The organism is Paraburkholderia piptadeniae, from assembly GCF_900007165.1.
GTDB classification, from domain to species: Bacteria; Pseudomonadota; Gammaproteobacteria; order Burkholderiales; family Burkholderiaceae; genus Paraburkholderia; species Paraburkholderia piptadeniae.
The window spans coordinates 1-56615 of the sequence record NZ_CYGY02000065.1 but is presented as its reverse complement, the minus strand read 5'-3'; the positions used below and the strand labels follow the sequence as shown (position 1 = coordinate 56615).

The window sequence follows — 56615 nt, the reverse complement described above, 5'->3', positions numbered from 1 at the left end:
CGAATGGTCGCGTATCTCCCGCGATTGGGCATATTCGGCGCAAACGGCCCGTCGTGCAGCCAACAGTTTGTTCGAAGCCGCGGGCGGAACCAGCATCTATAGTGCGTCGGACCTTCAGCGAATCTGGCGCGACGTCAATTCGGCTGCGCAGCACTTCGCATTCACGTGGGACAGCGCACTAACGAGTTATGGGCGTCAGGCACTCGATTTGCCGCCATCGAACTTCGGTCCCGGTCCTAAGAAATAGGAGTTACCAATGAACGTGGATGATCTTCATTCAATCGAGGACTACTTGCCGGAAACGCTACGTCAGATTATCGAACGCGTGGAGAACTCGCGCACGTTCGAACAGATGATTTATCGCGAGTCCGAACTGGACGAAGTCTGGCGCCTGCTCGACAACGATATCGCTGGGGCTGCACGGAATGCCGCGAACCCGGCCAAAGGGCAGAACCTCGTGGCACTGCGCGAACTGATCATCGAAGCGCACGATTTAATTGGCAACGAAAGTAACACCGTAGACGCTCGCGAACGACTGCTAAAAGCCGTCGCACTCGTTTAAGACCTGCGGGGGATTTCGGTCTCCCACGCAAATTCACATATAAGAGACTAGGAGCAAACATGCTTTCCCGCGAAGACAACGACGTTCTGACTCAAGTAGGAAAAGGCACCCCGAACGGCGACATGATTCGTCAATTCTGGATTCCGGCGCTGCTCGCATCGGAAATCCAGGAGCCGGGTGGTGCGCCGGTGCGCGTACGTCTGCTGGGTGAAGATCTCGTGGCATTCCGCGATAGCGACGGCAAGGTCGGCCTGCTCGAAGAACAGTGCCCGCACCGTCGTGCATCGCTCGCGCTGGGCGACAACTCGGAAGGCGGTCTGCGTTGCCTGTACCACGGCTGGAAGTTCGCCGTCGATGGCCAGTGCATGGACACCCCGACCGAGCCGGAAGATTCGAAGCTGTGCACGCGTATCAAGGCGATCGCCTACCCGGTGCGTGAAGTCGCTGGGGTGATCTGGACGTACATGGGCGACCCGGCGAAGGTTCCGCAGTTCCCCGACTTCGATTTCCTGTCGTACCCGGCAGAAAAGGTTGCAGCGTTCAAGGTTCTCGAAGACTGTAACTACGCTCAAGCAGTCGAAGGCACGATCGACTCGGCACACGCGGGTGTCCTTCACCGCGAGCAGCCGTGGTCGGCGCCGGCGAAGTACGAGCACGAGCGCGATCTGCGTCCGAAGATCGAAGTCGAATACACGCTGTACGGCCTGCGCTATGCCGGCGTCCGTAATTTCCGTGAAGAAGGCAAGTTGCACGCCCGCGTCACGGAAGTGATTCTGCCGTTCTTCACGCTGATCCCGCCCGATGGCTTCGGTGTACGCAAGAACCGCCGCATGGCCAATGCGTTCGTTCCGCGCGATGACGAATCGACGTGGCACATCCAGTGGTTCTTCGACGAAACGCAGCCGGTCGATATCGAATATCGCATTCAGGAAGGCGGCCACTGGGTCGATGAGAACTTCCGCAAGGAACTCAACATCGACAACTGGTACAAGCAGGACCGCGAAGCCATGAAGACGTCGTCGATGTCGGGCATCAAGGGCATCCTGACGCAAGACCACGCAGTCAGCGAAACGCAGGGCCGCATACTCGACCGCACAAAGGAACACCTCGGCACGTCGGACGTCGCGGTCGTGGCATGGCGTCGCCAGATGATTCGATCGGCGCGCACGTACGCAGAAAGCGGCGAACTGCCGAGCGTGCTGACGAACACGATTCCGTGGAATCAGATTCACGCTTCGACGGTGATCTTCCCGAACGACCGCACGTGGAAGGAAGAAGTGCCCCTCAACCCTGACGTCGCTCTGAAGGCCTGAGGTTCGCATGATCGTTGATAGCCACGCTCACGTATCGCTTCATTGGTATGAGCCTGTCGAGATGCTGCTCGATCAGATGAATGAATACGGTGTTGGTCATGCCGTGCTCACGCAGATGATTGGACAGACGGATAACCAGTATCAGCAGGAATGCATTGAACGATTTCCCGGCCGTCTGTCGAGCGTGGCTTGGGTCGACGTTGAGGACCCTGACGTCGCGAAGACGATCGAATCGCTGGCACGCGCTGGTGCCAGCGGTATTCGATTGAGACCATCGGCATGTCTTGACGATGGTCGCCTTCCCGAGACCTGGCGCAGTGTTCAGGCCTCGGGATTGCCAGTGAGCTGCGTTGGATCTGCCGAAACATTCAACGCGCCGGGCTTTATTGAATTGATCACCAGATTGCCGGGTACGACGATTGTCCTCGAGCATCTTGGCGGCACCAGCACGCCGGCTTTAACGGATGAAGCGCTCGCCCTGCGCCGCCAGGTGTTCAAACTCGCGGCCTTTCCCAATGTCATGATGAAAGTGCCGGGTCTTGGCGAACTATTGCTTCGCGATTCGAAAACATGGCAACAGGGCCGACCGTTTGGTGATGCCCATCCTACGCTCCTACACGAAGCAGTTGCCGCGTTTGGCGCTGATCGGTTGATGTGGGGCTCTGACTTTCCCGTCGTGAGTTCACGCGAGGGATATGGTCTGGCGTTGAAGCTCACGCGTAAGGCGCTCGATGGACTGACGAATGACGATCTCAACGCGATCTTTGGCGGCAACGCCCTGCGCGTATTTTCGAAGGCCTGAGATTGAAAAACTAGTAGGAGACAGACATGACGAAAAAGGTATTGGCCGCAGTCAAGACGGATGTCGAGACCACCGAATTGCGTGAATTCGACTATCCGGAAGTGCGCCCCGAGACCGGCATTCTGCGCATCGAAGCCAGCGGCGTCGGTGGCAGTGATCCCGAGTTGTATCGTAAGGCAGGTCACGTTCCTGTGATCATGGGCCACGAGAACGTCGGCACGATTGAAGAAGTTGGCGAGATCGCGGCCAAACGGTGGGGTGTCAAAGCCGGTGACCGCGTAGCCCTCCACGAGTACCTGCCTTGCTGGAATTGCGAATGGTGTATGAAGGGCGATTTCCGCCTGTGCATGGAAGTCGACTTCTTCAACGTGAAGAATCGCCTGAATACCGATCGTTTCGGTATGTCCACCGCCAACAAGCCGCCGCATCTGTGGGGCGGTTACGCGCAGTACATGCACATGCCGCTCAACACGGTGATGCACAAGATTCCCCAAGACATGCCGGCCACCCACGCGACGCTGGCCGTGCCGTTCGGCAACGGCGTGCAGTGGGCGTGTCTCGACGGTGGCGCAGGCCCCGGCAAGGTCGTGCTCGTCTTCGGTCCTGGTCAGCAGGGTTTGGGCTGCGTGCTGGCGGCAAAGGCCGCAGGCTCGTACACGGTGATTCTCGCGGGTATGACACGTGATCAGACGCGTCTCGATCTGTCGCTGCGCCTGGGCGCCGACTACGCGATCAATGTCGAGACGCAAGACCTCGAAGCCGAAGTGATGCGCATTACGAAGGGTCGTGGCGTGGACGTCGTTGTCGATACGACGGGCGATCCCAAAGGCGAAATCGTCAAGCAGGCGATCGCGCTGGCAGCGAAGGGCGCCTACCTGAGCTTGAACGGCCTGGAACAGCACGTCCCCATCGGCGAGATCAAGAAGCGCTATCTGACGGTGCGTGCACCGCGTGGCCGTAGCTACGCTGCTGTCGAACTGGCACTGCGCTATATCGGTTCGGGCCGCTATCCGATCGACGATGTGTGCTCGCACACGTTCGGACTCGCACAGACGCACGAAGCGATCCTCGCGACGGCGGGGCGTGGCGTCGAAGGCGCTATCCACGTCTGTGTTGATCCGTGGAAGTAGTGGCCCACCGTTTGTTGATATTGAATTTTAGAGAGAAGGGAACGTCATGATCGACAGTCACGCCCACCTGATTTCCACGAACGTGGAGAAGTATCCGCCGTCGCCGCTGAGCGGCACGCTCGAAGCGAACGCATTCGACAACCCGGTGACGGCCGAACGCCTGATCGGCCTGCTCGACGCATATGGTGTCGATAAGGCACTCGCGGTCCAGCGCGCTCACCTCTACGGCTTCCACAACGACTACGTCGTGGACTCCGCAGAGCAATATTCCGATCGTCTGCGTTCGCTGTGCATGATCGACGCGCTGGCTGACAACGTGGAAGAAACCGTGCGCTACTGGGTTGGCCAGCGTGGTTCGGTCGGCATTCGTCTGACCGAGCCGCACAAGGGCGCGGACTCGAGCTGGTTCGCGTCGAAGGAAGCGATGCGTGCATGGTCGGCTGTGTCGGATCTCGGAGGGTCGGTGCGTCTGCACTTCTACCGCTGGAATCGCGTCGCCGCCCTCGAAGCGCTTCAAGACGTCGTCAAGCAATTCCCGAACACGCCGGTCATTCTCGACCACTTTTCGAACATCGTCGGCGAATCGGGTGCGCCGGACTACGGCGTGGACGAAGCGCTGCTCAAGTTCGTTGATTGGCCGAACGTCTACCTGCTGTATTCGATGATCAACCTCGGCAAACTGAAGGCACTCGAGCTGCCAGCAGCGCCTGTCGTGGAGCGTGTTGTCCGGTCGTTCGGCGCCGACCGCGTAATGTGGGGTTCGGATATCGCACAGTCGAAGGGCGAGTACAAGGACATGATTCAGTTGGCCAAGGACTCGGTGTCGTCGCTCTCTGAAGCAGATCAGCAGAAGGTCCTGCATACGACTGCTGAACACGTGTACTTCAGCTGATATTCGCACACGTAAATACGGCGTTCCCAATAAGAAAAGGCGGGACGCCGCTTTTCGCATTTAAGGGTATCCCCGAGTCTTGTCGAGCGGTGCTACAAGATAAGATAAAGAATACGCAATTGAATACTTTAGGTGATCGTGCGTGGGAGATCCGACCCGGGACAAGCTAGGTCGGCTGTACCGTATGTGTCAGGCAATACGCTCGATTTATCCGTTCTCGATTCTCTCTGAGGAAACATCAAATGAAATTCCTTCGGAATTCTTGGTATATGGTTGGCTGGTCGAGCGAGTTCTCGGCTACTGACATCGTCCCGTTCACGGTGATGAACGAACCGTTGGCGCTCTATCGCAAGGACGACGGCACACTCGTCGCTCTGGAAGACCTGTGTCCGCATCGTTTGGCACCGCTGACGGTTGGCCGAAAGGAAGGCGACGAACTACGCTGCATGTATCACGGACTCAAGTTCGCTGCCGATGGTCGCTGCACCGAAATCCCGGGCCAGGAGCGTATTTCGTCGAAGGTTTGCGTGCGCAGCTATCCGATCGAAGAAAAGCACGGTGCCGCGTGGGTCTGGATGGGCGACCCGGCAAAGGCCGACGTCACACTGATTCCGCCGATCGAAGGTCCGGACAGCGACACGTACGCGATGGTTTGCTCCACGTTCGTGATGAACGGTAACGCCGAACTCGTGGCCGACAACCTGCTCGACCTGTCGCACGCACCGTTCATTCACGAATCGACATTCGGCGCGAATAACAAGGTCTCGCTCAAGGTTCAGAAGGAAGGCGAGACCAAGCGCGGTACGACGATTCTCGAGCGTGGCGTTGTCGCCGATCGTTGGCACATGGGCCGTCCGACGAACCCGTATTTCGATCTGCCGTCCGACGATAACGTGGTCAGCACCTTCCTGGTGCCGGGCGTCTTCATTCTCAAGATCCGCTCCTACGCGCCGGGCGTTCAAGATCGGTTCGTCGATGGTCAGCCAAACGAAGAACCGATCTTCCGCCGCTGCACGTGCCAGATGATTACGCCGATCAACGATACGCAATCGATGTTCTTCTACAACTTCGGTCCGGATCATGAGCACGCGGATCTGAAGGAACACGCATTCGGGATCGCCGACGCGGCATTCGCCGAAGACAAGGCAATCATCGAAGCGCAGCAGGCAATGATCAAGAGGGTGCCGGGCCGCAAGATGATCATGCTGGCGATGGATCAGCCGGTGCTGCGTTACAACGAGATCTATGACGGCCTTCGCACGAAGGAAGAAGCCGAGCACGCAGCGGCTGTTTCCGCAGCCTAAGTAGGTCAACCCGTGCCGGTATGTTTAGAGATACGATGGATAACGAAGAGATGGAAGTGAACTGGACCGAGCCCCGATGGGATGAACAGGCCGATATGATTGTGGTCGGCTATGGTGGTGCTGGCGCAACGTTCGCGTTCGCTGCCGCCGAACAGGGCGCTGACGTGCTCATCCTCGAAAAGGGTGCGCAGGGTGGCGGTAACTCGGTCTGCGTGGCGGGCGGTTTGATCATGACCTCCGTCGATGAAGAAGAGTCTCTCAAGTATCTGAACTGGTTGTGTGCAGGTCAGACCGAGGAGAGCGTTCTTCGTCATTTCGTTGCAAGTCTCAAAGACATACCTGCGTTCCAGCACAAACTGGAATTGCCGCTCAAAGACAACCCGCAGCCATTCTCGGCCCCGGGTTTCTTCCCCGAGTTCGCTGGCGCTCCGGGTGCCGAGAGCATCAAGGGCATGAGCGTCGTTGCCGCCCCTGGCGGTGCAGGTCTCTATAACGCTATCTCGGCGCAAGCAGAGAAGGCAGGTGCACGTGTCAAGTACAGCACGCGTGTCACGCGTCTGATTCAGCATCCGGTGACTCGTGCGATTCTCGGTGTCGAAGCGGAACGCGAAGATGGTAAGACGATCGCGATTCGCGGTCGCAAGGCGACGGTGCTGGCCAGCGGTGGCTTCGAAGCGAACGAGGCCATGTGCAAGCAGTTCCTCACCGCATGCCCGATCTATTTCCTCGGTAGCCCGAATCTGACCGGCGACGGCATTCGCATGGCGCAGGAAGTCGGTGCCCAGCTGTGGCACATGAACGCCGTGGCAGGTCCGCTTAATATGGGCATCAAGACTAAAGAAGGGTACGTCTACGTCACGTATGACCTTAACAAGGTTGCAGGTTTCGGTTACAAGTCGGGCGCGTTCAAGGACGGCGGCAGTCTGCTGTGGGTGAACCGGCAGGCGAAGCGATTCCACAACGAAACGGTTGACACGTCGGTCGTTCAACACGGGTTGGCGAATCGCGACACGTGGCTAGCGACAACGCCGGGCATCCCGGAATTCACCAACGTGCCGGCATTCCACATCTTCGACGAAAAGGTTCGTGCCGGTGGTGCGGCGATGACCACGCTGAATTCGCGCGTGCCGCCATGGAGTCAGGACAATCTCAAGGAACTCGAAGAAGGTCTGATCATCAAGGCCGATACGCTCGAAGAACTGGCAATGAAGTGTCAATGGCCAGAAATCCCGGGGGTGACCAAGGCAGGTCACCTCGATCCTCAGGCACTTCGTGAGACGGTCGAGCGTTATAACGAGCAGTGCCGTCTGAATGTCGATCCCGAGTTCGGACGCGAGACGTTCCTGGTGCCGCTCAACGACGAAGGTCCGTACTATGCGATCGGCCCCATGCTGCCGACGTACCTGAATACCCACGGTGGGCCGAAACACGATGCGGGGCAACGCGTTCTCGATCATCAGGACAAGCCGATTCCCGGTCTCTATGCAGTTGGGGAGTGTGGATCTTTGTGGGGTCCGTTTTACAACTCGATGGGCGATATTGCCGAGTTCATCGTATCGGGCGTGACAGCGGCGAAAACTGCACTTTCCGATAGCGAGGATCGGAAAATTCGCTGATCGATTATACGGATAACTACATAGGAGACAGAAAACAATGAGTGAGACCGCAGAGGTGCAAACGAAGTTCGCACCCGCCGAAGTCGTTTCGGATTCGAAAGCGTCGAAGGGAGCATGGTGGATGCTCGTCGTTTTGACGGCGACATATGTCATCTCCTTCATCGACCGGGGTGCGATTTCCCTCGTCGTCGGACCGATCAAGGAAGACCTCGGAATTTCCGATCTCGAAGTCAGTTGGCTTCTCGGGCTCTCCTTCATGCTGCTGTACAGCGTGCTTGGTATTCCCATGGGCGCGCTGGTCGATAAGTACCAGCGCCGGCGCCTGCTCGGTGGCGCGATCATGGCATGGTCCGCTGTTCAGGTTTTGTGCGGTCTGAGTCAGACGTACGTCCAGTTGTTCCTGACGCGTGTCGGTCTCGGTGTTGGCGAGTCCGCGCTGTCGCCCGGAGCCGCCTCGATGATTCGCGATGCGTTTCCGCCGCAACGGCGCAGCCTCGCATTCGGGATTTACAACATCGGGCCGCTTCTCGGCACCGGTCTGGCTCTCGGACTCGGCGGTTTCCTTCTGAAAGCAGCATCGGCAGGTGCATTTGCGGGCTTGCCGCTGGTTGGCGGGCTCAAACCCTGGCATTTCGTGCTGCTGGTGCCGGGTCTTATCGGCATTCCGTTCGCCGTGCTTCTGTGGCTCGTACGTGAGCCGGCACGCCGCGACGTCAACGCAGGCAGTGGGGTCACGTATCGTGAAGCGCTTTGTTTTGCGTGGACCAACAAGGCCGTCTACGTGCAACTCTGGATTGCGATCTGCTTGTACGGCATTGCGATTGGTTCGCAGATGGCTTGGCTCCCGGAAATCATCGCGCGCACGCTAAATGTCCCGCGTCCGGAGATCGGTAAGGCGTTGGGCGGTGCGGCACTGTTGGCGTCGCCTGCTGGCCTGTTGATCCTAGGCCGTATCGCTGACTGGCTGCGTGAACGCGGCATGATCGACGCACCGGTACGCGTAGCTGCTGTCACGACGGCTATCGCTGCAATCGTCACCGCTTGCTTCCCGCTGATTCACACGATGAGCGTCGGCCTGATCGCCTATTTCGTGCAGACGTTCATGTTCTCGATGTTTGCGGTAGCTGGTGGCGCAACGATGGCCAACTTCACACCGGGCAACATGATGGGCAAACTGACGGCGGTCTACTACCTGATCACCAACCTGCTCGGCCTGGCACTTGGACCCACGGTCGTCGCGCTCGTTGCCAAACTGTTCTTCTCGGGTTCGAATGCGCTGGGCGCTTCCTTCATCGTTTGTTATGTGATCTCGGTTGCACTGGCAGTCATTCTGTTGATTCGTGTCTGTGGTGCGCTGCGTCGTGCGGCGGCGAATAGCTGATATCTGATTCAGGGGTGTCCGGTGTGGACACTCCTTCCTCGAGTTCCTATAGGTCAATTCCAGTGAAAATTACTCGCGTTGAGTGCGTTCCGATTTCGATGCCGCTGAAGAAGCCCTTGAAGCTTCCGAACGTCACGATTACCTGTCTGAATACGCTCGTAGTGCGTATTTATGCCGATAACGGTTTGGTGGGCGTGGCTGAATCTGGTGACACTTCGTCGTGGTATCGCGGCGAAAGTCAGGCCTCGATGACGGCAATGATCTCCGATATTTTCGCTCCGCGAATCCTGCTCGGCGAAGATCCGTGCAATATCCAGAAAATCGTCGGCATGATGGATCAGCTCGCACGCGACAACAATCAGGCGAAAGCGCTCGTCGATTGCGCGTTGCACGACCTGAAGGGTAAAGCACTCGGTCGACCGGTTTACGATCTTCTGGGTGGTCGCACTCGCGAGTCAGTTCCTCTCGGTTGGGTTCTATCGGCCGGCGACCCGGAAAAGGTGGCAGAGGCAGCAGTCCAGGTTCGTGAGGCTGGTTTCTCGGCCTTCAAACTCAAGGTCGGACGCCACACGTTCGACAACGATGTGGTGACGGCCCGCGAAGTGCGCAAAGCACTCGGCCCGGACGCGATGATCACGCTGGACGCAAATGGTTCGTGGAATTACGAGCAGGCCCTGAAAACGGTGCGTCGTCTCGACGAATACAACCTCGCTTTCATGGAGCAGCCGCTGGCGCATCAATACCGCGACAGCATGGCCAAACTCCGTGAGCGCGTGAACACGCCGATCTACGCAGACGAGGGCGCGCAGGAACTGGGCGACCTGCGTGAGATCGCAGAACGTCGCTCGGCTGACGGCGTGATTCTGAAGATTCAAAAAGTCGGCGGTCTGCTCAAGGCGCAACGATTCCTGGCCGCATGCCGGATCTACGATATCCCCGTTTTCTGCTCCACCTTGATTGGCGGCGGTATCGAGTCGGGCCCGAGCACGCACCTGATGGTCTCGGATCAGTGGGCGTGCCAGTTCATGAGCGAAAGCATGGGGCCTCTGGCTGTGCATTCGGTATTCAACAGCGACGAAATTCCGGCAGGCGAAGATCTGGCAATCGGCGGTCAGCGATTTGCTCAAGGCCGGGCATATCCGAGCGAAGGCCCGGGCTTCGGATTCGAGGTCAATGAAGATCTCCTGAACAAGATTATCACGCCGGGCGGCGCACATCGTAGCGTCCACGCGTAGACGGGCACTCAGCGGCTGACACGATTCCGCCGCGTTGCGAAAATAAAAGCCAACAACGGAGACATCTGATGCAAGGTATTAATTCGCCGCCGTGGAAGTACGCCGTTCTTTGGCTCCGGATTTATTTCGGTGCCGATCTGCTGTGGTCGGGTTTCCGTTATATCTCCACCGGGTGGGTTCCGTTCATTCCGGGCACTGGAGGTGCATACGTGCAAGCGCTGGATGCGATTCACATGTTCCCGGTCGTGAAGTATATGGAATGCGTGCTCGGTATCCTGATGCTGAGCAACCGTTTCGTGCTGCTCGCGGCGATTTTCGAGTTCCCGACTTCGGTCTCGATATTCTGGATCAATACCTTCATCGTTGCGACTCCGCGCCAATTGTTCTCGGGACCGAATCAACTGCTGATGAATGGTCTATTGATTTTGGCCTATAGCGGTTACATGGCTTCGGTATTTAAACCAAAGCTCACGCCTCTGGCATTGTGGGAAGGGTTTAAGGTCGATGTCTGGAAAGAGCATCTCAAGTTGAGGAAAACACCTGAGATACAGAGAGGTATTGCCGAATCGGGAGAACTGCGATGAAGAGCAACCGGAACCTCTATATCGGTCTCGCTCTGTGTCTGGTCATGACGTGTTGGGTCTTCTTCGGATCGACGGGATTGGGTTACACGGAATACCGTCCTCTGCGTGCGCGTGACATGTTCGGCCTCGCAATTCCGTGGATCTGCGTCATTACTGTACTGATTCGCGATCGCCGTAAAGGCATCGTTTAAAACGGCTCTTAGGTGATCGGGAATTTCCCATCGCCTTTGAGATATCCTGTCGTATTGCAATTTGTGCGGCACCATATTTCAACGTTGTACTGCAAGAACCTTTACGGAAATACCCCTCCCATGAAAAGCGCAAATTCCTCCCCGTGGAAGTATGTAATCACGTGGTTGCGTCTGTATTTCGGCGCCCACCTTTTCTTCTCAGGTATCCGATTCGTAATCGACGGCTACGTGCCGATGATTCCGGGTCTCGCCGGCCAGTATGTGGCGGGAGCCGATGCGATCGGTATGTATCACTGGGTTAAGTACATGGAAGCGATTTACGGCGCGTTGCTGCTGACGAACCGGTTCGTGTTCTTGACTCTGATTCTCGAGATGCCGACGACGGTCACGATTTTCTGGTTGAACACGTTCATCTCGGCGACGCCCCGTCAACTGTTCTCGGGTCCGCAAGAACTCCTGATGAACGGCATCCTGCTGCTCGCATACAGCGGCTACATGGCAGTTTGCTTCCGTCCGACGCTCAACCCGATGTGGCTGTGGGACGGCTGGAAGGGTTTCAGCCTGCAGGGCAAAGGCGGGAGCCTGGTGGGTGTACCCGCCCTCGAACAGCAGCAAAATGTACCTCCCCTCGAACCGCGGCAAAAAGAATTGGCTTAAGGAGCACGCGCGATGAAAAAGAATACCTGGATCGCAATCGCCATCTGTATCGTCTTGACGCTGTTGGCCATCGACGGCTCGACGGGCTGGGGCTGGACGGATTACCGTCCACTGCGTAATTTCGACTACTTCGGCCTCGGCATCGCCTGGCTGCTCTTCATCTTCGTGCTTGTGCGCGACAAGATCAAGGGCGAAGCATAAGGCTCCGGCCGCTGCAGTAGTAGGTTCAAGGAAGTCCGGGGAGCATTCTCCCCGGACTTTTTGTTTATAAACAGGCTCAGCATGTTCATCTGAGTCGGGTTCTGCATGATCAACCTGCTGATGGCGCAGGGTGCCATTACGCGTGGTTCAAGTCGTTGGCTCTTCGTCTCTGAACTGTCGAGCGATGAAGCACGACAGCTACACCGATATCGCTTTGTTCCCGGATGCATCTGAAAGTCCTCAGACAGAGGCACTGCGTCTGGTTAGACTGACGGAGAGGTACCTGCCACTGGCGGCTGAAATATGCCCGCCTTCAGAGGGTGGGAAGGCTCAGCTCGCACACAGGCCAATGACGGCGTTGGACCGACGCGACCGAGAACGATGAGCGGGAGCCTATGAACAGGGCGACCATCGACGTTTTGATATGCAGAGGACTATGAAAAAAAAGCCCGCTCGAAGCGGGCTTTTTTTTCACAGTAGGGAGGCTTAGAAGCGCGTTGCCAGACCCAGGCCGAGTGCGGTTACGTTGGCGTGACTGCCGGTCGGGGCAGGGAGGCCACCAGGCGGGTAGATCGTTTGGTGAGCGATTCCGCTGTTCCAGAGCTTCTTGAAGAAGCCGTACAGCATCGTCGCCTTCGAGAGTTGGTACGTATAACCGATAGCAGCCGAGCGAATCGCCCAGTTGCCCGTCTCCGGACCGCTTTTGCCGATATAGGTAATGTTCTGGTCGCTTAGTCCGCCGTAAGAAGCGCGAATGGTGCCGAACGGGCTGGTCGGAATCGTGACACCGGCTTGCCAGCCCTTATCGGTACGGCCCGGATCGTTCAGACGCACCTGGTACGTACCGTAGAGCGCAACGAAGCTGAGGTCGTATCTCACACCCAAGACGTGCTCGTACGTGTTGCGTGCAATGGCCGCTGACGGTTGCAGGCTGTGGCCGAAGCCGTAGCTCGTGAGCAACGGGCCGTTGGCGTAGGTAAGCGTCGCGAGTTGGTAGTGCGTTGCGTTCTGCAGACCTTGATTATTGCCCCACGAATACGCCGCCGTGCCGTTCAGACCATGCCACGTCGGCGACGAGTACTGGATCGTATTGTCTTGGCGAGCCGGATCTTGCAGCATGTTGAAAATCCATGGACGCGGTTCTTCGCCACCAATCGAGCCAAGCGGCGAGGCGGCTGCCAGCAGCATCGGATCGAAGGTACCGCCCCACTCGTAGCCGGCCGTTTGCAGGCGACCTGCGATGATCTGGCCGAGTTCGCGGCTGTCGATGCCGACGTAGGCGCGACGGCCGAACAGACGACCACTCTGGCCGGACGTGCCGTTGTTGATGTTGAAGCCGCTTTCGAGCACGGCGATCGCTGCCAGACCGCCGCCCAGATCTTCCTTCGCGCGAATGCCCCAACGCGAACCACCGGCACCGCCGCTGTTCATGCTGACGACGTGTTGGCCTTCGGAGTTTCCGAAGTAACCGACGAATGCATCGGCAACGCCATACAGCGTCACGCTGGTCTGTGCCTGTACCATCACAGGCGCGATTGCTGCGGCAACGGCGCAGCTAACGAGCAGTTTACGCAATTCCAGTGTCTCCTACATGTGGATGTTAATTTCGTAGAGTGGGCGACGTTGCACACGGGGGAAGCGATGCACAACCGTACGAATGCAAAATAATATACTATGTTGTATAAGGCAAGTGAGTAAATTTATAAAGTGTTGTGTTTGAGGGTATTCCCTAGATGACATCTGAGGTCCGCTGTTTTGATTCGGGGGAATTGCTTGGGAATGCAAAGGAAAAAGCGATGGCAGGATTGCAGATATAGATAGCAACAGTTCTCGTAATGGGTAAGAGTCACGCGCGACTTTTCGGGGGCGCACCAACAAACAAGCCAACGACGTCGCTGGCATCGGCGTAACTCCCGCTTTGTTCGTGTTGTAAAGCCGAGCGCCGCTGTTGCCAAAGTCGCGGATGTCACCGAGAAGATCGACCTTATAACTTCGGCAAACGGCAGTACCTAAGTGCAAACCAATTCCTCAAAAAAGATAAAACACAATTGGTTGATCGATTCACCTGCTGTCGGGCGTGAGCGCTCTGGCCTGCAAATTGGACATGTCGACGTAAACGCTCCGCAACTGGTTCAGGCCCAAAGCGTCCGAAGCCGGCATGTTGAATGGCCCGTGGCCAAGGTCATTGCGGCGGAGCAGATGAAACTTTCGCGTCTGCAAGCGGAGAACAAACGCTTGCAGATGGACCCGGAAATCGCAAGAAGAGCAGCGACGTTCTTCGCGAAGGATTTCCTATGAAGCACGCCTGAATGGACACGCAGTGCCGGCAATATCCACTGTCGGCGCAGTGCGAAATCCTTTGCACGAGCGTCAACGGATATCGCCCGCGGAAGCGCGTGGCGGCACTGCCCGAGCGTCAGCAGCTGACCGACGCGCAGTTGCTGACGTTGATTCAGACGATTCACGCTTCCTGAAGAAGCGACGCTTCCCGGTATCCGGTGCGCCGCATTGAAGACGCGACGCGACGCGGGCGTCGCGCCCTTCACGGTCCTTTGCGACGGACGGCAGCCAGAAGCTTCCGGCGCGCATTCTTTCGACAATTGCGGCGCGCCTCGACGCTTCGCTCTGGCAGTGGCCGTGTTGTCGAAATTCCTGCGTGGACACAGGACAGCCGCGAACGATACGCGATCAGTGATCCGTTAGTCGGTGGCCTTTCGAAGATTGCTTCGGGAGCGCGGGACGTAGAGCGCCTCGTCGGCGCGATGCTTGCCGGAACCATATTTCTCGCCCCTCGCCTGTGCACTACTCGAGAAGTGAATATGTTTCGATCTGCCTTTCGTTTATCAAGACAGCGCCTATACTTTTAATGATAACCCCGATAAGAAAGGCCTTGCCATGAACTCCCTACCGCGTATAGCGCTCGGCGTCCTTGCCGCCGCGTGCTGCTTCGCGTCGGTTGCGGCGCCGGCCCAACCGTACGATTCGACGGTGCCGCTGACGCGGGCCAAGGTGCGCGCCGACCTGATCGAATGGCGGCAGGCGGGCTACGATCAGTCCGACGACTGGTTCGACTACCCCGATAGCGCGATACGCGCAGGCGCAATCGTGGCGCAACGGCGTGCGGCGGCCGGCACTCCTGCTGGTCAGATGCCCCAGTAGTAACGTAACCGCAACACCCCAGTCATCTGGCATCAGGCGCTGCAAGGGCCAATGCCGGTGGTGGATCGTGTTCACTGACCCATTGAAGTACTTCTTCCTGTCGACCCTTCCGGGTGACGTTGCACCGGAAGAACCGGTCACCCGGGCGCGCATGCGCTGTCGTATCAAGCGCGACTCCAGGATTTGAAGCAGGAACTGGGACTCGGGCATCACGGACGGCCGAGGATGGCAAGGCTTCCGTCAACACGCCGCGTTAAGTATCGCGGCGTACGGGTTCCTCGTCTCTGAACGACTTACTGCTGGCGGTTCCGTCAGCGCAAAAAAACCCTTGCCGCCCGCCAGGCGCCTTCACTTTCCGCGGATTACATCCCACGGGAAGGAAATGTTGCATACATCAAATAGCACCTATCCGCCAACAACGGAAATAGGGAAACCCCGACGTTTACATACAATCCTTTGGCCTATACGATTCGGTAGGCTAAATTAAATACAAACGACGCTGATCCGAACCATCGCGAGCCGAAGCGTTTCACTCTTCACAATGCTTTCAAGGAGGCAGGATGTCGAATAACCAAGGGGTTCTCTCCTCGGTGGGTATCGCCACGCGTATGAACGCGTGGATGGACAGCATGACTGGACGCGTGGTCACAGCAATCGTCGGCTTCCTGTTCATCGCACAGATCGCTTATGGTCTGCATTCGGATCCGCGTTGGCACTGGCATGCAGGCACCGGCAAACTGCCGCATGACATCGTTCAGGAGTTCATGGACCTGGCCTATACAGACGGTAAGGGCGTCGAGGCGTACAAGACTTATTTTTCGGAAAAGGCTGTTGATAACGCGCCAAACACGATCGATCATCAGGATGGCGAACCCATTCCCCACGAGGTGAAGAAGATCATCGTCCAAGGCATGGACGTCGCGGTCTACCAGATGATCGGCGCCACGCGTGGCCAGTCGGCGCAAGACGTCGTCGATGTCTACGAAATCAGCGGGTCTGGCTGGATCATCCGTCATGATCGCATTACGCAACAGAAGGCTGCGCCTGTGCAGGCTGCGAACTAAACAGAAAAGGATCAAAGCACACTATGCACAACGATGATCGCAAAACGATGCCGCAACTCATCGGCAAAGTCATTCTGACGTTCTGCCGACTATATCTCGGCGGCTGGATGGTCGTCAGCGGGACCAGTTACTGGCGTACGGCTCTCGGTATGTCGCCGATCTTCCCGCAACCGTTCGGCACGCTGCCCGCGTCGAATGAACTGCTGGTCACGATGGTTCACACGCATTTTTTCCATATCGTGAAGACGTGCGAAATTCTGGGTGGCCTTTCGCTCATTCTCGGTGTCTTCGTCCCGGTCGGCCTGCTTATGCTTCTGCCGGTGTCGTTCGTCGTTTGGTACAACGCGATCGTGTTGAACCATCGCTTTGACAAGATGTTCACGCCGTACATGGGCGTCGGTTGCCTGTATATGAACCTGATTCTGATGGTTTGGTACATCAAGTATTACCTGCCGATGATGACGTTCAAAACGACGATCGGCCGCATCAGCGACTGGAATAAGTTTCCCAAAGTTTTCAAGTCGGACGCTGTTGATTCGATCTGATTTCGGATTTGAAGTGAGGGATTTAGCTACGTTGCTTCGGTAACGTAGCTTTTTTTCTTTTAAGAATTTGGCGCTATTTCAGAAAAGATGACGAAAAGATTTTTACGTCTTGAATCAGGTTGGTCATTGAGCGGAGTTTGTAGCGATATTATAAGTGCGGTATTTGGCATGCTGTTGATCGTGCAGCCGATGGTCGTGCATGGGCGGCCTGTTCAAACTCTCACGATCGCAGAGTATCGACCGCATATGTCGTCGGACCAGCCGACAATGCGCGGCATGGCCAAGTTCGCAGATATCGTGAACCGGGAGTCGCACCGTCGTCTGGTGGTGAGCGTAAGCGCGGATACAGTTCCGGGTTCGCCAAATGATCAGATCAAGACATTGCAGGCAGGTGGCCCGGGCGCCCCGGATTTGATGTTGCTGGTGACGCCGGCACTGCGTCATCTCGTGCCCGAATTCGAAATCATGGATCTGCCGTTCGTTGTCCACAGCGAACGTCAGGCGCAGGCGCTGCTCGATGGCCCGTTTGGGCAAATTCTGTTGTCGCGTCTCCAGGGTCACGGCCTGACGGGTCTCGCGTGGTGGGAGAACGGCTTCAGGCAGATCACGACGTCGGGCGAGCCGTTCCGGCATGCGCTCGATCTGGCGAACCGGCCGGTTCGTGTGATCCCGGAACCCGCGTTCGTTGAGACGTTTAAGGTCTTGGGCGCTGACGTCGTGGGACTTCCGTATCCGGAACTGTACGGAGCACTCAAGAGTGGACGTATCGTTGCAGAAGATAACTTCTATTCACAGATCTTGGCCGGCCACTTTTATGATGTTCAATCGGCCGTCTCGGTCACGAATCACTCATACAGCGCAATTGCAATCGTTGCCAATTCGGCAGTCTTGCGGAAGTTGACGGTTCGGGATCGAAATGTTTTGCAACACGCTGCGGTAGAAGCAGGGCGCTTTCAGCGCAACCTGATTCGAGAACAGGCGAAAACCGATCGTGCTGAACTTGAACGTCACGGAATGACGGTTTATAACGTCACGACCGATGAGATTGCAAAACTGAACACCCTAACAGATCCCGTCAGACAGCAATTCTTCCGCAACTACGATCCCAAGATTGTCGATATCTATCGACGTCAAATCGCGAAACGCTAGACAATCCGGTGATTGAGAAAAATATAACTGTTGGGGAAGTGCGAGACTCCACCCCGGAGTCTCGATCTGTATCCAGGCGTACACGACTGATTCCGATGATCGTTGCGGTGCCGATGTTTTTGCAGAGTCTCGATACCTCGATATTGGGCACGGCTCTCCAGTCGATTGCCACTTCCCTGAATGTTGAGATACTTCATCTCAACTTCGCTATTACCGCGTATCTGTTGAGCCTCGCACTATTTCTCCCGGCAAGCGGGTGGCTCACCGATAGGTTCGGAACGCGGCGCGTCTTCTGTTCAGCAGTCGCAATCTTCTCGCTGGCATCCGCACTATGCGGCGCAGCCACCTCGATCACTCAGATCGTTCTATTCCGGGTCTTGCAAGGTCTCGGCGGCGCCATGATGGTGCCGGTAGGGCGCCTGATTCTGCTGCGAAGCATTCCGGCAGCGCAGCTGGTGGCCGCGATGGTATGGTTTACTGTCCCGGGCACCGTTGGGCGTGTCATCGGGCCGCTTCTCGGAGGAATGATCGTCACGGTGGGCTCCTGGCGATGGATCTTCCTGCTCAACATTCCATTCGGTGTGCTGGGCATCCTCCTGTCGTTGAAGTTTGTGCCGGATTCGCGCTCGGAGAAATCTGAGCGGTTCGACATGACGGGATTTATTCTCATGGCGATAGGGCTCTCCGGCATCGTGTGCGGTCTGGAAACCGTCGGCCGCAATTTCGTCCCTGTAAGCATAACGATCGGAATCACGGCTATTGGGGTTCTGGCAACAATCGCATACGCGCTTTATAGTCGTGGACGTCTCGACGTTATTATCCCTCTCAAGATTCTTGGATATAAAGCATTTAGCATCACGACGATTGGCGGCATGCCGCTGAGATTAGCGGTCGGCTCGGCTCCAATCTTTGTTCCGCTGCTCTTGCAAGTCGGTTTGGGATTGACGCCCGTTCAATCTGGCTTGATGAGCGCTTGGCTCTCTGTCGGCGCATTCGGTGTCCGCCCGATCATGGATCGCGCAATAAAGAAGTTCGGATTTAAGCCGATCATGATCTTCGGTGCCGCGATGACGGGTGCGACATTCGCTTGCTATGGATTGTTCAGACCGACGACGTCGATTGGTTGTATGTGCTTCGTGCTTTTCGTCTCGGGTATCGTTAATTCTCTGGGGATGATAACTATGAATACGGTTGGCTATTCTGGCATTCCTAAGACTATGATGAGTAAGGCCACGGTACTTTCGACAATGATGCAACAGACGTCGATGAGTTTCGGTGTCGCAGTCTGCGCATCATGCCTGACGGTCACCGCGCACGTTCATGGGCACGGCGCAGATCATCTGGTAATCGATGACTTCCCGATAACATTTTTCGCCGTCGGGGCCCTGACGCTGCTTTCGGTCGTGGCATTCGCCGGTCTTCCCAAGGAGGAAGGCCGCGAACTGCGATAGATAAAAGGAGGTGTAACGTGATAGCGAGTGAAGTCGAACAGCCGAGGGCAACGATTACAGGCAATATCTCGCTAATTATTTCGAGGGCTGCAATTGGGCGTGAGTGAGTACCGGTGAGAATATCTGGCTGTGTACGGCACGCGAATAAATTGATGCCTGTCAGTAGGGTATCAGCGGATCATTGCGCTGCGCGCAAATCTCCTGATAGTTGGACGCTACACGAGAACGAAAAACGCTTCGTCAGAACAATCTCAGGTGCGCTGACTTGTCTGTCGATTGTGGCATTCGCTCGACCGTCTAACGAAAAGGGCGCTAGATTGCGATAAAACGATATGAGTTATTCCTTTAGATCACAGGAAAATACACATCTTGGCTCAAGTGACTACGGTCAAGACCTAGCAGATCACTTCAGTGGTTTTGACGCGGAATTTTACGACCGGCGGGTGGCCGATCAAGCAATCGAAGTGCAGGAGACGCCGCGAGCTGAAGCGCAGGAAAATCCACGCGGAAGTGAAGTTCACGCCCTCGCGTGGTCAACGCGATCGAACGGATCGGAAGTCTAAGAGGTACATTCAACGTCCTTTTGTTGTTCATCTTTAGCTCAAGATGGAACACCTCTCGCATGATCGCGGTCACGACATCGGTCGCGAGGACGGTTTCAACCGTCGCGGCGGTGCCACGCATGCCTGGTGAAACGCGCGTTATCCAATAATTGTCGCGGCGGTAGATTTGACGGTGGAAGTATCCAGTCGAAATCGCGCAAGTCCTCCACGTCGATTAAAGGCTTCTGGCCAAGAGCGCGGTGCCCTCGAGCTAGAACGCGCTGAGCGTATTGAATAGAGCGGCTCGCACTTCTAGCTATCGCTAGACGCTCTGTAGGCTGGGTTACCACGATGGCGTCGATAACCCCTTAGCGCAGCAGCGTGAGAAAGAGACCGGGCGGGGAATTCCGACAGCATTCGAAAAGACGAGATGCAGAGGCAACTGTTTGTGTTTCGGCGATCGTGAAAGCGACCTCCAGTTGACAAGAGATGGATGGGCGACAGGAGAAAAAACTCGATGCCTTTTCAGAACATCGAGCCCCTGTCGTTACCGACGCAACGAACAACGTTACTTCGCGGGCTGACTCAGCTTGTCGTGATCAGTGGCGATAACCTTCGCATAGTCAGCGGATGCGAGATAAGCAGCCTGGTGACCGTTGACGTTCAGCGCCTTCTGGACGTTCGGGTCCTGCACTGCGGTCTTCACAGCATTCGCGATCTTATCGCGGATCGGCGCAGGGAGATCCTTCGGTGCCAACACACCCGTATGCGACGCGAAATCAAAGCCTGGGAACATTTCGCCGAGTGCCGGAACATTCTGAATCTCGGGAATACGGCGCGAACCCAAGACCGCGAGCACACGCATCTTGCCGGCCTTGATCTGCGGCACCGCCATTTCGTACGGAATCTCTATTATTTGCACCTTGCCGGTCAAGAGCGCCGGAATCTGTTCAGCGTCGCTCTTGTAGGCGGTATGAATCATTTTGACACCCGCACGCTTCTGGAACGCCACCATCGCCAGATATTCACGCGACGTAGTGCCTGTAGATCCGAACATGTAGCAGTTCGGATTGTCCTTCAGACGGCTGATCATATCGGCGTAGTCCTTGATGTCGGTACCGCCCAAACCTGCGCCGTTGCCCACAACCAAAACTAGGCCCGCGTGACCGGTGACCTGTGCCACGGGCGTCAAATCCTGACGTGCGGCGTCCACTTGTTCGGTATCGCCGACGAGAAGGGTCAGCCCGTCTGCGGGTGCTGCTTTTGCTGCCGACACCGCAGCTGCATCCGCCAGATTTTCGACAACAACATCGGTGCCCAGCGCCTTGCTCAATGCCGGCGCCAGTGCACGGGCAACCATGTCCGAATTCTCGTTCGGTCCGGCAGCGATCAGCTTGACCGGCGCCGACTTCGCCGGTGCTTTGGCGACCGAGGCTTTGGCGGGTACCGTCGGTGCCGCGAAGCCACGACTCGACATCGTGATACCGGCGACTGCGGCGAAAGCGAGTGCCGCTCCGACGAAGATTTTTCGATTCGTGTTCAAGTAACGTCTCCTTTATGTTGGGGTTACAGATGCGATTATCACAATGTTGTATGCAAAAAAGACTACCATTATACTAGGGCAAACGCGTACGATGCTGCGTGAGGGCGAGTACAGACGGAAAAAAGCCCCTGAGCCATGACGGCTAAGAGGCTTTTCTTTAGGGGCGGTCGTCACTAGCGTTTCACGCCAAACAGAACGAGGGCGGCCACGCGGTTCACGGTAATTGTATTGCCGTGGGCAGCGCTCGATCTGGCCAATCGATTCGCCGGTCCATTCGCGCTGGAGGAGAAGTTCGCGAAGGGCGACTGGCAAGGTGGGCGAGACCGGCCTGCCGGTCCTCGCCAACGCCCTCACAACGTTTGAATGCCAGATTGGGCAAGTCATGGAAACCGGCTCGCATAACATCTTCATCGCTAACGTGGTGAGCCCGGTCGTTCGTCAGGCCGAGATCGGCCCCCTTCTCTATTCCACCGGTGCCTCCGGACAGCTGGCACTGGACCAGCCGCGCGCGATTCACGAGTTGCTTTGGGTGTCCAACTGGAATCTCGACGCCGCATTGGATGCTTAGCTTCTTCAGGAGGAAAACGGACCAGCGTAACAAATACACGTACTCGTGTTTTCAAACTCACCAGCAGTCGGTTTCAGAGATCACATATAACAATCAGGAAAATGTATGAATCACAAGTGGCCGGGAGAAAACACCGATGGGCCAGGGTGCCGTTGGCATGCGCATCAGTTTGCATGAGCATTACGGTCGCGCATGCGCAAAGTAGCTCATGTTTGGAGGATTCCTTGACGAAGGTGTCGCTACCTATCGTGATTCAGGTGGGGCACGTTTGTTTCAAATGCAGGATTCCGCCATCTTTCCGACCAAGTTCTTCTTCCGCGGGAGCGAGGACATGGCGGGGCCTGCGCACCAACTTCAGCCTCGACTCGATGATCAGCCTGAGCACAGGGGCTTGATCCGCAGTCGCGCGGCGCGATGTTCGAGAAGTCGTCGTGGGTCGGGCTCAGTCAAGCAAGGATTGGCAGCTTCCGCCTAGGACCGCAGAATGACTCTTCGCCTTCGACTATTACCTGCTCGGCGGTATCGATCCCGCGACGGGCATCACTGGCGGTATGCTCAACTTCCGGACCGGTAGCTTCAGTGCCGACCTGCTCGGCGTTTCAGGTTTAGCTCAGATTGCTGGTGCCGTCGCAGGCGGGCCGTTCGCACCTGTCACAACGAACGGCCAGATTACAGGATTAGCGGCCACCAACTGGGATCGTGTCGGCGGCAAACGGATGTCGAATGTCATCAAGGTCGTCTCGGACGAGCTTGCAGGGCTGTCGGTTGGCGTGATGTATAGCCTCGGCGGCACAGCGGGAGACTTCGACAACGGGGCCGGAAAAAGCGCTGCGATCAACTTCCGGAATGGGGAAACGCGTGCTGCTGTTGTTTACACTGAGCAGAACTATGCGCCGGTCAACAACGGACATAGTGGCATCACCAACCTGCTCGCGGGCGCAAGGACGAAGTACGCCCATTTCACCGTCTCGGGCATATACAGCGAGGCGCGCAACACCCATACGGGTGCCAAGATTTCCGCGCTAGCAAGTGGCGTCGGGTACGACTTCTCACCGGCCTGGAACCTCGGCGGCGCCTATACCTACGAAAATGGTAACGAGTTGCTGAAGAACGTAGTGATCAACCGGGCCGCATTGCAGTTGACGTACAAGTTGTCGAGACGCACCTCGGTCTATGCCGCTGGCGTATATCGACGCACCAATGGCGCATACGCCGCAGAAACCGGGAACATCGTAGCAAGCGGCAATATCCAGTCAGTCTTCCAGCTTGGCATGATGCATCGATTCTAATGCTTCATTGAGAAACGGCAGCGATGAGCATGTTTTCGTCATCGCTGCCGTGGTCTTCACGGGTATACAGTAGCAAAGTCACCCCCATCAAGCTCAGAAAGTGCCACGAGGTCCTCTTTGCCAATCCCAATTATAGTATACAATTTGGAATTATATAATGAAGTCAAGTGACGTCGGCAACGTTCAACCCGCAAGCCGAGAGCAATTCAGCGCAGTGCGCCGGGCATGTGGTAGCGGCGCAGGACCGAATGATCAACCATACATAGTAGGAGGTGGTGTCCGGACGTATAGGCGCAAACCCAACTACTGGTTCCGATCACATTTGAAGGAGCAGCGGATATGAAGAGCGAGGAGGACCTACCCCTAAGCCATGTAGATGAAGCTCCAGCTTTAAATTGGCTAACCCGTTTGATTGAAATCGACAAGGCGATCTCCGAGTCTGCTGATCGACATTTGAAGTCATCGCTTGGGATTTCCTTTGCACAAGCTAAGGTCGTCGCATGCCTCGCTGGGCGGCAATTCATGACGCAGGTTCAGCTCGCCCGCCGGCTGAATTGCGATATGGGGTCGCTATCCAGACTCACTCGGCGTCTCATGGACGCTGGAATTGTGACGAGATCTCGGCATCCAAACGACTGTCGCTGCTTGTGTGTTCAGCTTACGGGAAGCGGAGTGGCCATGGTGGCGAAAATTACAGCCTTTTCGGGGCGACTGACAAAAAATTGATTAGCCTCTTAACTGAGGACGAAGCGGATATTTTCATTGTGCTGCTCAAGCGCTTACTTGTTAATTCCGCGACTCATGGGCCAGCCGATGTCTCGGCAGTTGCTCTGAGGGGCAGCCCGAGTTCCTCCAGCGCCATTGGCGCACCGGCGTGAACGACACCGCTCGTCCTTCGCACTAAAACGTTGCCGGCGCATTATCTAATCCTGCGCGGCCCTTCCCTTCGCCCTTATCGACGATCGCCTTCGCGCGCGTGAGTCCGATGATCGTCGCGGCCGCGCGCAACGGTTGGAACAGGCGCACGCACTGCTCGCCATGCACGACTTTCGCTCAGTCGACGCCGCTATTCGGACGCTGCAGCCACGGGCCGGGAAAGCCGGGCACGGCGGCCATCCTCGGCTCCCCGTGCTGCGTCGCGCTCGGGCGACGCGGCCCATGCTGGTGACTCATATGATCGCCACGGGGCAGATGAAAGACAACGGCGCCCGACAAACTCCCGTGGAGTAGTTCTATACGTTGAGAGCATAAGTAGTCCTGGTCATATCTGGCATTGCTTAACCTGAAATCGCTATCGCGACAGAACCAGTCGTTCTGTGATGGACCTGATCAGCATTGCCTTAGGCATCGATAGATCTCGCGAGGTCTGGCACTAACACATAAGATCAGATTCCACAATCATGCTTGCCCCCTATCCACACTTAAAGGGTTCATGCCGAAATCCAAGGTTATACAATCAATCTAGACAAAAAAACATGCTACGGCTTCTTCGCAATCTCAAAGTACGCAACCGGCTGTTTGTTAGCTTCGCAATCGTTATCCTGCTGCTGTGTAGTGCCGCGGGAGTTGCTCTGTTCCAAGCGCATCGGATTGAATCACATCTACTGGACATCAAACAGAATTGGATGGAGTCAATCAAAACGATTGCTGATCTTCGTCTGGCCCTCAGTACGGATCGTCGCGCCACGCTGGGTCTGGTCTTGTCTGATTCCAAACAAGCCAAAGATACCAATGCTGCGATCCGGGTCCAAGCCTTGGATCAGCTGAGAAAGGGTGTCAATCGCTATGAGAAGAACGCGCTGCCGGGCGAGGATCGTCAGTATTTCGAGAACGATAAGAAAGCAATTGCCGAGTACGCGGTGATCAACAAAGAACTCTACACTCTTGCAATGTCTGATAATCCAGATTTTGCTACCGAGCAGGCGCTCGCCAACACCAGGATCTTTGCTGTTTTCAAGTCCACGGAGAACACGCTCACCGCCCACATGGACTTCATTCAGAAACAGGCAGATCAGTCTGCGGAAAAGGCCATTCATGACTATGATATGGCCCTCATGCTGACATTCACCGTAATATGTATCGCTATCATTGCGACGGTATATGTCTGCAACACGGTTGCCACGTCAATCGTCTTCCCGTTAAATGACGCCGTAAAAATCGCCGAGGCAGTTGCGTCGGGGGATTTGACGTCACAAGTCAGGGTACATTCCGATACTGAACTCGGCCAATTGATGCGTGCGCTTCGCCGCATGAATGAGAGTCTCGTGGATATCGTAAAGCAGGTCCGGTCCGGTAGTGAGGCCGTATTGACCGGCGCATCCGAAATCGCGGCAGGTAACGAGAATCTGAGCCAGCGCACCGAGGAACAGGCGGCGTCTCTCGAACAGACGGTAGCTTCGATTCAGCAGTTGACGGCGACCGTGCAGAACAACGCGACGAATGCCAGACAGGGCCTCAAACTCGCGCAGACTACGTCCGATTTGGCAAACGGCGGTGGAGAGGTCATGAAAGAGGTCGTGACCACCATGACAGGCATTGCCGATCAATCCAGGAAAGTCGCCGACATCATTGCGACTATCGAGGGTATCGCCTTTCAGACCAATATCTTGGCGCTTAACGCGGCGGTTGAAGCTGCACGTGCTGGCAACGAAGGTCGTGGCTTCGCCGTCGTCGCCCAAGAGGTCCGCACGCTGGCTCAACGCTCGGCATCGGCCGCCAAAGAAATCAAGGAATTGGTCAGCAATTCGGTCACCCGCGTTGACCAAGGATCTCAGCTGGTGAACGATGCTGGGTCCAAAATCAACGAGGTGGTGAGTGAGTTCGCACACGTATCGACCCTGATGGAGGAGATCACTCATGCATCCGATGACGGCCACCGGGGCATCATGGAGATAAACAAGGCGATCGGCGAAATCGATACGGTGACCCAGCACAACGCAGCCTTGGTCGAAGAGGCCGCTGCTGCAGCCCGTGGCGTTCATGCAGAAGCAGAACGCTTACAGGCATTGGTTACCAACTTCAAGATCGCCCGCACCATTTAAATCACAGTCTTCAAGCACAAAAAAGCCATCGATGAGGGATGGCTTTTTTTATCGATGAAGACTCTGTTACTGCGACGTTACTACTTCACGGAGTCAGGCTGACGGCTAGGCCACATACCAGCGAACGCAAGTCAGGATCACATCAAGGGCCACGCTCGGATTCGGCATCGAAAAAACCCCGCGAGATGCGGGCTTTTCTGCTGCAGCAGCGACGCTTGGAAACGCGTGGTGATGCCGACACCGAGTGCGGAGACGTTTATCCGGACCAGTCGGCGAGGGCAGGCCACCGCGCGGAGGTGATCGATCTTCCTATTGGGGGTTTCCCCGGCATTTACAAAACGATGTTACAAACCATACTATTAAGTAGTCTAAATTGAATACAAAAACAATGGCATCACAAGGCTACGCGTTTCACTCTTCGCAATGCCGTTTAAGGAGGCAGGATGTCGAATGATCAAGGGGAGTCTCTCTCCTGAGAACATCGCGTGCGCCGATGCGTGGCTCCACGGTACGCGTGGACGTATATGGAACGGACCGTCGTTAGCGTGAGTAAAAGGCCGATAGCAGAATTTATAATCCGCAAAGAAAGGATAAAATGCGATGAAAATAGCAAATGAATCACCTTGGAAGTTCGTCGTCATGTGGATGAGGCTATATTTCGCTTTCCACTATCTCTCTTCCGGGCTAAATTTCGTGATTTTCAGATACGTACCGGATTTCAGCCACGCAGGAAAAGTGGGCGCCTACATAGGGGCTATGGCGGACATCGGCTTCTACCAAATGATCAAATATTTGGAAGTTGTACTTGGGTCTATGCTGCTGCTAAACATCGGGGTGCCGCTGGCATTGATCATAATGGCTGGCATCAGCGTCACCATTGTCTTCCTCAACCTTTTCGTTTCGCCAGATCCGCGCGAACTGTTCACCGGCTTTCAAGAGTTGCTATTGAATGGAGGACTGTTGCTAGCGTACGGAGGGTACTATGCAAATTTTTGTCGCGCCAAAGCAGAACCTTTTTGGTTTTGGGATGGAATGCGGAAGCGGGGAAATTTCGACGCAAGGAGTAATTCGTGAATAAGGATTTTCTGTTGGTTTTTTCCATCATTGCAGCTGTAGTATTGATAGTAATTTCAACTTCCACAATTTTCTTCGCGCGGCATTTGCGTTTTTATGACTATGGGCCCCCATTGGGTGCAGGGCTAATTACGTTATCAGCAATGCTTCGGGCCGCTGCGATGAGGCGATAGCTGCTGGATGCGCTTTTATATGAAACGATTCAGGTTTTGAATCGATGTTTCAAAAATGGAATGGCCTCTATGTAGAGGCCATTTTTTATGTTGTTTCCACGTTACAGCCCTATAACGTGCTGGATGCCGATCATTCCGGTTCTGTCGCAATAACAATTGGTAGTTGAAAAAAGCCTGATATGACTAGAACTACTGAGATGTCTAACGCGTAGAACTGCTGGGCGGGTGTCTTAGTTCTGTTGCAATAAGGTGTCCGGCCATGTGCATCGTTGGATCATCAAGCTGCTGCCGGTGCTGGAAAAAGCGTTTCGCCGCCACAGGCGGACCCGTTGGCAAGAGCTGGCGCGTCGACGAGATCTACATCAAGGTTAATGGCCAATGGAAATACCTGTATCGCGCAATCGACACACCAATCGAGAACCGCCAGTCCAAGTATCTCAGTAGTCTGGTGGTTGAGCAGGAACATCGGGCGATCAAGCTACGAGATCCCCTAAGGGCATTCAGAACGAAATCCGTGGTCGTCAACGAATTGACGCGCCAGCCAACGATGTGACGAGCGAACAAGTCGATCACGAACGCCACGTACAGCCAGCCCTACGTAGGACGTCGATTTACCACCGTAAGCGTTTTTCAATGTGTCAAGGTTGTGGCTCGATCAGAAGAGGAAATTCGCCTGTTTCATTTCGTGCGAGATCACGTTGACACAAAGATGCGTTAGGGCATTTTCTGAAAAATTAAAGCAATTTTTGAAGAAATTTGCACTAAAGCGGAAGTCAAAATCTGACATCAACTTCCGCTTTATTAGTCAGTTCCGCACGCACCTGAACCCGGCGTACACATGCTGATACCGCGGCTGAAACCAGTTGCGGAAAGTAGGCCGCACCATGCATTGCGCAGTGCGGGCCGAGCCGCCTTTGAGCACGTAGTGCTGTCCGTCGAAGAAATTGGCGGAATAGCCGGGATAGAACGGAAACGCATCGAAACCCGGCAGCGGCTCGAATAGTGACGACGTCCACTCCCATCCGTTGCCATACTGGCCTTCGACACCGAACGCGCTGACGTTGTCCGGCGACGCATCGACGGCTTGCGGGTCCCAGTTGCGGAAATCGAAGTTGCCCGAAGCCGAGGGCGGCGTGCCGTGCGCCGCCCGCTGCCATTGTGCTTCCGTCGGGAGCGTCTTGCCCGTCCAGCGCGCGTACGCGCTCGCCTCAGCGTGGCTCACGTAGACGGGCCAATCGTGCGGCAACGCAACGTCCTCGAACATCGTGCGCAGCGTCCATTCGTCATCGCCGTTTTGCGACCACGTCGCGGGATGCGAGATGTCCTCGGCCTCCTTCCACGCCCAATCTTTTTCGCTCCACAAAGCGCGATCGCGATAGCCGCCCGCATCGATGAATTCGCGGTACTGGGCGTTCGTCACCATGTAGCGGTCGATCTCGAACGTATCGACATGCACGCGCTGCTCGCCGAATTCGTTGTCCCAACCGAACCGGCCTTCCTTTTTCAGCATGCCGAGCACGGCCTCGCCAGCGGGCACGCGTAGCATCGGCGATGATTCGACATTGCGCAGCTGTTGCGAGCCCTGCATGCTGCGCGCGGGCGCGGCCTTCATCTCGAGCGGCAACTGATGCAGCATGTACGCGAGCGTTTCCGCATGCATCAACCGATGTTCGATCGCGACATGCAGCAGTTGTGCGGGCGAACCCGTTGCCATATCGCCATGGCCAAACTCGAACGTCTTGAGCTTGCCGTCGATCTGCTCGCGCGCTTTGTTCCCGTAGCCGCTGACGAGGTCGATCGAAGGCCAGTCGGAAGGTTGATCGGTGGGAAAGCCGCCATCGACGGGATCGATGCCGAACGCGAACAGCTTGTCGAGTTCCGGCGCGAAGGCGGGCAGTGCGGTTATCCGTTCGTCGAACAGATTGCGGTCGAAGGCTTCGAGATGGCCGATGTAGAACACGATCCGATGACGTTCGCGGATCGGGCGCTCGTAAAGGTATTCGGGTTTGACGACCGAGAAGAGGGCGTCCGTGACGCTGCGGGCATCGATGAGACGTTGGACCAGTGGGTGCTGCAGGACAGGCTCGCGATTCATTTCGCCGGGTCTCCTTGTTGGGGAGATTTGCATGGGACCCGAGCAAGGCGCTAAAACGGCATCCCGGGTCGCAAGGGACAGTCTTGAACTGTACCGCACGCGCAGGAGACGTGCCAGGCGAGTGCACATGACGACGCTCGATGCGTCGTCATGTGCCTGAACCGCTGTGTTATCAGGTGCTCGGCGCGCCGACGTGGCGCAGGCCTTCGGGATCGACGATGTGAATGAAGCGGCCTTGTGCGTCGATCAGTCCGCGCTTTTGAAATCTTGACAAGGTGCGGCTCACGGTTTCGAGCGTCATGCCGAGATAGCTGCCCATGTCTTCGCGCGTCATCCGCAGATTGAATTCGGCCGGTGAGTAGCCGCGCTGAGCGTTGCGTTCGGAGATGTCGAGCAGGAACGCCGCGACGCGCTCGTCGGCGCTCAGCGAACCGAGCACCATCATCTGCGCGGCTTCGCGGACGATCTGTTCGCCCATCAGCTTGTGCAGCCGCTCCTGCATCGAACCGATTTCTCGGCACAGATGCTTGAGCTCCACGTACGGGATGATGCACACGGAGCTGTCTTCGAGCGCGACGGCGCTGCACGCATGCTGATCGCTGCTGATGCCATCGAGCCCCAGCGCCTCGCCCGCGAGCCGCAGACCCGTGACCTGCTCGCGGCCGTCGCGATGCGCCATCACCGTTTTGATCGAACCCGAGCGAACGGCGTACAGGTTGTCGAAAGAATCGCCCGCGCGGTAGAGCGATTCGCCGCGCCGGACGGAACGCGCCGAGCAGATCACCGCTTCGAGTTGCGGCAGTTCGTTGGCGGCGACGCCTTGCGGCATGCAGAGCTGCCGCATCGCGCACGACGAGCAGCGCGCGCTGGTGCGGGTCGGCGAAGTGGTGTGACGGACGCGGACTGCGCGAGTGGAAGCGGGAGCGGTAGGGGTGAGCATGGGGACCAACCGGCTAAAAAAGGTGATAGCTGATTGTCCCACTCGATGCGCGCGCAACGAGGCGGCAAAATGACGCGTCACTGCGCGCTTCGCTGTTGAGCGAGGTCACACTCGTGAAGGCGCGCTCCGAAGCGCTGCCGGCTGTTCAGGCTGGCGTCGGCTTGTCCGCTTCGCCGCCGCCCGCCGCGGACGGAATCAGCAGCACGGGAAACGTCGATTGGCGCACGCAGCGCTCGGCCACGCTGCCCAGAATCAGCCGCTGCATGCCGCGCCGGCCGTGCGTGCCCATCACGATCAGATCAGCGTTGAACTCGGCGGCGGCGCGCAACACGAGCGTCGGCACGTCGTCCAGCGACGAGGCTTCGCCGACCACAATATCGCCCGACACGCCGCGCTCGCGCATCGCCGCCGACAGTTCCGCCGTCAGCTCCTTGCCCTGCTCGACGAGCCGGTTGCGCAGGATGGACGGATCGTAGCCGGGTGCGTCGAAGTACATCGGCGTGCTTTCGACCGCGTAGAACGCGCGCAGCGTCGCGCCCAGTTTGCTCGCCAGATTCAGCGCGTTGTCGAACGCGCGGCGCGAAGTATGGCTGCCGTCGACTGCAACGAGGATGCGTGTGTACATGAAGCCTCCGTGCCGTGGAGCGCGGCGCGCCGCCGTGTTCCGCAAGTGGAAATTGTGTCCCGATTGCGGCTGCAGCTTAAACGATCGCCGAAAAATGCGCGCTTTCGGCACCGGAAAACACAGATGTCAATCAGACATTTGTCAAATTTTGCCGTTGGGCCCAGGGTCGTTCATACTGGCGGCATGCTCGCCAAGACACGCTTTCCAGCGCAGTCGCGCCTGGATTTCATCAGGCGGCGCGCATTATTTGCCTTACAATTCAAATCTACTCTGACAAGCCGCACCCTTCGACGATGAACGAGCGTAAATCGACAGGTCTGCCGGACAAGATCTACAGCGACATTCTCAACCGGATTCTCGAAGGGGAATACAAGGAAGGCGAGCGTCTGCCGACCGAGCATGCGCTCGCAGAGCGTTTCGAGACCTCGCGGCCGACCGTGCGCGAAGCGCTGGCCCGTCTGCGCGCGGACGGCATCATCGTGACGCGCCACGGCTCCGGCACGACGGTCGCGCGCCGGCCCGATCCCGATGTGCGCCGCTTCGCGCCGCTGGAAACGCTGTCCGATATCCGGCGCTGCTACGAATTTCGCATCGTGACGGAATCGGGCGCGGCCGAACTCGCCGCACAGATGGCCGACGCCGACGACATCGCCGCGATCCAGCACGCGTGGGACGAACTGGAGCGCGTGATCGAGACGCAGGGCATCGGCGCAAAGGACGACTTCGCGTTTCATCTGGCCGTCGCGCGCGCGTCGAAGAATCAGTTCTTCATCACGATGATGGGGTTCATCGAAGAGCAGATCGTGTTCAGCATGAATCTGTCGCGCAATCTGTCGCTGGTGAAGACGCTGGAGCGGCAGCGGCTCGTGCAGACCGAACACCTCGCCGTGCTCGACGCGATTCGCGGCAAGGACGCAGCGGGCGCCGGCCAGGCGATGCGCCTGCATCTGGAGCATGCGCGCGACCGGATGTTCGGCTCCTGACTTTTCCGCCTCGACGGGCCGTGTGAAGTGCGCAAGCGCGGCCCTGTTTCTTCTCACCTGAAAAATGCGGCGTGCCTCGCGCCGTATCGCTAAGAAGTGAATCCTTCCCGTCCCTTGTCGAACAGAGTCGGCGCTTCAGCGCCTAACTCCGGCCCCATGCAAATGCTGCCTTTTCGTGACGCGCTGCTGGCGATGCTCGGCATCGGTCTCGTCAACATGCTCGTCGCGCTCGATCAGACGGTGGTCAGCACGGCATTGCCGTCGATCGTCGTCGAACTGCACGGCTTCGAGTATTACGCGTGGATCGCGAGCGCCTATCTGCTCGCTTCCGTCGTGACGGTGCCCGTGTTCGGACGCCTCGGCGACTACTTTGGCCGCAAGCGTTTCGTGATCGCGGCCGTGATCGTGTTCACGGTGGCGTCGGTGCTGTGCGGCGTCGCGGGCAGCATGCCGTTTCTGGTGTTCGCGCGCGGCTTGCAGGGCGTCGGCGGCGGGATGATGGTCGGCACAGCGTTTGCGTCGATCCCCGATCTCTTTCCCGATCCGCGCGCCCGCGTGCGCTGGCAGGTGGTGATGGCGGCCGCCTACGGGATCGGCACGGCGGCGGGCCCATCGCTCGGCGGCTGGCTCAGCCAGCATTTCGGCTGGCGCTCGACGTTCCTCGTGAATCTGCCCGTCGGCGCGCTCGCGCTGTACTTCATCTGGGCGCATTTGCCGCACTACCGGCGCGAGCGCGCGGGCGACGTGCGCATCGACTGGATGGGCGCCGTGCTCGTCGCGCTGGTGCTGGGCGGCTTTCAGACGTTCATCGAGGCCGTGCCGAAGGACGGCCTGACGACGGGCAACGTGATCCTCTCCGCGCTGGTGGCGGCGTGCGCGGCGGCGCTGCTCGCCTGCGAGCGGCGCGCCACGCATCCCATCGTGCCGCTCGACCTCTTCAGGGACCCGCAGCTCGTGACGCTCTTCACGCTGTCGGTGCTGTCGGGCTTCGTGATGTTCTCGCTGATCTTTTTCGCGCCGCTCCTGCTGCAGGGCGGCTTCGGATTGTCGCCGCAGCAGGCAGGCCTGCTCGCGACGCCGATCGCCGCGTGCATTGCGCTCGGCAGCCTGATCAACACGCGCGTCGTGATCCACATGTCGCGGCCCACGGCGATTCTGTCGATCGGCTTTGGCCTACTCGTGGCCGCGTCGGTCGGCATCGCGCTCGCCACGCCCGCGACGCCCCATCGGTATCTCGAGTTGTCGATGGCCGCTGTCGGCATCGGCCTCGGCTTCATTCTCAACAACCTGAACGTGTTCGGTCAGGAGATCGCGGGACGCGAGCGCTTCGGCATCACGACCGCGCTGCTTCAGTCGACGCGCATGGTGGGCGGCATGCTCGGCACCAGCATCGTCGCGACGATCGTGAACCGGCGCTACGCGTCGGGCGTGGAGGATTCGCTGCGCGTGCTCGGCGAGCCGGTCGCGTCGGCCTGGCGGCCGAGGCTGGCCGATCCGCGCATTCTCGTCGACGAGAGCCTGCGCAACTCGCTGCTGATGGAACTGAAACGCGCGGGGCTCGAAGGCCCCGCGCTGCTCGACGCGGCGCGTCACGTGCTCGTGCAGTCGATTCACATCGGCGTGGTGCTGACCGGCTGCGCCGCGCTGGCCGCCGTGTTCGTCGTGCGCCGGATCTCGCACATCACCTTTCGTCGCGGTTAGCCAGGCCGCCCGGCACACCGCGTGCCTTGCGACGGGCTCAAGCGAAGCGGCCGAACGCGTCGCGTTGCGCGAGGCGTACCGTGGGCCTGCGCGCATCGCGACTGTCCCGCCGTCGCCTCGAGTTCGATACGGAAACGGCTCGGCGGCGTATGTCCGTCAGGCCGCGACGGGCATCGGCTTGCAGACGGCGACGCGAATCGCGTCGACGGTGATGTCGAGCGCAATCGTCCGCTCCACGCCGATCTTCACCGGCGGCCCGAGCCGCGTGACTTCGATGCCCGCGCGCCGCAGCAACCGTTCGATCGCCGTGGTCGTCACAGTCACGTAACGGGTGATGCCCATCCGGTCGGCGAAAGTCACCAGTTCGTGGATCGCGTGCATCGTCAAATCTGCGAAGCCAAACGTTTGCGCGCCGTCCGTTTCAATAGCAAATCGGCTCAATTCCCATATATGCCGTCCAAGTGGAGCCGCTTGACCATCCAGTAATTGCGGGAACGTGTCCTTCAGCATGTTCGGCCCTTCCGTCGGCATCAGCCGCCAGCAGCCGCAGACGCGCCGGTCGCCGTCCTGGATGAGCATGTAGTACGGGCCGAGCGCGTCATAGCCGTCGATTTCCATCCCCGCGATGGTCGGAACATCCCAGCCCATCCTGTCCCGGAAGACGCGGGCGCGAAGCCGGTACATTTCGTTGATGTTGTCGTTGTCGAACTCTTGCCGTGTGCCAATCCGAATCGCGGTATGCATGGTGTGCTCCTTACGTGATAGCGGTACGCAGGGAAACGTATGCATTTCGGATAAAAAAAACACCTACTCACCTGGATAGGTGTTAAGTGGGCACGGGGATCACAAAATTGAGACGAGGCAGCCAATCATCAGGGGAAACATCATGGAACTTCAAAATCATTGGCAATCGGGTGTTCACGCAAACGTTCAACCGACCGTCCAGAGCCGTAGTTCGGAGCCGTCGTCCAATGTGGATCGCGTGCTGATCATCGCGTACCGCAAGAAAAAGAAAGAGAGCCAGCGTCAGTTCTGGGCGCGCTTCGGCGTGACGCAGTCGCGCGGCAGCCGCTTCGAATCGGGCGCGGAGATTCCGGCTCCCGTATCGATCCTGCTGGGCCTGTACTTCACGAAAACGGTCACGGACGGCGATCTGGGCAGGGCAGAGAAGGTGCTCCACAACCCGGAAGCCCGTGAGCTGATCAACCTGGATCAATAAGGCCGAGTTGCGTCGCAATCACGGCGGCAGCGCGCCGTGAGTTCACGCCGAATTTCGCGCGAATGTTCTTGAGATGGAAGTTCACCACTGCTTCCGAACAATTGAGAATGTGCGAAATTTCCCAAGTGGACTTACCGCGCGCGGTCCATTTCAGACATTCCTGCTCGCGCGGCGTGAGCTTCGGCACCAGCGCCTGCGTGTGAGCATCCAGATGGGGCTGGCTCGTGTCGATGACCAGGTCGCGCAAAAGCACCAGGTTTGGCAGCACGACATCGAGATGGCTCCAGAATTCGTCGGTCGGATTCCGATCGTTCACGAAGCAGATCAAGCCCGATTCCTGTCTAGGCCCATGAATGGGCAGACTCACACCCGCGCGCAGACCATATGCGCGGGCTTCCTCGTACATCGTTTGCTGCGGGTACGTCGCGAACAGGTCAGGCGACCAGATCAGCGGTGACGAGCGTGTCATGCAGTGCGCAACGGTCGGATCGATGTGTGCGAAACCATGCGCGTTGTAGAACTGCCGCCAGGCCGGCGAGTACGTGCTGCGAATGAACGCGTCCTCCAGCCGGATACCCGGGCGCGGAAGAATCCCGACCAGCACGCGATCGAAGCCCCACCCGTCGGCGAGACGAGCGACTTCGCGGAACCAGGTGACGTCGTTCTCCGCTTGCAGCAAAGGCGACATCTGCTCAATGAAATGTTGCGGCAAGGTGCTATCTCTCGAGGTTCGCAGCGGAGCGGGCTTTGGCCATGGCGATGCTGCGGATACTCCTGATGTTGGTGTACATCAATTTATCACCATTATTGGCTTTTTAATGCGAAATGGCGATACCCGATTTCGAGTTTCTTCATTTTTGCCCCAAAAGGAAGCTTGCCGGGATAGTCGATTAAACCGGCTTGGCGAAATAGTGCATTAAGTGGCGCAATCCGCTCCTGGCGTGGCAAACAGCCGTTCTTTAAAGTGCGTCATTTGAAAGGCGTTTGCACATTATTGAATCGGTACTAAATACGCAGGACCTCTAAATCGGAATAGATTGCAAAACGTTTGAATCAAACAGGCCGTGATTTTCAAGACGTTGTCATACCAGAATTTTTCGAAATCGACGCCCGGATAACAGCGCGAAAGCCTTCATTCGTGTGATGAAAGTCGTTTCCAGGCACAACGCGCAGAAGCGCCGCGCGGCCCGAGGTTGTTTGACAACATTGGCGGCGCAATGCTAACTTGCCCGCGTGATCGTCTGCGAGCCGCCCCATGAACGTGTCCCCTATTCTCGAAAGCGAGTATTCCGCCAGTGTCATGGCGGTTCCGCCGCTTGCGCGCCGCGCCGATCTGACGCTCGATCCGGCCGAAAACCACAAGTTGATCCGTCACATCGAGACGGGCGGGGTGCGTACGCTTCTCTATGGCGGCAATGCGAACCTGTATCACGTTGCAGTCAGCGAGTATCGCGAGCTGCTGGATATGCTCGCGGCGCTCGCCGGTCCCGCGACGCGTGTAATTCCCGCCATCGGCCCCGACTACGGGAAGATGCTCGACCAGGCGCGCATTCTCGCGCAGACACTGTACCGAACCGCGATGGTCCTGCCCTTGACGGGCTTCACGACATCCGAGGGCGTCGAGGCGGGGCTCACGCGCATCGCCGACACCGCAGGCATCCCGCTCACGCTGTACATCAAGAGCGAGAGCTACGTGAGCGTCGATACGCTCGCGCGGCTTGTGGACCGCGGCACGCTCATTGCTGTGAAGTACGCGATCGTGCGCGACGATCCATCACGTGACGACTACCTTCGCCGGCTGCTGCAAAACGTGAGTGCGGCGAGGGTGATTTCAGGAATGGGCGAGCGGCCGGCGCTCGCGCATGTGCGGCAATTCGGTCTCGCCGCATGGACGACGGGCTCGGGCTGCATCGCGCCGCGTGCGGTGATGACTTTGCTCCGCGCGGCGAAGGCGAAAAACGCCAATACATCGACAGATGACGACGAAGCACAGCGTCTTTACGACGCCTTCATGCCGCTCGAAACCTTGCGCGACGAGATCTCGCTGATCCGCGTGCTGCACGACGCGGTGACGTTGTCGAAGCTCGCGGACATGGGGCCGGTTCTGCCGTTGCTGAGTTCGACGCCGCCCGAACATCATGCGAAGATCGAAGCTGCGACGCTGGCCTTGCTCGACTTCGAGCGGCGACTCGCGGAATCGTCCGCCCATTCATGACGTCGCACACACTATTTGGATTCCAGGCCGCGCGATGCGACATGATCCGCGTCGCGCGGCCATCGACAGGAGCTGGACATGCAGATTACCGGTGACATGCTGATCGGCGGGTCGGCGGTGCGCGGCACCAAAGGCACGCTGCGCGCGTTCGACCCGGCGCGCAACATGGAAATCGAACCCGAATTCGGCGCGGGCGGCACGGTCGAGGTGGACCGCGCGTGCGCGCTGGCCGCGCTCGCGTTCGACCCGTATCGTCAAACGTCGCTCGAAGTGCGCGCGCATTTCATCGAGACGATTGCTGAGAACATTCTCGGGCTCGGCGATGCGCTGATCGAGCGCGCGCAGGCCGAATCCGCGCTGCCGAAGGCACGGCTCGAAGGCGAGCGCGCGCGCACCGTGGGGCAACTGAAGCTGTTCGCATCGCTGGTGCGCGAAGGCCGCTGGCTGACCGCGACGCTCGATTCCGCGCAGCCGGACCGCAAGCCGTTGCCGCGGCCCGACTTGCGCATGCAGAAGATTCCTGTGGGCCCCGTCGCCGTATTCGGCGCGAGCAATTTTCCGCTCGCATTTTCCGTGGCGGGCGGTGATACGGCATCGGCGTTCGCGGCGGGTTGCCCTGTCGTCGTGAAGGCGCATCCGGCGCATCTCGGGACGTCCGAGCTGGTCGGCCGCGCGATCCAGAAAGCCGCCGCCGACTGCGGCCTGCACGAAGGCGTGTTTTCGCTCGTGATCGGCGCGGGCAACGAGGTCGGCGAGGCGCTCGTCCAGCATCCCGCGATCAGGTCGGTCGGCTTCACGGGCTCGCGCAGCGGCGGCCTGGCGCTCGTGAATCTCGCGCAGAAGCGCCGCGAACCGATTCCCGTGTTCGCCGAAATGAGCAGCATCAATCCGATGTTCGTGCTGCCCGGCGCGCTCGCGAAGCGCGCGGAGCAGATCGCGACGGGCTTCGTCGAATCGGTGACGCTCGGCGTCGGCCAGTTCTGCACGAACCCCGGTCTCGTGCTGCTTCTCGAAGGTCCGCACAAGAAGGCATTCATCGACGCCGCCGCGAAGGCGCTCGCGCAGAAGAGCGCGCAGACCATGCTGACGCCGGGCATCGCTAACGCGTACCAGGACGGCGTCACGCATCGCACCGAGCAGCGCGGCGTGCAGAGCATTGCGCGCGGCACCTCGTCGGATGCGACATGCGCGGCGTTGCCCGCGCTGTTCCAGACGGAAGCGATGCACTTCCTCGCGTCCACGGAACTGGAGGACGAGATCTTCGGGCCGACGTCGCTGATCGTGACCTGCACGGACATCGAAGAAATGGTGAAGGTCGCCGAGTACCTCGAAGGCCAGTTGACGGCCACGCTGCACCTCGAAGCCGACGACTACGACATCGCGCGGCGTCTGCTGCCGACGCTCGAGCGCAAGGCCGGCCGCATTCTGGCGAACGGCTTCCCGACGGGGGTCGAGGTGTCGTACGCGATGGTGCATGGCGGCCCGTACCCGGCGACCTCCGATTCGCGCGCGACATCGGTCGGCGCAACGGCCATCGAGCGTTTCCTGCGTCCCGTCTGCTACCAGGATTTGCCCGCCGATCTGCTGCCGCAGTCGCTGCGCGACGAGAATCCGCTGAAGCTCTGGCGTCTGCGCGACGGCAAGCCTGCGCAAGCGTAAGCGCAAGAGCAAGCGCGGCCGCATCCAACAGCAATCAATTCGAAAAAAAAGACCGCCGAATACCGGGCGTCGATTCCATTCGACGCCCGGCGTTCGCACCGACAGCGCCATGACCGAACCCAGCAATCACCGACGCTATCCCGATCCTTCCATCCGCAGTTTCGATCCCCGCTTCGACGCGTTGCGCCTGGCATCGGCTTCCGTCGAGTGCCTGTACCAGGGCGCGCGCTGGTCGGAAGGGCCCGTCTGGTTCGGCGACGGCCGCTACGTCCTGTGGAGTGACATTCCGAACAACCGCATCCTCCGCTGGGACGAAGAGACGGGGGCCGTCACGCCGTTTCGCCGGCCGTCGAACAACGCGAACGGCAACACGCGCGACCGCGAGGGGCGGCTCGTCACCTGCGAGCATCTGACGCGGCGCGTCACGCGCACCGAATACGACGGCTCGATCACGGTGATCGCCGAGCGCTACCAGGGCAAGCGCTTCAACTCGCCGAACGACGTGGTTGTGAAGTCGGACGGCTCGATCTGGTTTACCGATCCGTCGTTCGGCATCGACAGCTTCTACGAAGGCGAAAAGCAGCAATCCGAGTTGCCGCAGAACGTGTATCGCGTCGACGGCCAGACGGGCGAAGTGGCGATGGTCTGCGATGAAGTGATCGGGCCGAACGGGCTCGCGTTCTCGCCGGACGAGTCGGTGCTGTACATCGTCGAGTCGCGCTCGAAGCCGCGCACGATCCGCGCGTTCGACGTCGTCGGCGACGGCCGGTCGCTCGCGAACAACCGCGTGCTGATCGACGCGCAGCAAGGCACGCCGGACGGCTTTCGCGTCGACATCCACGGCAACCTGTGGTGCGGCTGGGGCATGGGCACCGAAGAGCTCGACGGCGTGCGGGTGTTCTCGCCGCAAGGCGAAGCGCTCGGGCACATCGCGCTGCCGGAACGTTGCGCGAACGTGTGCTTCGGCGGCCGGCATCGCAACCGGCTCTTCATGGCCGCGAGCCACGGTCTCTATTCGCTGTACGTGAACACGCAAGGCGTGCGCGGCGGCTGACGCAACACGCGCGTCCAGCACGACGACTGGCCGATTGTTCAAAGTTGCCTAACAAGTTACGCGTCAGTGTTCTCCCTATGATGCATGGCCAGGCTTGCTAATCCGGCTGAAATCGTTGTCACAAAAGGATTTGAAGATTCTGTAAGCCTGCCTTGCCGCGAACGGCCCCGGGCAGAATTTGCTTGACATCATGCCCGCGCCTTCGTTATGTTTCACTGACTAGCAGCCCGTAGTACGTCACCGCCGCATTCCGGTCGGCGGACGTTCCATACCAAGAGGCGAGGAGACGAAATGGCTTTTTCTGGCAGGTTGTCAGTGAAGTTGGCAGGTCTGTGCGTGGCTGTCGGTGCCGCAGTCGCTGGGTTCACACAAACGGCGCGAGCGGCCGATGCCGTCACGCTCAACATCGTCGACGTCGCCGGCGATCTTCAATTGACGCAAAAGGGTTTCGAAGCCTTCAAGGCCAAATACCCGAATCTCGTCTCCAACATCACGTACACGAACGCGCCCGCGCCGCAATTGCCCGGCAAGATCAAGGCGATGCAGGCGGCCGGCCGCTCGGACATCGATCTCGTGCTGACGGGCACCGATGCGCTCGCGGCCGGCATCGAACAGAACCTGTGGATCAAGCTGCTGCCCGACCAGAACGCGCTGCCCGGCGTGCTCGACAAGTACGCGCCGGGTCCGCGCAAGATGCAGGACATCGCGCAAGGTTACGGTGTCGAAGTCGCGTACATGCCGGCCGGTCCGCTGATCGAATACAACCCCGCCAAGGTCAGCGATCCGCCGAAGACGCCCGAGCAACTGCTCCAGTGGTGCAAGGCGCATCCGAACAAGCTGATCTACGCGCGTCCGGCAAATTCCGGCCCGGGCCGCACGTTCCTGATGGGTCTGCCGTATGTGCTCGGCGATAAAGACCCGAAAGATCCTGTCAACGGCTGGGACAAGACGTGGGCGTTCCTCAAGCAACTGAACGACTGCATTCCTTACTATCCGGGCGGCACGTCGGCCGTGATGAAGGAACTGGGCGAAGGCACGCGCGACATGACCGTCACGGTGACGGGCTGGGACATCAACCCGCGCGCGCTCGGCATCGTGCCGGCCGAATTCAAGGTGCAGGCGTTCGACAACATGACGTGGGTGAACGACGCGCACTACATGGTGATTCCGAAGGGCGTGCCGAAGGAAAAGCTCGACGTGCTCTACAAGCTGATGAACTTCATGCTGGAGCCCGCGCAGCAGGCGATGACCTATGACGACGGCTACTTCTATCCGGGCCCGGCCATCAAGGGCGTGACGGAAGCGCAGGCGCCGGAGCACAGCCAGGAAGTGCTGAAGAAATTCGGCCGTCCGGAATACGCGAAGCTGCTCGCCGATCGTCCGCACGTTCTGCCGTTGAGCGCGGCCACGATGGTGGCGGCGTTCCAGAAGTGGGACCGCGAAGTCGGCGCGCAGAAGACGAAATAAGACCCGATAGCGTACCCATCACCGCATCAGGTGGGGCAGCCGGTGCGCGCGTATCGTGCATCTTGTGCGCGTGTTGCGCGCATCGGCGATTGTGACGGCAGGCCGCGAGCACTCCGTGCTTTGCGGCGCTGTCATGCAACATCGTAGGGAAGCGACCATGAAGCATCAATTTGAGCAGTTGCGCCTCGAGTCCGTCTGCCGCAATTTCGTCAATGCCGAAGGGCAGCCGGTGGCCGCGTTGCAGGGTCTCGATCTGAACATCCGCCGCGGCGAATTCATCGCATTGCTGGGACCGTCGGGCTGCGGCAAGTCGACGGCGCTCAACTGCATCGCGGGCTTGCAGCCGCTGTCGGGCGGCGGCATCTGGCTCGACGAAAAACGTATCGACGTGCTGCCGCCCGAAAAGCGCGGCTTCGGCATGGTGTTCCAGAACTACGCGCTGTTTCCGCATATGTCGGTGCTCGACAACGTCGGCTTCGGTCTGAAGATGCGCGGCGTAGCGAAGGCGGAAACGGCGAAGCGCGCGCGAGAAGCGCTGCAACTCGTGCAACTGGTCGGCCACGAGAAGAAGCTGCCGGGCCAGCTGTCGGGCGGCCAGCAGCAGCGCGTCGCGATTGCGCGCGCGATCGTGATCGAGCCGCCGCTCATTCTGATGGACGAGCCGCTGTCGAATCTCGACACGAAGCTGCGCATCGAAATGCGCGCCGAGATTCGCCGCATTCACACGCAACTGGATCGCGCGACCATCTACGTGACGCACGATCAGGACGAAGCGCTGTCGATGGCCGACCGCATCGTCGTGATGAGAGAGGGCGTTGTGCAGCAGGTCGCGACGCCGAAGGAAGTCTACGGACGTCCGAAGAATCTGCACGTCGCGCGTTTCATGGGCTATCGCAACGTGCTGCCGTTCACGCTCGAAGGCACGCAGGGCGAAGGCGTGGCCGTGGAGGCGAACGGCGTGCGCCTCGTCGGCATGGCGATGGACGGCTTCAGCAGCAAGCGCGTCGCCGTTGCGCTGCGTCCCGAGGACATGGAGCGCGCCGCGCCCGGTTCGGAGAACGCGTTTGACGCGCAGGTGACGACCGTCGAGTACGGCGGCCGCGATTCGCTGATTCGCGTGAAGAGCGCATTCGGCGAACTGTGGGCGCGCGTCGCGGGCGAATTCACCGAGGGCGAGCGCATCACGCTGCGCGTGCCGCCGACGCGCACGCTCGTCTACGACGGAGAACCGACATGAGCACGGTGACGTCCGCCGCTTCGCGAGCGCTCGTCGCGCCGCGCGATCGCAAGGCGTGGCTCGTGTCGCCAGCCTTGCTGTTCATCCTTGCGCTCTTCGTCTATCCGTTCGCCTACGGGCTCGCGCTGTCGTTCAGTCCGATGGAAGGCGGCGGAATGTGGGCGAACTACGCGAAGTTCTTCAGTGACACGTCGATGTGGCCGACCATCCTCGTCACGCTGAAGCTCGCCGTGCCCGCGACGCTGATCAATGTCGGCGTGTCGGTGCCCGTCGCGTTTGCGCTGCGCCGTCCGTCGCCTTATCAGAAGTTCGTGACGACGCTGCTCGTGATTCCCATCACACTCGGCACCGTGCTGATCGCCGACGGCATGCTCACATACTTCGGTCCGAACGGCTGGTTTCCGCAGGCGCTGCAAGGGCTGCATCTCTACAGCGACGAAGTGCGCCTCACGCACAACTTCTGGGGCGTACTGATCTCGCTGATCGTATCCGGCTTTCCGTTCGCGTTTCTGCTGACGCTGTCGTACGTGACGGGCATCGATCCGACGCTCGCGAGCGCCGCCGCGACGCTCGGCGCGAATCCGTGGCAACAGTTCCGGCAGATCTATCTGCCGCTGCTGGTGCCGGGGCTGACGATGGCGGCGTGCCTGTCGTTCGTGCAGGCGTTCTCGGTGTTTCCGTCGGCGGTGCTGCTCGGTGCGCCGGCCGGGCCGACCCGCGTAATGTCGATCGCCGCCGCCGAGGCCGCGTTCGAAAACTACGACTACTCGCTAGCTTCGGCGATCGCGATCGTGATGGGATTCGTGCAACTGGTGATCGTCGCCGCGATGCTGGGCGCGCGCCGCTTCTTCTACAGCGGACCGGCGACGGGAGGTAAGGGCTGATGGCAACCGATCGTCAAGTCGCGCATCCGTGGCCCGCCACGCCGCAAGGGCAAACGGTGAAGTCGATGAAACCGTACGTCAGTCTGCGCGACCGCGTGTACAAGGCGCTCGTCTGGGGCGCGATGATTTTCTTTCTGCTGAACATCGTATTGCTGATCGCGACGGTCGCCGTCAACTCGATCGCGACGCGCTGGTTCGGCACGCTGCTGCCGCAGGGCTTCACGCTGCACTGGTACGCGCAGGCGTGGAGTGACTTCCAGCTGGCGGCCGTGCTGTGGGTGACGGTCGAAGTGGTCGGCGCGGTGGTGCTGCTGTCGATCCTGCTCGGCGTGCCCGCCGCGTATGCGCTCGCACGCGTGCAGTTTCGCGGCAAGCGTTTCGCGATGCTCGTGTTCCTGCTGCCGCTGATGGTGCCGCCCGTCACGTACGGCATTCCGATGGCGACGGTGATGTACAAGGTCGGGCTCGCGGGCACGCTCGCCGGTGTGATCCTCGCGAACCTCGTGCCCGCGCTGCCGTTCGTCATTCTCGTGATGACACCGTTCATCGAGCAGATCGATCCGAATCTGGAATCGGCGGCGCGCATTTTCGGCGCGAACACGTTCCGCTATTTCCGCTATGTGCTGCTGCCGTTGCTGGTGCCCGGCATGCTCGCGGCGGGTCTGCTGGTGCTGGTGCGCACGATCGGCATGTTCGAGCTGACGTTCTTCACAGCTGGGCCGTCGACGCAAACGCTCGTCGTCGCGTTGTATTACGCGGTGTTTTCGACGGGCGTGCGCGCACCGCAATCGATCGACGCGATGGCGATGATCTATATGGCGATTACGCTGATCTGGGTGTTGATCGCGCTGCAGTTCGTGAGCCCGACGCAGATCGTGTCGCGCGTCAAGGAGCAGCGGGCGTAGGCGCGCCCGCTTGCCCGCACGCGTCAGCGCGGCGCGCGTTGGCCCACGTGCAATAGGCCCAACTCGATGGCCAGCGCTCAATGGCTCATTAGCCGCCTACGCGATAAACCCGTCCCGTCTGCGCGCCCTCGACGCTGCGCAGATAGCCCTGCGCGGCCTTGCTTGCGTCGACGGGTTCGAAGCCGCGGAAGAACGGCGCATAGCTTTCCATCGATTCCGTCAGCACAGTCGGACTGACGACGTTGATGCGGATGCCGCGCGGCAGCTCGATCGCCGCGCCTCGCACGAAGCCTTCGAGCGCGAGGTTTACGGTGGTCGCGCTGACGCCCTGGCTGATCGGCTCGTCGGCGAGAATGCCGCTCGTCAGCGTGAACGATCCGCCGTCGTTCACGTACTTTTGCGCGGCGAGCACGAAATTGATCTGTCCCATCAGCTTGTCGCGCAGGCCGATCCAGAACTGCTCGATCGTCATCTCGGTCAAGGGCCCGAAATGGACTTTGCCGGTCGCCGTGACCACGGCATCGACGTTGCCGATTTCCTGAAACAGCCGTTCGATACTCGCCGGGTCCGTGCTGTCGACGCGATGCGCGCCACGCGTCGCGCCCACTTCGATCACTTCGTGACGCGCTTTCAATGCGGCGGCGACGGCCTGGCCCAGCGTACCCGTTGCGCCGATCACAACGACTTTGCTCATGTGCTGCTCCGTGAGGTCAAGAAGATGCACCGATTATGCGGACTGCAACGCCGCCGAAAAAGGCGTGTAAGCGACGAGGTCATGAAACCAGCGGTTTCGAATCGCACGTGTGCGTATGCGTAGCGAAACGAAACGCGATGGAGTTGTGCGAGAGCACGCAAACGTTCGCCATCGCACAGACGAACGCCACATGGCGGCTAACGCGCGATTGAAACGCAAACGCGAAAAATGCGCGAAAGCTCGTGAACGTGCGTGACGCGTCAACGGATTGACGCGTCACGCGAAACGACGCTCACTCGTCGCGTTCGAGTTCGATGACGCGCGTCGGCCGTTGATGGTTGAGCGCGAAGTGCACGCGTCCGCGCAACTGATCGCCAGTAAGCGAATACGACTGGTGGAAGCGGTCGTCGAAACGCTCGACCGTCGCGGGCGCGATCATGCCCTTGTCGATCACGTGATAACCCGGCTCCAGTGCGAGCAGCAGATGGTTGCCGCCGATACGGCTATCGAATCCCGCCAGCTCCGCTAACGGATCGTCGGGCACGCTGTTGACGAGCGTTGCGTTGCTCGTCGTGATCTCGTCGGGGCCGATGGGCCCATGGCCCGCGATGCGCGCAGCTTCGTGATTCTTGCTGTCGGTATCGACAGTGCTGTCGTGCGTGCGATCGTTATGCATTTCGGCGCTGCGCGCCAGCGCGGTTCCGGACTGCGTCGCGGGCACCGGGCGTGTATTGAGGCTCATTTTGTGTCCTCCTTTGCTTGTGGTCCCAAACATAGGATAGGAGCAAATCCCGTTCCGCGTGAGCGTACGATTACCTGTCGAACTACGCGTGACGGCCGTTCGGGCGACCGGCAATTTTTTGCTAATTTTTTCGTGGACGTCCAATTTCTACAGAGTATGATTCTTGTTCGACGAGCGCAGCAACACCCTGCATGACCGCGGCGACCTCGCGGACTGTTTCAGCCCACGGCACCTGCACTCGTGAGAGAACCATAAGGACCATCTATGGGGCAGTCAGGGGCGGGTGACTCATGCACGTTGATGCTGCATTCACACATCGTGGCTACTTGCTTAATTGCGCGCCGGCGCGCGCGGGCGATGGAACATGGCAACCGTATGTCGTCGTGTCGCGTTCGAGCGATGGTGAACTGGTCGCCAACCGTTTCTTCCCAACTGACCTCCGTTTCGCCGACGAAGCCGCTGCTATTGCGCACGCGCGCGACTGGGCCGTGCGCTGGATCGACGCGAGCAGCATGACCGTATAAGCACGCTGTATTGCACGCCCTTTAGCACATCACTTGCTGCGCAATGCCACGCATGACGCGACGCGCACAGCATCACGCGTGCCGTATGCAAAGCGCACGAGGGCCGCACGGCATGCGGCGAAACGCGGTAATCTCTGGGGACAGTTCACTCTAATCGCGCCTCGTGCGCGAACGATGTTGTCGCCATGTCAAATGTTTCTTCTCACAACTGGGGCCTCGAACAGATCGTCGCCGATTTGCGCGCGTCGCGTGAAGAGCTGCATCGCACGCGTCATCCGCGCGGCATTCGCGAACTGCCTTCGCGCGATGCCGTGATCAACATCGTCGGCGGATTGCGCGCCGCGCTTTTTCCGACGCACTACGGCGCGCCCGATCTGACCGACGAAAGCGTCGATTACTACGTCGGTCATACGCTCGAAAGCACGTTGCGGCTGCTGTCCGAACAGATCCGCCGCGCGCTGCGCTTTCTGCCCGAGCACGCCGAGACCACGGACGCCGAACTGAGCGCGCGCGCCTTCAATGTCGCGCGCGATTTCGGCAAGCAGTTGCCCGCCATCCGCGCGCTGCTCGTCAGCGATATTCAGGCTGCCTACATTGGCGACCCCGCCGCGCAGCACATCACCGAGATCCTGCTGTGCTATCCGGGCGTCTGGGCGATGACGCATCATCGGCTCGCGCACGCGCTGCATCGGCTCGGCGTGCCGCTGCTCGCTCGCTTCATCAACGAGATCGCGCATTCGGCGACGGGCATCGATATTCACCCCGGCGCGCAGATTGGCCCGAGCTTTTTCATCGATCACGGCACGGGCGTCGTGATCGGCGAAACGGCGATCATCGGCGAGCGCGTGCGCCTCTATCAGGCGGTCACGCTCGGCGCGAAAAGCTTTGCCGCAGATGAAGACGGCACGCTCGTGAAGGGCAACGCGCGCCATCCGATCGTCGAAGACGACGTCGTGATCTATGCCGGCGCGACGATTCTCGGCCGCGTGACGATCGGACGGGGCTCGGTGATCGGCGGCAACGTGTGGCTTACGCATAGCGTGCCGCCTGGCAGCAGCGTGTCGCAAGGCAAGATCCGCGAAGGCGAGCGCACGCGCAACGACGAAGGGCGGCGGTGATGCACGAATGTTCGATCGCACGATTGATGGCGCCACTCGAAACGCGTCCGTTCGATATGAGCGAATGACAAGCGAATGAAACGATGAAGCCGCGTGGACGCGTTCAGATGCTGCGTTGTGCGCTCGACGGCGTCGAAGCGACGGCCGCGCACACGACGCATGCGTTCGCGCGTCATTCGCATGATCGCTTCGGCATCGGCGTCGTCGTCGCGGGCGGTCAGCGTTCGGCAAGCGGGCGCGGGCCTGTCGAAGCGCGCGCGAAAGACGTCATCACGGTCAATCCCGGCGAAGTGCACGACGGCAGTCCGCTCGACGAACACGGACGCGCGTGGCGCATGCTGTACTTCGAGCCGTCGCTCGTGTACGCGACGCTCGCCGAATGCGCGCATGCGCCCGTGCGCGAAGTGGAACTGACGCGGCCCGTGCTGAACGATCCGCAATTGTCCGCGTGCTTCACGCGTCTGTACTCGGTCGCGGTGAGCGCGGCGAATGAACGAGCGGGCTTCGATGACCTTGCGTGCGAAGAAGCGCTGCTCGCGCTTTTTGCGCACGTGGGTCGGCATCACGCGACGCCGCTCACGCCTGAACGCGAACACATCGGCCCGATCGTGCGAGCAAGAAGCCGCATCGACGACGATCCCGCGTCGTCTGCGACGCTCGCTGACCTCGCCGCCGAAGCGGGCATGAGCCGCTTCCAGTTGTTGCGCAGCTTCGCGCATGAAGTCGGCTTGCCGCCGCACGCGTACCGGATGCAGCGTCGCGTGGCGCTCGCGCGGCGGCTCATCGCCAGCGGGACGGCGCTCGCGGATGCCGCGGCCTGCGCCGGTTTCTCGGACCAGAGCCACATGACGCGCGCATTCGTCCGGCTCCTCGGCATCACGCCCGCGAGCTACGCGGGTGCTGTCCGCTGACTCGCGCGGCCGTTTTGCATAGGGCTCTGCAATAACGTTCAAGACTGCGCATTCGTGTGCGCAATACGCTCCTCGCATCGTTTGATATGAGGAGGCGCGCCATGCATGCGCGTTATGTCGGTTACTTCTTTTGCGCGCTCGCGATGATCGGCGTGGGCAGCACGGTCGTCGTCAGCAAGGCGATTGCGGGCGGCTTGCCGCCGTTCTCGGCGACCGCGCTGCGCTTCGCGATCGCGTTGCCGGTTTTCGTCGCGATGATGCGCGTGCGGAAGCTTCCGTGGCCCAAGCTCGATGCGCACGACAGGTGGCTCGCGATCGCCCAGGCGGGAGCCGGGAGCGTCGGCTATACGGTGTGCCTGATCGGCGGGATGCGGCTCGCTTCGGCCGCCGATGCGGGCGTGATCGCGGGCACGTTGCCGGCCGTGTCGGCGGTCGTGGCCGCCCTGGCGCTCGGCGAGCGGCCGTCGCCCGCGCTGCTTGGCGCGATTGCGCTCGCTACAGGCGGCGTGCTCGCCTGCACCGTGCGGCCCGACGATCTGACGGCGTCGCACGGCGCGCATTCTCTGGCGGGCAACGCGCTGGTGTTCGCGGCCGTCGTCTGCGAGGCGCTTTTCATTCTGCTCAACCGCAAGCTGCGCACACCTGTCGCCGCGCTGCCGCTGTCGGCGCTGATGAGCGGGATCGGCTTTCTCGTCGCCATCGTGCCCGCATGCTTCGAAGCGCCGTGGCGCCTGCCGCTCGACGCGAACCTGATGGCGGCGCTCGCGGGCGTCGTCTATTACGCGCTCGTGCCGACGGTGCTGGGCTTCGTGCTGTGGTACGCGGGCGCGGCGCGCGTGAGCGGCGCAGAGGCGGGGCTCGTGACGGCGCTCGTGCCTGTATCGACGCTTGCCCTTGCGGCCGGCGTGCTGCACGAGCCGATCAGCCGAGCGCAATTGATGGGCGTCGCGTGCGTGCTCGCGGCCATGTTGCTCGCGACGTTTGGGCAAGGCCGGCAGATGGGCGCGCGACGCGCGGCGGGTTAGGGTTGGCGGCTCGATGCTGCGTTCCGACCCGGCGGCGCGTCTGAATGCGGGTCAGAAAGAACGGGTTTTGCGAGCCGCTCAGGTATTCGCCACGCTCATTGAAGTCGGGCTATTGACGATCGACAGAAACTCGCGGCGCGTCGATGGGTCCGAGCGGAATGTGCCGAGCATGCGCGACGTGACCATCTCCACGCCCGCCTTGTGCACGCCGCGCGTCGACATGCATTGATGCGACGCTTCGAGAATCACGCCGACACCCTTCGGCTGCAATACTTCGTTGAGCGTATCGGCGATCTGCACGGTCATCTTTTCCTGAATCTGCAGACGCTTGGCGAACGCATCGACGAGCCGCGCGAGCTTCGAAATGCCAACCACGCGATGCTCAGGCAAATAGGCGACATGCGCGCGCCCGATGATGGGCACCATGTGATGCTCGCAATAGCTCTCGAAGCGGATGTCCTTCAGCACGATCATTTCGTCGTAGCCGTCCACTTCGGAAAACGTGCGGGCCAGAATGTCGCGCGGCTCGACGTCGTAGCCCGCGAAAAATTCCTCATACGCACGCACGACGCGCGACGGCGTATCGATCAGCCCTTCGCGCCGCGGATCGTCGCCGGCCCAGCGCAGCAGCACGCGCACGGCTTCTTCGGCTTCGTCGCGGGACGGACGGTTGGGTGTGTCGGCGGGTGTATTTGTCTTCGTAGTCATCCCTCGCTCCAGTTCCAGTAAAACGCGAATCGCACGTTGGGGCATTGTTCCATGTTTCGCGACCCCACGCCCTACATGGATATGCGCGTGATCGGGGCGCGCTACTCCGACGCGCTACTTCGGCCACTCGTCCTTCGCATCGTTGAACAGCTCCGCGACGACGCCGCGCAGCCAGCTCGCGCGCGGATCGTTGTGGAACTTGCGATGCCAGTGCTGGCGCAAGTCGAAGCGGGGCAACGGCAAAGGCGGTTCGACCAGCGTGATCGACGCATGTTCCGACACGTAGGCGAAGCCGATCGCGTGCGGCACCGTCGCGACGAGATCGCTGCGCGCGAGGATGAACGGCAGGCTCATGAAGTGCGGCGTCTCCAGCACCGCGCGGCGGCGAATGCGCTTTTTCTCCAGATACCGTTCGAGCACTTCCTGGCTGCGTCCTTCGGCGCGCACGACGGCGTGCCCGAGGCCGACGAACTGCTCGAGCGTGAGCGGCGCGCCCGCCAGCGGATGATCGCTGCGCAGCAGGCAGATGAAGCGGTGCGTGAAGAGCCGCTGCTGGAAGAAGTTGTTGCCGGACAGATCCGGAAAATAGCCGACGGCCAGATCGATGTCGCCCGATTCCAGACCGCGCTCCACCAGCGCGGGCGGCAGCGATACCGAGCGCAGATTCGCATGCGGCGCGCGCTCGGCGAAAAGCTGCAACAGACGCGGCAGAAACACGATTTCGCCGACATCGGACAGCGCGAGCGAGAAGGTATGCGTCGATGTCGCAGGATCGAAGTCCTGCGTTTCGAGCATGCCTTTTTCGATGCGCGCGAGCGCCTCGCGAGCGGCGGGAATCAATGCGAGCGCGCGCGGCGTCGGCTCCATGCCGCGCGACGTGCGCACGAACAAAGGATCGTTGAAGTACTCGCGCAGCCGGCCGAGCGCGGTGCTCACGCGCGGCTGGCTTACGCCGAGACGTTCGGCGGCGCGGCTCACGTTGCGCATGTCTTCGAGCGCGACGAGGTAGGGAATCAGGTTGAGATCGAGTTCTGCCATGCTGGGGGCGCGGGCTTTGCAATGGCACGCATATTATCGATAAAACGTATACAACGTAGCCTGGCAATCGCGCTGCCGCATATCAGGGAAAGCGCCGACGGCGACCCGGCGCGTTCCGATGCGGCCTCGCGGATGCTGGCGGAGAATGATGCGGGATTCGCGTTTCGAGATGGCCGGGTGCATCAGGACCCAAGCCCACGCAACGCCCGCGTAGGGCAAACCACGAATCCGTTGCCTTGACAAGAGACGCGGGCGCAAACCATAATGCGCCGGTACGTTCGCTAAACGAAACTGTGTTCGTATAAAGAACTTTTTGGGTTCAATGCGAAATACAAGCGGAAGGCGGACCAAACTCATGCGGCCTGCAGCAGGTCTGCATGCCGTCAGCAGGGCCATGAAGGACGAAAGCGGGCGTGGAGACCGTCCGGCGCATAATTCCGTCGAGCGGTCGGCGGATCACACGGCGCGCGGAACGACGCGTTCCAGAGGAAATTCGACATGATCAACAAGATTTTCGAGTCACTCCAGTCGGCGGTCGCCGACGTGCATGACGGCGCGACCGTCATGATCGGCGGCTTCGGGACGGCCGGCATGCCTTCCGAGCTGATCGACGCGCTCATCGAACAGGGCGCGAAAGAACTTACGATCGTCAACAACAACGCCGGCAACGGCGACACGGGCCTCGCGGCGCTGCTCAACGCGAAGCGCGTGCGCAAGATCATCTGCTCGTTCCCGCGTCAGACCGACTCGTATGTGTTCGACGCGCTCTATCGCGCCGGTGAAATCGAACTGGAACTCGTGCCGCAAGGCAATCTGGCCGAGCGCATCCGCGCGGCGGGCGCGGGCATCGGCGGCTTCTTCACGCCGACGGGCTACGGCACGAAGCTCGCCGAAGGCAAGGAAACGCGCGTGATCGACGGCAAGCACTACGTGCTGGAGTCGCCGCTGCACGCCGACTTCGCGTTGATCAAGGCTTACAAGGGCGACCGCTGGGGCAACCTCGTCTATCGCAAGACCGCGCGCAACTTCGGGCCGATCATGGCGAGCGCCGCGAAGACGGCGATCGTGCAGGTGTCGGAAGTGGTGCCGCTCGGCGCGCTCGACCCCGAAGTGATCGTGACGCCGGGCATCTTCGTGCAGCGCGTCGTCGAAGTGCCGCAAGCGGTACACGCCTCGCAACGAACCGGGCAAGCCGCCTGAAGCAAGGAGACCCGACATGAAACGACTGACCCGCGATGAAATGGCGAAGCGCGTCGCTCAGGACATTCCTGAAGGCGCTTATGTGAACCTCGGCATCGGCGTGCCGACGCTGGTGGCGAACCACCTCGACGCGAACAAGGAAATTTTCCTGCACAGCGAAAACGGCCTGCTCGGCATGGGCCCGGCGCCCGCGAAAGGCGAGGAAGACGATGAGCTGATCAACGCCGGCAAGCAGCACGTCACATTGCTGACGGGCGGCGCGTTCTTCCACCACTCCGATTCGTTCGCGATGATGCGCGGCGGCCATCTCGACTACTGCGTGCTCGGTGCGTTCCAGGTGTCGTCGAAGGGCGACCTCGCGAACTGGCACACGGGCGCGCCCGACGCGATTCCCGCCGTGGGCGGCGCGATGGATCTGGCCATCGGCGCGAAGCAGGTGTTCGTGATGATGGAGCATCTGACGAAGCAGGGCGAAAGCAAGATCGTCGCGGAGTGCTCGTATCCCGTGACGGGCGTGGGCTGCGTCGACCGCATCTATACGGACCTCGCGATGATCGACGTGACGAAGGACGGCCTCGTCGTGCGCGAGATCTTCTCCGATATCGACTTCGCGGAACTGGAGAAGCTGACGGGCGTCGCGCTGATCGACGGCACGCAGCAGGCGCGCGCGGCTTGAGGCTCGCACAAAGCCAGGCCACCGCGTAAGGAAAAACGCGCGCGACAGCGCGCGTGACCTCCGCGCGGCGTTCGGCGACAATGAAGCCGAATGCCGCGCGCTTTCAGGCGCTGCATTCAGGCGCAATATCGACGCGCATTCCTCCCGAAGCACTGATCATCATGCTAGAAGCCAGCGCCCGCCTGACCATCCTGATCTGCGGCACGCAGCCGATGAACGACATCTGGTCGCCGCGCGCGACGCTGCAGCGGATGCTCGACGTCGAAGCCGCGCTCGCGCGCGCATCGGCTGCGCATGGCGTGATTCCGAAGTCGGCCGTCGCCGCGATCGAAGCGACGTGTCACGCGGACAAGCTCGACGCCGATGCGCTCGCACGCGATGCCGCGCTCGGCGGCAATCTCGCGATTCCCCTCGTCAAGCAGCTGACCGCGCGCGTGAAAGACGCGGACGCGGAAGCGTCGAAGTTCGTCCATTGGGGCGCAACGAGCCAGGACATCATCGATACGGCGACCGTGCTGCAACTGCGCGATACGTTCGATCTGCTCGACGGCGCTTTGTCGTCCACATGCGACGCGATCGCCGCCCTCGCACGGCAGCATCGCGCGACGCCGATGATCGGCCGCACGTGGCTGCAACAGGCGTTGCCCATCACGCTTGGCCTGAAGTTCGCGCAATGGCTCGATGCGCTGCTGCGTCATCGCGAGCGTCTCGACGCGCTGCGCGAACGCGTGCTCGTGCTGCAATTCGGCGGCGCGGCGGGCACGCTCGCGAGCTTGCGCGACAAGGGCGGCGCAGTTGCCGAAGCGTTGGCGAAAGAGTTGAAACTCGATATGCCCGCCGTGCCGTGGCACACGCAGCGCGATCGGATCGCCGAAACGGCCGCGTTCTTCGGCATGCTGATCGGCACACTCGGAAAGATCGCGCGCGACATTTCATTGCAAATGCAGACGGAACTCGGCGAACTCGGCGAGCCGGTTGCGGCCGGCAAGGGCGGTTCGTCGACGATGCCGCACAAGCGCAACCCCGTCGGCTGCGCGGCCGTGCTGACGGCGGCGACGCGTGCGCCCGGTCTGGTCGCAACGGTGTTTGCGGGCATGGTCCAGGAGCACGAGCGCGCGCTCGGCGGCTGGCAGGCCGAGTGGGATGCGCTGCCCGATCTCGCGCGCCTCGCGGGCGGTGCGCTCGCGAACATCGAGCAGATCGCGAAGGGGCTCGAAGTGAACGTCGAGCGGCTCGCGGAGAACCTGGACGTGACGCATGGCCTGATTCTCGGCGAAGCGGTGATGCTCGCGCTCGGCGACAAGATCGGCCGGCTCGATGCGCATCATCTCGTCGAGCAGGCATCGAAGGAATCGGTGAAGTCCGGCAAGACGCTCTTCGACGTGCTGGCCGCCGATGCGTCCGTCACTCGACACTTGCCCGTCGGGCAACTGCAACGTCTGCTCGATCCCGCTCATTACGTCGGCAGCGCGCACGCTTTCGTGGACGCCGTGCTGGCTCTTCATACCGCGCGCAAAGAACGCGTGACACAACATCAGGAGTAAAGGAATGCCCTACGCCGCAGTGAATGGCATCGAGCTTCATTACCGGATCGACGGCGACCGTCACGGCAGCGCGCCGTGGCTCGTGCTGTCGAACTCGCTCGGCAGCGACCTGTCGATGTGGACCCCGCAAATCGCCGAGTTCGCAAAGCACTTTCGCGTGCTGCGCTACGACACGCGCGGCCACGGCCACTCGGAAGCGCCGAAGGGGCCGTACACGATCGAGCATCTGACGGGCGACGTGATCGGCCTGCTCGACACGTTGAAGATCGCGCGTGCGAATTTCTGCGGCGTGTCGATGGGCGGGCTTACGGGCATCGGCCTCGCGGCGTGCCACGCGGACCGCATCGATCACATCGTGCTGAGCAACACGGCTGCGCGCATCGGCTCGCCGGAAGTGTGGGTGCCGCGCGCGGCGCGCGCTCGCAGCGAAGGCATGCTCGAGTTGTCGGATGCCGTGCTGCCGCGCTGGTTCACGGCCGAATTCATCGCACGCGAGCCGATCGTCTTCGGCTTTATCCGCGATGTGTTCGTGCATACCGATAAGGAAGGCTACGCGTTGAACTGCGAAGCCATCAACGCAACCGACCTGCGCCCCGAAGTGCACGGCATCAAGGCGCCTGCGCTCGTGATCTCCGGCACGCACGATCTGGCCGCGACGCCCGCGCAAGGCCGCGAGCTGGCTGCGGCGATCTCGGGTGCGCGTTACGTCGAGCTGGACGCATCGCACATTTCGAACATCGAAGTGGCGGACACGTTCACGAAGACCGTACTCGATTTCCTGAAGGGGCAGCGATGAACGATGAACAACGTTACGAAGCGGGCATGGGCGTGCGCCGCGCGGTGCTGGGCGATGCACACGTCGACCGGTCGATTGCGAACCGCACGGAAGTGACGGAAGAGTTTCAGAACTTCATCACGCGCTATGCGTGGGGCGAGATCTGGACGCGCGACGGCTTGCCGCGCCATACGCGCAGCCTGCTGACGATTGCGATGATGGTTGCGTTGAATCGGAGCGAGGAACTCGCGTTGCATCTGCGTGCCGCGCGAAATAATGGCGTGACGCGGGATCAGGTGAAGGAAGTGTTGTTGCAGACGGCTATCTACTGCGGGGTGCCGGCGGCGAATTCGGCGTTCCATCTTGCTGACAAGGTTTTTCGTGAGCAGGATGAGGAGGGCGGCGTGAAGGCGTAGGGTCTACTTCAAAGCGTTTGTCGAAGCCGCGTGAACCTTGTGTCACGCGGCTTTTTTGTTTCTCCACGATTCGATTCGCGCAAACAAAAAGCACCGTTTCCGGTGCGTTCGGAGGGTAATCAGTAAGCCTCAGTAATGAAACCGGCACTGCATCACGTAGATGATTCCGTCCTGCACGATATACACAAGACGGTCAGCCTTCGTGATGCGGCGCGACCAGAATCCCGTCAGATCGCCTTTCAGGGGTTCGGGCTTACCGGTTCCTTTGAAGGGATCGCGCGCTATCTCCTCAATAAGACCATTGATCTCCTTCACGATTGCGCGATCGTGTGCCTGCCAATACAGATAGTCGTCCCACCCGTCTGAACTCCACGCGACCTTGCATCTATTTACTGCTGCGGCTTTGTTTTTTGTTTTCTTTTGTTGCGTCATCGTTCAGCAAGTCCTTTTCGAAGGTCTTGCCGGCCTTAAACTCGGCAATCGAACGGCGCAGGCGTTCAGCATTCGTCGGTGTCCCCAGCAGATGCAGGGTTTCCTGAATGCTATTGTAGTCGTCCAGCGAAATCATCACCACGTGCTCACCCCGCTGCCGCGTGATGATGGTCGGTTCATGATCTCTGCACACCGTATCAAGAGCCTGCTTAAAGCTGGCTCGAGCCTCGCTAAAAGTCAGGATGTTCATTTCAACCCCTATCTCATGCCTGTGAACAGGCTTTTATACTTCACCCAGATTTCATTGTACGTAGTTCTGTACCATTTGACAAGAAAACTGATCGCTAGTGTTCTGTCTCAGA

General features: G+C 59.8%; 56 protein-coding genes and 2 pseudogenes (1 of these 58 running past the window's edge). 45 read left to right on the top strand and 13 right to left on the bottom strand.

Annotation, left to right across the window (positions count from 1 at the left end; translation table 11 throughout):
* The 14 genes from BN2476_RS31680 to BN2476_RS31615 all read left to right on the top strand — a co-directional run.
* Positions 1–247, top strand: partial view of an acyl-CoA dehydrogenase family protein gene (locus tag BN2476_RS31680; RefSeq protein WP_087738143.1) — the final stretch only. It extends 938 nt beyond the left edge of the window; the window shows 247 of its 1185 coding nt (coding positions 939–1185); the start codon falls outside the window, past its left edge; it ends in the stop codon at positions 245–247.
* A gap of 9 nt (positions 248–256) precedes the next feature.
* Complete coding sequence (locus tag BN2476_RS31675; protein ID WP_087738142.1) at positions 257–562, top strand: hypothetical protein; 306 nt, start codon at positions 257–259, stop codon at positions 560–562.
* A gap of 59 nt (positions 563–621) precedes the next feature.
* A complete protein-coding gene (locus BN2476_RS31670; protein ID WP_087738141.1) occupies positions 622–1875 on the top strand; it encodes a Rieske 2Fe-2S domain-containing protein in 1254 nt (417 codons plus the stop codon).
* A 61-nt stretch (positions 1876–1936) separates the two neighbouring features.
* Positions 1937–2677, top strand: coding sequence for an amidohydrolase family protein (locus tag BN2476_RS31665; RefSeq protein WP_235851043.1), 741 nt, complete (start codon positions 1937–1939; stop codon positions 2675–2677).
* A gap of 26 nt (positions 2678–2703) precedes the next feature.
* Positions 2704–3807, top strand: coding sequence for a zinc-dependent alcohol dehydrogenase (locus BN2476_RS31660; protein WP_087738139.1), 1104 nt, complete (start codon positions 2704–2706; stop codon positions 3805–3807).
* 46 nt (positions 3808–3853) lie between these two features.
* On the top strand, positions 3854–4699 hold the full coding sequence (locus BN2476_RS31655; protein WP_087738138.1) for an amidohydrolase family protein: 846 nt from the start codon (positions 3854–3856) through the stop codon (positions 4697–4699).
* A gap of 242 nt (positions 4700–4941) precedes the next feature.
* Entirely contained in the window at positions 4942–6003 is a 1062-nt protein-coding gene (locus BN2476_RS31650; protein ID WP_235851042.1) for a Rieske 2Fe-2S domain-containing protein, read from the top strand.
* A gap of 35 nt (positions 6004–6038) precedes the next feature.
* Entirely contained in the window at positions 6039–7619 is a 1581-nt protein-coding gene (locus BN2476_RS31645) for an FAD-dependent oxidoreductase (protein ID WP_235851041.1), read from the top strand.
* A gap of 37 nt (positions 7620–7656) precedes the next feature.
* Positions 7657–9000, top strand: coding sequence for an MFS transporter (locus BN2476_RS31640; protein ID WP_087738136.1), 1344 nt, complete (start codon positions 7657–7659; stop codon positions 8998–9000).
* Positions 9001–9062: 62 nt separating this feature from the next.
* Positions 9063–10235, top strand: coding sequence for a mandelate racemase/muconate lactonizing enzyme family protein (locus BN2476_RS31635; RefSeq protein ID WP_162849275.1), 1173 nt, complete (start codon positions 9063–9065; stop codon positions 10233–10235).
* 68 nt (positions 10236–10303) lie between these two features.
* Positions 10304–10819 carry a hypothetical protein gene (locus BN2476_RS31630; protein ID WP_087738134.1) on the top strand — a complete coding sequence of 172 codons (516 nt, stop codon included), beginning with the start codon at positions 10304–10306 and terminating at the stop codon, positions 10817–10819.
* The gene (locus tag BN2476_RS31625; protein ID WP_087738133.1) at positions 10816–11010 is read left to right on the top strand and encodes a hypothetical protein; all 195 of its coding nucleotides are present in this window, start codon (positions 10816–10818) and stop codon (positions 11008–11010) included. The genes BN2476_RS31630 and BN2476_RS31625 overlap by 4 nt, the downstream gene beginning before the upstream one ends.
* A 120-nt stretch (positions 11011–11130) precedes the next feature.
* Positions 11131–11667, top strand: a complete 537-nt coding sequence (locus BN2476_RS31620) for a hypothetical protein (RefSeq protein ID WP_235851040.1) — start codon at positions 11131–11133, stop codon at positions 11665–11667.
* 12 nt (positions 11668–11679) lie between these two features.
* Positions 11680–11868 carry a hypothetical protein gene (locus tag BN2476_RS31615; protein ID WP_087738132.1) on the top strand — a complete coding sequence of 63 codons (189 nt, stop codon included), beginning with the start codon at positions 11680–11682 and terminating at the stop codon, positions 11866–11868.
* 486 nt (positions 11869–12354) lie between these two features.
* On the opposite strand, the gene BN2476_RS31610 is transcribed toward BN2476_RS31615, so the two are convergent.
* A complete protein-coding gene (locus BN2476_RS31610; protein WP_087738131.1) occupies positions 12355–13443 on the bottom strand; it encodes a porin in 1089 nt (362 codons plus the stop codon).
* A gap of 502 nt (positions 13444–13945) precedes the next feature.
* On the opposite strand from BN2476_RS31610, the pseudogene BN2476_RS31605 reads away from it, so the two are divergent.
* The 6 genes and pseudogenes from BN2476_RS31605 to BN2476_RS31580 form a co-directional block, all read left to right on the top strand.
* Positions 13946–14336 (top strand): annotated as a pseudogene (locus BN2476_RS31605) (IS3 family transposase); the annotation flags it as partial.
* Positions 14337–14763: 427 nt separating this feature from the next.
* Positions 14764–15027, top strand: a complete 264-nt coding sequence (locus tag BN2476_RS31600) for a DUF4148 domain-containing protein (RefSeq protein ID WP_087738130.1) — start codon at positions 14764–14766, stop codon at positions 15025–15027.
* A gap of 560 nt (positions 15028–15587) precedes the next feature.
* On the top strand, positions 15588–16091 hold the full coding sequence (locus tag BN2476_RS31595) for a hypothetical protein (RefSeq protein WP_087738129.1): 504 nt from the start codon (positions 15588–15590) through the stop codon (positions 16089–16091).
* A 23-nt stretch (positions 16092–16114) separates the two neighbouring features.
* Positions 16115–16636 carry a DoxX family membrane protein gene (locus BN2476_RS31590; protein WP_087738128.1) on the top strand — a complete coding sequence of 174 codons (522 nt, stop codon included), beginning with the start codon at positions 16115–16117 and terminating at the stop codon, positions 16634–16636.
* Between the two features lie 168 nt (positions 16637–16804).
* Complete coding sequence (gene dctP, locus BN2476_RS31585; RefSeq protein WP_087738127.1) at positions 16805–17785, top strand: TRAP transporter substrate-binding protein DctP; 981 nt, start codon at positions 16805–16807, stop codon at positions 17783–17785.
* 95 nt (positions 17786–17880) lie between these two features.
* Entirely contained in the window at positions 17881–19236 is a 1356-nt protein-coding gene (locus BN2476_RS31580; RefSeq protein WP_087738126.1) for an MFS transporter, read from the top strand.
* 1110 nt (positions 19237–20346) lie between these two features.
* Here BN2476_RS31580 and BN2476_RS31575 read toward each other — a convergent pair.
* Positions 20347–21321: a tripartite tricarboxylate transporter substrate binding protein gene (locus tag BN2476_RS31575; protein ID WP_087738125.1), complete on the bottom strand. Its 975-nt coding sequence runs from the start codon at positions 21319–21321 to the stop codon at positions 20347–20349.
* Positions 21322–21634: 313 nt separating this feature from the next.
* On the opposite strand from BN2476_RS31575, the gene BN2476_RS31570 reads away from it, so the two are divergent.
* From BN2476_RS31570 to BN2476_RS45830, 6 genes and pseudogenes are all read left to right on the top strand, one after another.
* Positions 21635–21889 (top strand): flavin reductase family protein, encoded by a 255-nt coding sequence (locus tag BN2476_RS31570; protein WP_160111791.1) that lies wholly within the window; start codon positions 21635–21637, stop codon positions 21887–21889.
* Positions 21890–22440: 551 nt separating this feature from the next.
* The gene (locus BN2476_RS48650) at positions 22441–23178 is read left to right on the top strand and encodes a porin (protein ID WP_235851039.1); all 738 of its coding nucleotides are present in this window, start codon (positions 22441–22443) and stop codon (positions 23176–23178) included.
* A 339-nt stretch (positions 23179–23517) separates the two neighbouring features.
* Positions 23518–23904 carry a MarR family transcriptional regulator gene (locus tag BN2476_RS49560; protein ID WP_328590424.1) on the top strand — a complete coding sequence of 129 codons (387 nt, stop codon included), beginning with the start codon at positions 23518–23520 and terminating at the stop codon, positions 23902–23904.
* A gap of 749 nt (positions 23905–24653) precedes the next feature.
* Complete coding sequence (locus BN2476_RS31555) at positions 24654–26219, top strand: methyl-accepting chemotaxis protein (protein WP_087738123.1); 1566 nt, start codon at positions 24654–24656, stop codon at positions 26217–26219.
* 600 nt (positions 26220–26819) lie between these two features.
* The gene (locus BN2476_RS31545) at positions 26820–27293 is read left to right on the top strand and encodes a hypothetical protein (protein WP_087738121.1); all 474 of its coding nucleotides are present in this window, start codon (positions 26820–26822) and stop codon (positions 27291–27293) included.
* A gap of 434 nt (positions 27294–27727) precedes the next feature.
* Positions 27728–27875: pseudogene (locus tag BN2476_RS45830) on the top strand (DDE-type integrase/transposase/recombinase); the annotation flags it as partial.
* 396 nt (positions 27876–28271) lie between these two features.
* On the opposite strand, the gene BN2476_RS31535 reads toward BN2476_RS45830, so the two are convergent.
* The 3 genes from BN2476_RS31535 to BN2476_RS31525 form a co-directional block, all read right to left on the bottom strand.
* Positions 28272–29561, bottom strand: coding sequence for an SUMF1/EgtB/PvdO family nonheme iron enzyme (locus tag BN2476_RS31535; RefSeq protein WP_087738120.1), 1290 nt, complete (start codon positions 29559–29561; stop codon positions 28272–28274).
* Between the two features lie 172 nt (positions 29562–29733).
* Positions 29734–30501: a fumarate/nitrate reduction transcriptional regulator Fnr gene (gene fnr / locus BN2476_RS31530; RefSeq protein WP_087738119.1), complete on the bottom strand. Its 768-nt coding sequence runs from the start codon at positions 30499–30501 to the stop codon at positions 29734–29736.
* A 145-nt stretch (positions 30502–30646) separates the two neighbouring features.
* Complete coding sequence (locus BN2476_RS31525; RefSeq protein ID WP_087738166.1) at positions 30647–31126, bottom strand: universal stress protein; 480 nt, start codon at positions 31124–31126, stop codon at positions 30647–30649.
* Between the two features lie 293 nt (positions 31127–31419).
* On the opposite strand from BN2476_RS31525, the gene BN2476_RS31520 reads away from it, so the two are divergent.
* Complete coding sequence (locus tag BN2476_RS31520) at positions 31420–32109, top strand: FadR/GntR family transcriptional regulator (RefSeq protein ID WP_087738118.1); 690 nt, start codon at positions 31420–31422, stop codon at positions 32107–32109.
* A 192-nt stretch (positions 32110–32301) separates the two neighbouring features.
* Positions 32302–33810 (top strand): MFS transporter, encoded by a 1509-nt coding sequence (locus BN2476_RS31515; protein WP_087738165.1) that lies wholly within the window; start codon positions 32302–32304, stop codon positions 33808–33810.
* 156 nt (positions 33811–33966) lie between these two features.
* On the opposite strand, the gene BN2476_RS31510 is transcribed toward BN2476_RS31515, so the two are convergent.
* Positions 33967–34554: an acyl-homoserine-lactone synthase gene (locus BN2476_RS31510; RefSeq protein WP_087738117.1), complete on the bottom strand. Its 588-nt coding sequence runs from the start codon at positions 34552–34554 to the stop codon at positions 33967–33969.
* A 142-nt stretch (positions 34555–34696) separates the two neighbouring features.
* On the opposite strand from BN2476_RS31510, the gene BN2476_RS31505 reads away from it, so the two are divergent.
* Positions 34697–35029, top strand: a complete 333-nt coding sequence (locus BN2476_RS31505; protein ID WP_087738116.1) for a helix-turn-helix domain-containing protein — start codon at positions 34697–34699, stop codon at positions 35027–35029.
* On the opposite strand, the gene BN2476_RS31500 is transcribed toward BN2476_RS31505, so the two are convergent.
* Positions 35013–35717 carry a helix-turn-helix transcriptional regulator gene (locus BN2476_RS31500; RefSeq protein ID WP_162849276.1) on the bottom strand — a complete coding sequence of 235 codons (705 nt, stop codon included), beginning with the start codon at positions 35715–35717 and terminating at the stop codon, positions 35013–35015. The two genes, BN2476_RS31505 and BN2476_RS31500, sit on opposite strands and share 17 nt — an antisense overlap.
* Before the next feature lie 567 nt (positions 35718–36284).
* Here BN2476_RS31500 and BN2476_RS31495 point away from each other — a divergent pair.
* From BN2476_RS31495 to BN2476_RS31465, 7 genes are all read left to right on the top strand, one after another.
* Positions 36285–37244 carry a dihydrodipicolinate synthase family protein gene (locus BN2476_RS31495; RefSeq protein ID WP_087738114.1) on the top strand — a complete coding sequence of 320 codons (960 nt, stop codon included), beginning with the start codon at positions 36285–36287 and terminating at the stop codon, positions 37242–37244.
* Positions 37245–37322: 78 nt separating this feature from the next.
* Positions 37323–38903, top strand: a complete 1581-nt coding sequence (locus BN2476_RS31490) for an aldehyde dehydrogenase (NADP(+)) (RefSeq protein WP_087738113.1) — start codon at positions 37323–37325, stop codon at positions 38901–38903.
* 109 nt (positions 38904–39012) lie between these two features.
* On the top strand, positions 39013–39957 hold the full coding sequence (locus tag BN2476_RS31485; protein WP_087738112.1) for an SMP-30/gluconolactonase/LRE family protein: 945 nt from the start codon (positions 39013–39015) through the stop codon (positions 39955–39957).
* 291 nt (positions 39958–40248) lie between these two features.
* Positions 40249–41424 (top strand): ABC transporter substrate-binding protein, encoded by a 1176-nt coding sequence (locus BN2476_RS31480; protein ID WP_087738111.1) that lies wholly within the window; start codon positions 40249–40251, stop codon positions 41422–41424.
* 157 nt (positions 41425–41581) lie between these two features.
* Positions 41582–42661: an ABC transporter ATP-binding protein gene (locus tag BN2476_RS31475; protein ID WP_087738164.1), complete on the top strand. Its 1080-nt coding sequence runs from the start codon at positions 41582–41584 to the stop codon at positions 42659–42661.
* Positions 42658–43545 carry an ABC transporter permease gene (locus BN2476_RS31470; RefSeq protein WP_087738110.1) on the top strand — a complete coding sequence of 296 codons (888 nt, stop codon included), beginning with the start codon at positions 42658–42660 and terminating at the stop codon, positions 43543–43545. The genes BN2476_RS31475 and BN2476_RS31470 overlap by 4 nt, the downstream gene beginning before the upstream one ends.
* Positions 43545–44450 (top strand): ABC transporter permease, encoded by a 906-nt coding sequence (locus BN2476_RS31465; RefSeq protein WP_087738109.1) that lies wholly within the window; start codon positions 43545–43547, stop codon positions 44448–44450. Before BN2476_RS31470 ends, BN2476_RS31465 begins: the two co-directional genes overlap by 1 nt.
* A gap of 88 nt (positions 44451–44538) precedes the next feature.
* On the opposite strand, the gene BN2476_RS31460 is transcribed toward BN2476_RS31465, so the two are convergent.
* Positions 44539–45144, bottom strand: coding sequence for a short chain dehydrogenase (locus BN2476_RS31460; RefSeq protein WP_087738108.1), 606 nt, complete (start codon positions 45142–45144; stop codon positions 44539–44541).
* Positions 45145–45436: 292 nt separating this feature from the next.
* The gene (locus tag BN2476_RS31450; protein ID WP_087738106.1) at positions 45437–45886 is read right to left on the bottom strand and encodes a DUF3005 domain-containing protein; all 450 of its coding nucleotides are present in this window, start codon (positions 45884–45886) and stop codon (positions 45437–45439) included.
* A gap of 290 nt (positions 45887–46176) precedes the next feature.
* Here BN2476_RS31450 and BN2476_RS31445 point away from each other — a divergent pair, with 290 nt between their 5' ends.
* From BN2476_RS31445 to BN2476_RS31430, 4 genes are all read left to right on the top strand, one after another.
* Entirely contained in the window at positions 46177–46410 is a 234-nt protein-coding gene (locus tag BN2476_RS31445; RefSeq protein WP_087738105.1) for a hypothetical protein, read from the top strand.
* A 185-nt stretch (positions 46411–46595) separates the two neighbouring features.
* On the top strand, positions 46596–47528 hold the full coding sequence (gene epsC, locus BN2476_RS31440) for a serine O-acetyltransferase EpsC (RefSeq protein WP_087738104.1): 933 nt from the start codon (positions 46596–46598) through the stop codon (positions 47526–47528).
* 83 nt (positions 47529–47611) lie between these two features.
* A complete protein-coding gene (locus tag BN2476_RS31435) occupies positions 47612–48439 on the top strand; it encodes an AraC family transcriptional regulator (RefSeq protein WP_087738103.1) in 828 nt (275 codons plus the stop codon).
* Between the two features lie 101 nt (positions 48440–48540).
* Positions 48541–49464: a DMT family transporter gene (locus tag BN2476_RS31430; protein ID WP_087738102.1), complete on the top strand. Its 924-nt coding sequence runs from the start codon at positions 48541–48543 to the stop codon at positions 49462–49464.
* Between the two features lie 78 nt (positions 49465–49542).
* Here the strand turns inward: BN2476_RS31430 and folE are convergent, their stop codons facing one another.
* Together folE and BN2476_RS31420 are read right to left on the bottom strand one after the other, a co-directional pair.
* Positions 49543–50172 carry a GTP cyclohydrolase I FolE gene (gene folE / locus BN2476_RS31425; protein WP_087738101.1) on the bottom strand — a complete coding sequence of 210 codons (630 nt, stop codon included), beginning with the start codon at positions 50170–50172 and terminating at the stop codon, positions 49543–49545.
* Between the two features lie 114 nt (positions 50173–50286).
* Entirely contained in the window at positions 50287–51210 is a 924-nt protein-coding gene (locus BN2476_RS31420; RefSeq protein WP_087738100.1) for a LysR family transcriptional regulator, read from the bottom strand.
* A gap of 498 nt (positions 51211–51708) precedes the next feature.
* Here BN2476_RS31420 and BN2476_RS31415 point away from each other — a divergent pair, with 498 nt between their 5' ends.
* The 5 genes from BN2476_RS31415 (at position 51709) to pcaC (ending at position 55821) form a co-directional block, all read left to right on the top strand.
* Entirely contained in the window at positions 51709–52410 is a 702-nt protein-coding gene (locus tag BN2476_RS31415; protein WP_087738099.1) for a 3-oxoacid CoA-transferase subunit A, read from the top strand.
* A 16-nt stretch (positions 52411–52426) separates the two neighbouring features.
* Positions 52427–53086 (top strand): 3-oxoacid CoA-transferase subunit B, encoded by a 660-nt coding sequence (locus BN2476_RS31410; RefSeq protein ID WP_087738098.1) that lies wholly within the window; start codon positions 52427–52429, stop codon positions 53084–53086.
* Positions 53087–53247: 161 nt separating this feature from the next.
* Complete coding sequence (locus BN2476_RS31405; RefSeq protein WP_087738163.1) at positions 53248–54630, top strand: 3-carboxy-cis,cis-muconate cycloisomerase; 1383 nt, start codon at positions 53248–53250, stop codon at positions 54628–54630.
* A 4-nt stretch (positions 54631–54634) separates the two neighbouring features.
* A complete protein-coding gene (gene pcaD, locus BN2476_RS31400) occupies positions 54635–55426 on the top strand; it encodes a 3-oxoadipate enol-lactonase (RefSeq protein ID WP_087738097.1) in 792 nt (263 codons plus the stop codon).
* Positions 55423–55821 carry a 4-carboxymuconolactone decarboxylase gene (pcaC, locus tag BN2476_RS31395; RefSeq protein WP_087738096.1) on the top strand — a complete coding sequence of 133 codons (399 nt, stop codon included), beginning with the start codon at positions 55423–55425 and terminating at the stop codon, positions 55819–55821. The genes pcaD and pcaC overlap by 4 nt, the downstream gene beginning before the upstream one ends.
* A 129-nt stretch (positions 55822–55950) precedes the next feature.
* Here pcaC and BN2476_RS31390 read toward each other — a convergent pair whose 3' ends face one another.
* The gene (locus BN2476_RS31390) at positions 55951–56253 is read right to left on the bottom strand and encodes a Txe/YoeB family addiction module toxin (RefSeq protein ID WP_087738095.1); all 303 of its coding nucleotides are present in this window, start codon (positions 56251–56253) and stop codon (positions 55951–55953) included.
* Positions 56207–56503, bottom strand: a complete 297-nt coding sequence (locus tag BN2476_RS31385) for a type II toxin-antitoxin system Phd/YefM family antitoxin (protein WP_087738094.1) — start codon at positions 56501–56503, stop codon at positions 56207–56209. Before BN2476_RS31385 ends, BN2476_RS31390 begins: the two co-directional genes overlap by 47 nt.
* Between the last annotated feature and the right edge of the window lie 112 nt (positions 56504–56615).

What these genes read in the sequence shown, in the direction of transcription:
- BN2476_RS31675 (WP_087738142.1), top strand. Translation starts at nt 257, where the DNA reads ATGAACGTGGATGATCTTCATTCAATCGAGGACTACTTGCCGGAAACG.
- BN2476_RS31670 (WP_087738141.1), top strand. Translation starts at nt 622, where the DNA reads ATGCTTTCCCGCGAAGACAACGACGTTCTGACTCAAGTAGGAAAAGGC.
- BN2476_RS31665 (WP_235851043.1), top strand. Translation starts at nt 1,937, where the DNA reads ATGCTGCTCGATCAGATGAATGAATACGGTGTTGGTCATGCCGTGCTC.
- BN2476_RS31660 (WP_087738139.1), top strand. Translation starts at nt 2,704, where the DNA reads ATGACGAAAAAGGTATTGGCCGCAGTCAAGACGGATGTCGAGACCACC.
- BN2476_RS31655 (WP_087738138.1), top strand. Translation starts at nt 3,854, where the DNA reads ATGATCGACAGTCACGCCCACCTGATTTCCACGAACGTGGAGAAGTAT.
- BN2476_RS31650 (WP_235851042.1), top strand. Translation starts at nt 4,942, where the DNA reads ATGAAATTCCTTCGGAATTCTTGGTATATGGTTGGCTGGTCGAGCGAG.
- BN2476_RS31645 (WP_235851041.1), top strand. Translation starts at nt 6,039, where the DNA reads ATGGATAACGAAGAGATGGAAGTGAACTGGACCGAGCCCCGATGGGAT.
- BN2476_RS31640 (WP_087738136.1), top strand. Translation starts at nt 7,657, where the DNA reads ATGAGTGAGACCGCAGAGGTGCAAACGAAGTTCGCACCCGCCGAAGTC.
- BN2476_RS31630 (WP_087738134.1), top strand. Translation starts at nt 10,304, where the DNA reads ATGCAAGGTATTAATTCGCCGCCGTGGAAGTACGCCGTTCTTTGGCTC.
- BN2476_RS31625 (WP_087738133.1), top strand. Translation starts at nt 10,816, where the DNA reads ATGAAGAGCAACCGGAACCTCTATATCGGTCTCGCTCTGTGTCTGGTC.
- BN2476_RS31620 (WP_235851040.1), top strand. Translation starts at nt 11,131, where the DNA reads ATGAAAAGCGCAAATTCCTCCCCGTGGAAGTATGTAATCACGTGGTTG.
- BN2476_RS31615 (WP_087738132.1), top strand. Translation starts at nt 11,680, where the DNA reads ATGAAAAAGAATACCTGGATCGCAATCGCCATCTGTATCGTCTTGACG.
- BN2476_RS31600 (WP_087738130.1), top strand. Translation starts at nt 14,764, where the DNA reads ATGAACTCCCTACCGCGTATAGCGCTCGGCGTCCTTGCCGCCGCGTGC.
- BN2476_RS31595 (WP_087738129.1), top strand. Translation starts at nt 15,588, where the DNA reads ATGTCGAATAACCAAGGGGTTCTCTCCTCGGTGGGTATCGCCACGCGT.
- BN2476_RS31590 (WP_087738128.1), top strand. Translation starts at nt 16,115, where the DNA reads ATGCACAACGATGATCGCAAAACGATGCCGCAACTCATCGGCAAAGTC.
- dctP (WP_087738127.1), top strand. Translation starts at nt 16,805, where the DNA reads ATGCTGTTGATCGTGCAGCCGATGGTCGTGCATGGGCGGCCTGTTCAA.
- BN2476_RS31580 (WP_087738126.1), top strand. Translation starts at nt 17,881, where the DNA reads ATGATCGTTGCGGTGCCGATGTTTTTGCAGAGTCTCGATACCTCGATA.
- BN2476_RS48650 (WP_235851039.1), top strand. Translation starts at nt 22,441, where the DNA reads ATGCTCAACTTCCGGACCGGTAGCTTCAGTGCCGACCTGCTCGGCGTT.
- BN2476_RS49560 (WP_328590424.1), top strand. Translation starts at nt 23,518, where the DNA reads ATGAAGAGCGAGGAGGACCTACCCCTAAGCCATGTAGATGAAGCTCCA.
- BN2476_RS31555 (WP_087738123.1), top strand. Translation starts at nt 24,654, where the DNA reads ATGCTACGGCTTCTTCGCAATCTCAAAGTACGCAACCGGCTGTTTGTT.
- BN2476_RS31545 (WP_087738121.1), top strand. Translation starts at nt 26,820, where the DNA reads ATGAAAATAGCAAATGAATCACCTTGGAAGTTCGTCGTCATGTGGATG.
- BN2476_RS31535 (WP_087738120.1), bottom strand. Translation starts at nt 29,561, where the DNA reads ATGAATCGCGAGCCTGTCCTGCAGCACCCACTGGTCCAACGTCTCATC.
- fnr (WP_087738119.1), bottom strand. Translation starts at nt 30,501, where the DNA reads ATGCTCACCCCTACCGCTCCCGCTTCCACTCGCGCAGTCCGCGTCCGT.
- BN2476_RS31525 (WP_087738166.1), bottom strand. Translation starts at nt 31,126, where the DNA reads ATGTACACACGCATCCTCGTTGCAGTCGACGGCAGCCATACTTCGCGC.
- BN2476_RS31520 (WP_087738118.1), top strand. Translation starts at nt 31,420, where the DNA reads ATGAACGAGCGTAAATCGACAGGTCTGCCGGACAAGATCTACAGCGAC.
- BN2476_RS31515 (WP_087738165.1), top strand. Translation starts at nt 32,302, where the DNA reads ATGCTCGGCATCGGTCTCGTCAACATGCTCGTCGCGCTCGATCAGACG.
- BN2476_RS31510 (WP_087738117.1), bottom strand. Translation starts at nt 34,554, where the DNA reads ATGCATACCGCGATTCGGATTGGCACACGGCAAGAGTTCGACAACGAC.
- BN2476_RS31505 (WP_087738116.1), top strand. Translation starts at nt 34,697, where the DNA reads ATGGAACTTCAAAATCATTGGCAATCGGGTGTTCACGCAAACGTTCAA.
- BN2476_RS31500 (WP_162849276.1), bottom strand. Translation starts at nt 35,717, where the DNA reads ATGTCGCCTTTGCTGCAAGCGGAGAACGACGTCACCTGGTTCCGCGAA.
- BN2476_RS31495 (WP_087738114.1), top strand. Translation starts at nt 36,285, where the DNA reads ATGAACGTGTCCCCTATTCTCGAAAGCGAGTATTCCGCCAGTGTCATG.
- BN2476_RS31490 (WP_087738113.1), top strand. Translation starts at nt 37,323, where the DNA reads ATGCAGATTACCGGTGACATGCTGATCGGCGGGTCGGCGGTGCGCGGC.
- BN2476_RS31485 (WP_087738112.1), top strand. Translation starts at nt 39,013, where the DNA reads ATGACCGAACCCAGCAATCACCGACGCTATCCCGATCCTTCCATCCGC.
- BN2476_RS31480 (WP_087738111.1), top strand. Translation starts at nt 40,249, where the DNA reads ATGGCTTTTTCTGGCAGGTTGTCAGTGAAGTTGGCAGGTCTGTGCGTG.
- BN2476_RS31475 (WP_087738164.1), top strand. Translation starts at nt 41,582, where the DNA reads ATGAAGCATCAATTTGAGCAGTTGCGCCTCGAGTCCGTCTGCCGCAAT.
- BN2476_RS31470 (WP_087738110.1), top strand. Translation starts at nt 42,658, where the DNA reads ATGAGCACGGTGACGTCCGCCGCTTCGCGAGCGCTCGTCGCGCCGCGC.
- BN2476_RS31465 (WP_087738109.1), top strand. Translation starts at nt 43,545, where the DNA reads ATGGCAACCGATCGTCAAGTCGCGCATCCGTGGCCCGCCACGCCGCAA.
- BN2476_RS31460 (WP_087738108.1), bottom strand. Translation starts at nt 45,144, where the DNA reads ATGAGCAAAGTCGTTGTGATCGGCGCAACGGGTACGCTGGGCCAGGCC.
- BN2476_RS31450 (WP_087738106.1), bottom strand. Translation starts at nt 45,886, where the DNA reads ATGAGCCTCAATACACGCCCGGTGCCCGCGACGCAGTCCGGAACCGCG.
- BN2476_RS31445 (WP_087738105.1), top strand. Translation starts at nt 46,177, where the DNA reads ATGCACGTTGATGCTGCATTCACACATCGTGGCTACTTGCTTAATTGC.
- epsC (WP_087738104.1), top strand. Translation starts at nt 46,596, where the DNA reads ATGTCAAATGTTTCTTCTCACAACTGGGGCCTCGAACAGATCGTCGCC.
- BN2476_RS31435 (WP_087738103.1), top strand. Translation starts at nt 47,612, where the DNA reads ATGAAGCCGCGTGGACGCGTTCAGATGCTGCGTTGTGCGCTCGACGGC.
- BN2476_RS31430 (WP_087738102.1), top strand. Translation starts at nt 48,541, where the DNA reads ATGCATGCGCGTTATGTCGGTTACTTCTTTTGCGCGCTCGCGATGATC.
- folE (WP_087738101.1), bottom strand. Translation starts at nt 50,172, where the DNA reads ATGACTACGAAGACAAATACACCCGCCGACACACCCAACCGTCCGTCC.
- BN2476_RS31420 (WP_087738100.1), bottom strand. Translation starts at nt 51,210, where the DNA reads ATGGCAGAACTCGATCTCAACCTGATTCCCTACCTCGTCGCGCTCGAA.
- BN2476_RS31415 (WP_087738099.1), top strand. Translation starts at nt 51,709, where the DNA reads ATGATCAACAAGATTTTCGAGTCACTCCAGTCGGCGGTCGCCGACGTG.
- BN2476_RS31410 (WP_087738098.1), top strand. Translation starts at nt 52,427, where the DNA reads ATGAAACGACTGACCCGCGATGAAATGGCGAAGCGCGTCGCTCAGGAC.
- BN2476_RS31405 (WP_087738163.1), top strand. Translation starts at nt 53,248, where the DNA reads ATGCTAGAAGCCAGCGCCCGCCTGACCATCCTGATCTGCGGCACGCAG.
- pcaD (WP_087738097.1), top strand. Translation starts at nt 54,635, where the DNA reads ATGCCCTACGCCGCAGTGAATGGCATCGAGCTTCATTACCGGATCGAC.
- pcaC (WP_087738096.1), top strand. Translation starts at nt 55,423, where the DNA reads ATGAACGATGAACAACGTTACGAAGCGGGCATGGGCGTGCGCCGCGCG.
- BN2476_RS31390 (WP_087738095.1), bottom strand. Translation starts at nt 56,253, where the DNA reads ATGACGCAACAAAAGAAAACAAAAAACAAAGCCGCAGCAGTAAATAGA.
- BN2476_RS31385 (WP_087738094.1), bottom strand. Translation starts at nt 56,503, where the DNA reads ATGAACATCCTGACTTTTAGCGAGGCTCGAGCCAGCTTTAAGCAGGCT.